This window comes from Magnetococcales bacterium, assembly GCA_015231925.1.
Classification (GTDB): domain Bacteria; phylum Pseudomonadota; class Magnetococcia; order Magnetococcales; family JADGAQ01; genus JADGAQ01.
On record JADGAQ010000011.1, the window covers coordinates 1 to 47,421 of the forward strand.

General features: G+C 63.0%; 44 protein-coding genes. 28 read left to right on the top strand and 16 right to left on the bottom strand.

Going from position 1 to position 47,421, the window contains the following annotated elements; genetic code table 11:
* The 5 genes from HQL56_02590 to HQL56_02610 form a co-directional block, all read right to left on the bottom strand.
* On the bottom strand, positions 1-1,018 hold a 1,018-nt coding region (locus HQL56_02590), incomplete at its 3' end, for an AMP-binding protein (protein MBF0308405.1).
* Positions 963-3,089, bottom strand: coding sequence for an enoyl-CoA hydratase/isomerase family protein (locus HQL56_02595; GenBank protein ID MBF0308406.1), 2,127 nt, complete (start codon positions 3,087-3,089; stop codon positions 963-965). The genes HQL56_02590 and HQL56_02595, both read right to left, overlap by 56 nt.
* Positions 3,090-3,100: 11 nt before the next feature.
* Positions 3,101-4,411, bottom strand: coding sequence for an acetyl-CoA C-acetyltransferase (locus HQL56_02600; protein MBF0308407.1), 1,311 nt, complete (start codon positions 4,409-4,411; stop codon positions 3,101-3,103).
* Positions 4,408-6,723, bottom strand: a complete 2,316-nt coding sequence (locus HQL56_02605; GenBank protein MBF0308408.1) for an acyl-CoA dehydrogenase — start codon at positions 6,721-6,723, stop codon at positions 4,408-4,410. The genes HQL56_02600 and HQL56_02605 overlap by 4 nt, the downstream gene beginning before the upstream one ends.
* Positions 6,723-7,757, bottom strand: coding sequence for a hypothetical protein (locus tag HQL56_02610; protein ID MBF0308409.1), 1,035 nt, complete (start codon positions 7,755-7,757; stop codon positions 6,723-6,725). Before HQL56_02610 ends, HQL56_02605 begins: the two co-directional genes overlap by 1 nt.
* A 333-nt stretch (positions 7,758-8,090) precedes the next feature.
* Between HQL56_02610 and HQL56_02615 the strand changes: the two genes are divergently transcribed.
* From HQL56_02615 to HQL56_02700, 18 genes are all read left to right on the top strand, one after another.
* A complete protein-coding gene (locus HQL56_02615; GenBank protein MBF0308410.1) occupies positions 8,091-8,906 on the top strand; it encodes a TIGR00282 family metallophosphoesterase in 816 nt (271 codons plus the stop codon).
* Positions 8,907-8,918: 12 nt separating this feature from the next.
* Entirely contained in the window at positions 8,919-9,644 is a 726-nt protein-coding gene (locus tag HQL56_02620; protein MBF0308411.1) for a phosphoribosylaminoimidazolesuccinocarboxamide synthase, read from the top strand.
* A gap of 3 nt (positions 9,645-9,647) precedes the next feature.
* Positions 9,648-13,535 (top strand): phosphoribosylformylglycinamidine synthase, encoded by a 3,888-nt coding sequence (purL, locus tag HQL56_02625; protein ID MBF0308412.1) that lies wholly within the window; start codon positions 9,648-9,650, stop codon positions 13,533-13,535.
* Positions 13,536-13,548: 13 nt separating this feature from the next.
* The gene (locus HQL56_02630; GenBank protein MBF0308413.1) at positions 13,549-14,346 is read left to right on the top strand and encodes a hypothetical protein; all 798 of its coding nucleotides are present in this window, start codon (positions 13,549-13,551) and stop codon (positions 14,344-14,346) included.
* Between the two features lie 13 nt (positions 14,347-14,359).
* Positions 14,360-14,944, top strand: a complete 585-nt coding sequence (gene maf, locus HQL56_02635) for a septum formation inhibitor Maf (GenBank protein ID MBF0308414.1) — start codon at positions 14,360-14,362, stop codon at positions 14,942-14,944.
* 18 nt (positions 14,945-14,962) lie between these two features.
* Positions 14,963-15,814 (top strand): sulfurtransferase, encoded by an 852-nt coding sequence (locus HQL56_02640; protein MBF0308415.1) that lies wholly within the window; start codon positions 14,963-14,965, stop codon positions 15,812-15,814.
* Positions 15,815-15,847: 33 nt separating this feature from the next.
* Positions 15,848-17,203, top strand: coding sequence for a signal recognition particle protein (ffh, locus tag HQL56_02645; GenBank protein MBF0308416.1), 1,356 nt, complete (start codon positions 15,848-15,850; stop codon positions 17,201-17,203).
* A gap of 178 nt (positions 17,204-17,381) precedes the next feature.
* Positions 17,382-17,633, top strand: coding sequence for a 30S ribosomal protein S16 (gene rpsP, locus HQL56_02650; protein ID MBF0308417.1), 252 nt, complete (start codon positions 17,382-17,384; stop codon positions 17,631-17,633).
* A gap of 1 nt (position 17,634) precedes the next feature.
* Positions 17,635-18,162: a 16S rRNA processing protein RimM gene (gene rimM / locus HQL56_02655; GenBank protein ID MBF0308418.1), complete on the top strand. Its 528-nt coding sequence runs from the start codon at positions 17,635-17,637 to the stop codon at positions 18,160-18,162.
* A gap of 65 nt (positions 18,163-18,227) precedes the next feature.
* Complete coding sequence (gene trmD / locus HQL56_02660; GenBank protein MBF0308419.1) at positions 18,228-18,995, top strand: tRNA (guanosine(37)-N1)-methyltransferase TrmD; 768 nt, start codon at positions 18,228-18,230, stop codon at positions 18,993-18,995.
* 88 nt (positions 18,996-19,083) lie between these two features.
* Positions 19,084-19,431: a 50S ribosomal protein L19 gene (gene rplS, locus HQL56_02665; GenBank protein MBF0308420.1), complete on the top strand. Its 348-nt coding sequence runs from the start codon at positions 19,084-19,086 to the stop codon at positions 19,429-19,431.
* A 17-nt stretch (positions 19,432-19,448) separates the two neighbouring features.
* Positions 19,449-20,090: a ribonuclease HII gene (locus HQL56_02670; GenBank protein MBF0308421.1), complete on the top strand. Its 642-nt coding sequence runs from the start codon at positions 19,449-19,451 to the stop codon at positions 20,088-20,090.
* Positions 20,091-20,128: 38 nt separating this feature from the next.
* Complete coding sequence (hrcA, locus tag HQL56_02675) at positions 20,129-21,223, top strand: heat-inducible transcription repressor HrcA (GenBank protein ID MBF0308422.1); 1,095 nt, start codon at positions 20,129-20,131, stop codon at positions 21,221-21,223.
* Between the two features lie 88 nt (positions 21,224-21,311).
* Positions 21,312-21,899 (top strand): nucleotide exchange factor GrpE, encoded by a 588-nt coding sequence (grpE, locus tag HQL56_02680; protein MBF0308423.1) that lies wholly within the window; start codon positions 21,312-21,314, stop codon positions 21,897-21,899.
* Between the two features lie 126 nt (positions 21,900-22,025).
* Positions 22,026-23,951 (top strand): molecular chaperone DnaK, encoded by a 1,926-nt coding sequence (gene dnaK, locus HQL56_02685; protein ID MBF0308424.1) that lies wholly within the window; start codon positions 22,026-22,028, stop codon positions 23,949-23,951.
* Positions 23,952-24,042: 91 nt separating this feature from the next.
* The gene (gene dnaJ / locus HQL56_02690; GenBank protein MBF0308425.1) at positions 24,043-25,206 is read left to right on the top strand and encodes a molecular chaperone DnaJ; all 1,164 of its coding nucleotides are present in this window, start codon (positions 24,043-24,045) and stop codon (positions 25,204-25,206) included.
* 593 nt (positions 25,207-25,799) lie between these two features.
* Positions 25,800-26,615, top strand: coding sequence for a 4-hydroxy-tetrahydrodipicolinate reductase (gene dapB, locus HQL56_02695; protein ID MBF0308426.1), 816 nt, complete (start codon positions 25,800-25,802; stop codon positions 26,613-26,615).
* 160 nt (positions 26,616-26,775) lie between these two features.
* Entirely contained in the window at positions 26,776-27,117 is a 342-nt protein-coding gene (locus HQL56_02700) for a hypothetical protein (GenBank protein ID MBF0308427.1), read from the top strand.
* A gap of 135 nt (positions 27,118-27,252) precedes the next feature.
* On the opposite strand, the gene HQL56_02705 is transcribed toward HQL56_02700, so the two are convergent.
* A complete protein-coding gene (locus tag HQL56_02705; GenBank protein MBF0308428.1) occupies positions 27,253-28,014 on the bottom strand; it encodes a cytidylate kinase-like family protein in 762 nt (253 codons plus the stop codon).
* Positions 28,015-28,140: 126 nt separating this feature from the next.
* Entirely contained in the window at positions 28,141-29,034 is an 894-nt protein-coding gene (gene ppk2 / locus HQL56_02710; GenBank protein ID MBF0308429.1) for a polyphosphate kinase 2, read from the bottom strand.
* Between the two features lie 421 nt (positions 29,035-29,455).
* Between ppk2 and HQL56_02715 the strand changes: the two genes are divergently transcribed.
* Positions 29,456-30,388 (top strand): CHAD domain-containing protein, encoded by a 933-nt coding sequence (locus tag HQL56_02715; protein MBF0308430.1) that lies wholly within the window; start codon positions 29,456-29,458, stop codon positions 30,386-30,388.
* Positions 30,389-30,430: 42 nt separating this feature from the next.
* On the opposite strand, the gene HQL56_02720 is transcribed toward HQL56_02715, so the two are convergent.
* From HQL56_02720 to HQL56_02735, 4 genes are read right to left on the bottom strand one after another with little or no spacing between them, the layout of a single operon-like run.
* Positions 30,431-31,372, bottom strand: a complete 942-nt coding sequence (locus HQL56_02720) for an electron transfer flavoprotein subunit alpha/FixB family protein (protein MBF0308431.1) — start codon at positions 31,370-31,372, stop codon at positions 30,431-30,433.
* Positions 31,369-32,124 carry an electron transfer flavoprotein subunit beta/FixA family protein gene (locus HQL56_02725; GenBank protein MBF0308432.1) on the bottom strand — a complete coding sequence of 252 codons (756 nt, stop codon included), beginning with the start codon at positions 32,122-32,124 and terminating at the stop codon, positions 31,369-31,371. The genes HQL56_02720 and HQL56_02725 overlap by 4 nt, the downstream gene beginning before the upstream one ends.
* Positions 32,121-32,768: a thiol:disulfide interchange protein DsbA/DsbL gene (locus tag HQL56_02730; protein ID MBF0308433.1), complete on the bottom strand. Its 648-nt coding sequence runs from the start codon at positions 32,766-32,768 to the stop codon at positions 32,121-32,123. The genes HQL56_02725 and HQL56_02730 overlap by 4 nt, the downstream gene beginning before the upstream one ends.
* A gap of 7 nt (positions 32,769-32,775) precedes the next feature.
* A complete protein-coding gene (locus tag HQL56_02735; GenBank protein ID MBF0308434.1) occupies positions 32,776-33,204 on the bottom strand; it encodes an OsmC family protein in 429 nt (142 codons plus the stop codon).
* A 163-nt stretch (positions 33,205-33,367) separates the two neighbouring features.
* On the opposite strand from HQL56_02735, the gene HQL56_02740 reads away from it, so the two are divergent.
* From HQL56_02740 to HQL56_02765, 6 genes are read left to right on the top strand one after another with little or no spacing between them, the layout of a single operon-like run.
* Positions 33,368-34,471 (top strand): bifunctional oligoribonuclease/PAP phosphatase NrnA, encoded by a 1,104-nt coding sequence (locus tag HQL56_02740; protein ID MBF0308435.1) that lies wholly within the window; start codon positions 33,368-33,370, stop codon positions 34,469-34,471.
* Positions 34,471-35,343 (top strand): lipoyl synthase, encoded by an 873-nt coding sequence (lipA, locus tag HQL56_02745; protein ID MBF0308436.1) that lies wholly within the window; start codon positions 34,471-34,473, stop codon positions 35,341-35,343. Before HQL56_02740 ends, lipA begins: the two co-directional genes overlap by 1 nt.
* A complete protein-coding gene (lipB, locus tag HQL56_02750; GenBank protein MBF0308437.1) occupies positions 35,333-36,025 on the top strand; it encodes a lipoyl(octanoyl) transferase LipB in 693 nt (230 codons plus the stop codon). The genes lipA and lipB overlap by 11 nt, the downstream gene beginning before the upstream one ends.
* Positions 35,991-36,428 carry an NUDIX hydrolase gene (locus HQL56_02755; protein MBF0308438.1) on the top strand — a complete coding sequence of 146 codons (438 nt, stop codon included), beginning with the start codon at positions 35,991-35,993 and terminating at the stop codon, positions 36,426-36,428. Before lipB ends, HQL56_02755 begins: the two co-directional genes overlap by 35 nt.
* 13 nt (positions 36,429-36,441) lie before the next feature.
* Positions 36,442-37,803: a DegQ family serine endoprotease gene (locus HQL56_02760; GenBank protein ID MBF0308439.1), complete on the top strand. Its 1,362-nt coding sequence runs from the start codon at positions 36,442-36,444 to the stop codon at positions 37,801-37,803.
* Complete coding sequence (locus HQL56_02765) at positions 37,800-39,017, top strand: NnrS family protein (GenBank protein ID MBF0308440.1); 1,218 nt, start codon at positions 37,800-37,802, stop codon at positions 39,015-39,017. The genes HQL56_02760 and HQL56_02765 overlap by 4 nt, the downstream gene beginning before the upstream one ends.
* A 123-nt stretch (positions 39,018-39,140) precedes the next feature.
* On the opposite strand, the gene HQL56_02770 is transcribed toward HQL56_02765, so the two are convergent.
* The 4 genes from HQL56_02770 to HQL56_02785 are packed head-to-tail and all read right to left on the bottom strand — an operon-like array spanning position 39,141 to position 43,210.
* Complete coding sequence (locus HQL56_02770) at positions 39,141-40,469, bottom strand: sensor histidine kinase N-terminal domain-containing protein (GenBank protein MBF0308441.1); 1,329 nt, start codon at positions 40,467-40,469, stop codon at positions 39,141-39,143.
* Between the two features lies 1 nt (position 40,470).
* A complete protein-coding gene (locus HQL56_02775; GenBank protein ID MBF0308442.1) occupies positions 40,471-41,130 on the bottom strand; it encodes a response regulator transcription factor in 660 nt (219 codons plus the stop codon).
* Between the two features lie 21 nt (positions 41,131-41,151).
* Positions 41,152-42,603 carry a hypothetical protein gene (locus HQL56_02780; protein ID MBF0308443.1) on the bottom strand — a complete coding sequence of 484 codons (1,452 nt, stop codon included), beginning with the start codon at positions 42,601-42,603 and terminating at the stop codon, positions 41,152-41,154.
* A gap of 7 nt (positions 42,604-42,610) precedes the next feature.
* The gene (locus HQL56_02785) at positions 42,611-43,210 is read right to left on the bottom strand and encodes an SRPBCC family protein (GenBank protein MBF0308444.1); all 600 of its coding nucleotides are present in this window, start codon (positions 43,208-43,210) and stop codon (positions 42,611-42,613) included.
* A gap of 273 nt (positions 43,211-43,483) precedes the next feature.
* Here HQL56_02785 and HQL56_02790 point away from each other — a divergent pair, with 273 nt between their 5' ends.
* The 3 genes from HQL56_02790 to HQL56_02800 all read left to right on the top strand — a co-directional run bounded on the left by HQL56_02790 (position 43,484) and on the right by HQL56_02800 (position 46,090).
* On the top strand, positions 43,484-44,080 hold the full coding sequence (locus tag HQL56_02790; protein ID MBF0308445.1) for a peroxiredoxin: 597 nt from the start codon (positions 43,484-43,486) through the stop codon (positions 44,078-44,080).
* Between the two features lie 29 nt (positions 44,081-44,109).
* Positions 44,110-44,691, top strand: coding sequence for a superoxide dismutase [Fe] (locus tag HQL56_02795; GenBank protein ID MBF0308446.1), 582 nt, complete (start codon positions 44,110-44,112; stop codon positions 44,689-44,691).
* A gap of 292 nt (positions 44,692-44,983) precedes the next feature.
* On the top strand, positions 44,984-46,090 hold the full coding sequence (locus tag HQL56_02800) for a glycosyltransferase family 4 protein (protein MBF0308447.1): 1,107 nt from the start codon (positions 44,984-44,986) through the stop codon (positions 46,088-46,090).
* On the opposite strand, the gene HQL56_02805 is transcribed toward HQL56_02800, so the two are convergent.
* Positions 46,076-47,044, bottom strand: a complete 969-nt coding sequence (locus HQL56_02805; GenBank protein MBF0308448.1) for a glycosyltransferase family 2 protein — start codon at positions 47,042-47,044, stop codon at positions 46,076-46,078. The two genes, HQL56_02800 and HQL56_02805, sit on opposite strands and share 15 nt — an antisense overlap.
* Positions 47,045-47,421 lie beyond the last annotated feature (377 nt).

Sequence of the window (47,421 nt, forward strand, 5' to 3'; positions counted from 1 at the left end):
GCCGACGGGCCACCAGAGGATCCAGCAGCGGCCAGAGCAGATTACCCAGCAGGCCCGAACCCTTGCCTTGTTGCGAGAGAAAACGCCGCCAGCCGATGACCTGGGCCAGGGCCACCAGTTGTCTCATGGCCCAGGAGGCCCCCTGCAGCCGTTTTTCCACCTCCGCGTGGATGCGTTCGTAAATGCGCGGCACCGATATCAATACCGTGGGACGCAGGGTCACCAGGTCCTCTCCCAGGGTGGCGATGGAACGGGCGTAAGCCACCTGGGAGCCGGCCATCATGGGCAGATAGTAACCGGCGGTCCTCTCCAGGGCGTGGGAAAGGGGAAGAAAGGAGAGAAACAGATCCTCCCGATAGGCGGGTACGTAACGCAGGGCGTTGAAGGCGTCCGCCAGGAGATTGCGGTGGGAGAGCATCACCCCCTTCGGACGACCGGTGGTCCCGGAGGTATAGATCAGGGTGGCCAGTTGGTAGCCGTCGCGCACGGTCTGCTGAAAGCTGTGGGCTGCTTCGGGCAGCCACTGACGGGCCAGGATGACCTCCCCGCCGGACTCCGGTTCCGTGTTCAGCAGCGCCACGATGCGCAAGGCGCTCCCCAGCTCGCTACGATAGGGTTGCAAGGCGGTCAGGGAGGCGGTATCGTCGATCACCAGAAGCCTCGCCTCGCTGTTTTTCAGCATGTAGACCACGTTTTCCGCCCGGTCGTGGCTGTAGAGGGGCACCACCACCAAACCGAGGCCAAGGGCCGCCATGTCCACCGCGACCCACTCCCAACGGTTGCGCATCTGGATGGCCACCCGGTCTCCGGGTTGCAGTCCCTCCCGCGCCATGGCGGCCTGCCAGCGCCCCGCTTCCCGGGCCACCTCGGCCCAGGTCATGGTATACCAGACCGCCAGACTTTCGTCATATTGATGATAGGCGACGCTGTGCGGCGTCTCCCGGACCCGCTCCTTGAGCAGATCACCGAGGGCAAAGACCCGCCAGGGGGCCGTGATATCCAGGGTTCCCCTTTTCATGTCTCACCTCCCATTGCGGCAGACGTTCCAGTAATTGGGCATCCGCCCACCCTGGATCGGGTTGAAAACGCTGCCCGTATTTCTGATGGAGTTTTTCCAGTACGCGGCAGGCCGGTTCCGGGCCACGATTGGCCAGATAGCGCATGGGGCCGCCCCGGAACGGGGCGAAACCGGTGCCGAAGACCACGCCGGCATCCAGCAGATCGGCATCTTCCACCAGCCCCTCCCGCAGACAGGCCACCGCTTCGTTGCACAGGGCCAGGAAGAGGCGATCTTCCATCTCTTCGGGTGGGGTGCCCGGAAACGCCACGCGGCACTCCTTCTTCTGTTTGCCCTGATACCGGTAGAAGCCCTGGCCGCTCTTGCGCCCCAGATGGCCCGCCGCGACCATGTCTCTCAGGTACTGGGGCAGATGCCGTTCTCCCGAGTGTTTCTCGAAGTTGTTGGCCACCGAGAGGCAGATGTCCAGCCCGACGGTATCGGCCAACTCCAGTGGGCCCATGGGCATGCCGAATTGCAGGGCCATGGCATCCACCACCGGTGGAGGGGCCCCTTCCGCAACCAGCAGGAAGGCCTCCAGCAGGTAGGGCATCAATACCCGGTTGACCAGAAAACCGGGGCTGCTTTTCACCGGCAGGGGCAGACGGTTGATGCGCTGTCCGAAGCGGCAGCCCGCCGCCACCACCTCCGGGGAGGTATGACGCCCGTGGACCACCTCCAGCAGCTCCATGCAGGCCACCGGATTGAAGAAGTGCAGCCCCAGGAAGCGTTCCGGGCGCTCCAGCACACTGGCGATCTCCTCCAGGGGAATGCTGGAGGTGTTGGTGGCCAGCAGGGCCCCGGGTTTCATCCTCGGTTCCAGGTTTTTGCACAGGTTCTGTTTGGCTTGCAGATTTTCGAAAATGGCCTCGATGACCACATCCGCCTTGGCCACCCCGTCGCCGTGGGGATCGGGGATGAGGCGGTCCAGGGCGTCGCGGACCAGTCGGGGCTCCCGCAGTTTGGCGGTGAAGAGGCCGGCGGCGCGTGCCACGGCTCGGGCCACGGCGGGCAGATTCTGGTCCTGCAGCGTGACCCGCAGGCCTTGCAGGGCGCACCAGGCGGCGATGTCGCCCCCCATGACGCCGGCTCCGATGACGTGTACCGCCTTGGGGTCGAAGGGGCTCTCCCGCCCCAGTCCCTTCATGCGATCCCGCAGACCGAAGAGATGTACCAGGTTGCCGGAGGTTTCGCCGACCATCAGCCGGGCCACCGAGTCGGCCTCTTCCACCAGCATGCCTTGGGTGTCGCCGCCCCGGCGCCAGAGATCCAGCACGGCGAAGGGTGCGGGATAGTGGGCTTGGCGCACCCGTTTGGCCGTTTGGCCTCGCAGCCAGGGGGTGAGCAGGTGGCGCACGGGCCAACTGTTGGCCAGACGATGCAGCCTGGAGGGTGTTTTGGGAGCGGGCGGGTTTACCAACAACCGGTTCACGGCCTGTTCCGCGTAACGCGGAGCGGTCACGATATCCACCAGCCCGAGCTTGAGGGCGGCCTTGGCGTGAAGGGTGCGCCCGGTCAGGATCAGGTCCAGAGCGGGCAGGGGGCCGATGAGCCGGGGTAGGCGCACCGTGCCGCCGAAACCGGGATGGATGCCGAGTTTGACTTCGGGCAGACCCAGACGGGTGGCGGGATCGTCCACGGCGACGCGGTAACGGCAACACAAGGCCAGTTCCAGTCCGCCGCCGAGGCAGAAGCCCCGGATCAGCGCCACGCTGGGGAAGGGCAGGGTATCGAGTTTGTGGAAGATGGGCAGCGCCCGGCGAATGGCGAGGCGGGCCTGCTCCTCATTTTCCAGGGTGACGAACTCCTTCACGTCGGCTCCGGCGATGAAGCCCGATTTCTTGGCGGACTGGATCACCAGCGCCGCCGGCTGCCGGGCGATGATGGCCTCCAGAGCCTCGTCGAGTTCCGCCAGCACCTCTCCGGAGAGGACGTTGGCGGAACCGTTGGCGTAATCGGCGTTCAACCAGACCACCGTCTCCCCTTCGAAGCGGGCGTTCCAGTGGCGACCGGTAAAGAATTGGCTGTCCATATTCCCCTCCTTCAGACCGCTTGCAGCATCATGGCTCCGCCCTGGCCCCCGCCGATGCAGAGGGAGGCGACGCCGCGGCTGCCTTGGCCCGCCTGTTTCAACTGGTGGGCCAGGTGCAGGATGATGCGGGCTCCGCTGGCTCCCACGGGATGTCCGATGCTGATGGCTCCCCCGTCCACGTTGAGCCGTTGCGGATCGATGCGACCCAGGGGCGCGTCCCGTCCCAGTTCGGTTTGGCAGTAGCTCTCGTCGGCCAGGGCTTCGACACAGGCCAGCACCTGGGCGGCGAAGGCTTCGTTGATCTCCCAGAGGTCGATGTCGTCCAGGTTCAGTCCGGTTTTGCGCAGCAGCTTGTCGATGGCGTGAACCGGTCCCAGCCCCATCTGCTCCGGGGCCACCCCGGCCCAGACGGCGGGGTCGAGCTGGGCCAGGGGTTGCAGTCCGTGGCGTGCCACCGCCTCCTCGCTGGCCAGCAGCAGCCAGCAGGCCCCGTCGGTGATCTGGGCGCTGTTGCCGGCGGTGAGAAGGCCGTAAGTGCGATCGAAGACCGGCTTGAGCTGGGAGAGGGACTCCAGACTGGAGTTGCGTCGCAGTCCCTGGTCTTCCGGGAAGAGCTGTCCTTCCCGGTCCATCAGGGGCACCAGTTCTGCGGCCAGGGAGCCCTTGTCCACAGCCTGACCCAGGCGGGCATGGCTTTGCAGGGCGAAGCGATCCATGCTGTCCCGGGCGATGTTGAAACGGTGGGCCAAAATTTCGGCGGTCTGACCCATGGAAAGACCGACGGTCGGATCGGTCAGACCCCGCAGAAGCACCACCACCGGGTTGAGCCAGGCGGGACGCAGGGCTGCCAGGGCCTTGAGCTTCTCCACCCAGGTGCGACTGCCCCGCCAGCGTCCCAGCCAGTCCACCAGCTCCGGGCTCCATTGCAGGGGGGCGTGGCTCATGGCTTCGGTACCGCCGGCCAGGATCAGGTCCGCCATGCCCAGGGCGATGCTTCGCGCTGCCGTATCCACCGCCTGCATGCCGGAAGCGCAGTTGCGTTGCACCGTCATGGCGGTCACCTGTTTCGGACAGCCCATGCGCAGGGCCGCCACCCGGGCCACGTTGGCTTCGTCCGGGGACGGTACCACACAGCCCAGAATGACCTCGTCCAGATCCCCCGGCTCCAGGGGCTGACGCAGCAGCAGCAGCCGTCCGCTCAAGGCGGCCAGATCGGCGGCGCTGAAGGGGTTGCGGGCTCCGGCCACCTTCAGGAAGGGTGTGCGGCACCCGTCCACCAGGTAGACCGGGCGTCGATTGTCGTGGTTCGGGCTGCTGTTCATGCCGCTTCCTCCCTCATCAAATGAGCTGTTGCAAAGGCATCCACTTGGATTACCCGCCGGCGCAGGACTTCTGCCCGCTTGATGGCGGCTGCTTCGGTTTCGGCGATCAGGTTGGCCTGCAGGGCCTTCTCCAGGGAGAGGGGACCGGGCAGACCGAGGGTCTCCTGCAGATGCCGGAGTTTGCGTTCCACGGGCTCGGCGTTGAGGGTGGCTTGCAGGGCCTCTTCCAGATCCGCCAGGGCTTCTCCGGCAAAGGTCGGCAGGAAGATGCCTTCGGTCAGACGATTGCGCAGGGCCCCCGGCGTCATGACCAGCTCGGCAAGTTGCAGGGTCAGCTTGTCACTCGGAGGCTGACAAAAGGCTCCCCACGGCAGGGCCAGCCTTTTCAGCAGACGACCCATGTACGGCAGGGGGAAGTTGTCCAGAAAGCCGGTCAGGGACTCCTGGGCATGATGGGTCAGGTGGGTCAGAGACCACTCCGCCAGGGGGCGCTCCTCTTCGAGCTGTCCCCGATCATGGTATTGCTTCAGCACGGCGGAAGCGAAATAGAGGTCGGAGAGCATGTCCGCCAACCGCCCCGAGAGGGCCTCCCGGCGTTTCAGGCTGCCGCCCAGCACCAGCAGGGCCAGATCGGCCACCAGGGCGAAGAGGGTGGTGAGGCGGTTGAGCTTGCGGACCAGCTGGGCCTGCCAGCCGTCGAAGGGCACGGCTTGCAGTCTGCCTCCGGTCAGCCCGTGCCATGCGGTGCGCAGGCCGTTGCCCAGGGCGAAGCGGACATGGCTCCAGAAGGCCTTGTCGAAATCGATCAGCCCCTGACGGGGATCGGCATGATCCAGAGCGGCCAGCTCCTTGAGCAGGAAGGGGTGGGCCCGGATGGCCCCCTGCCCGAAGACGATGAGAGTGCGGGTGAGGATGTTGGCGCCCTCCACGGTGATGCCCACCGGGATGGATTGATAGACCGGGGCCAGCAGATTGCGCGGACCCCGGCAGATGCCCGCGCCGCCCAGGATATCCATGGCGTCGTTGATCACCCGGCGCATGCGCTCGGTCTGCTGGTATTTGGTCAGGGCGGAGATTACCGAGGGCTTTTCCCCGCCATCGACGGCGCTGGCGGTCAGACGACGGGCTGCCTCCATGAGATAGACCTGACCGGCCATGCGTCCCAGCACTTCGGCGACGCCTTCGAAACGGCCCACCGGCAGTTTGAACTGTCGCCGCACCCGGGCATAGGCCCCGGCAACCCGAACGGCCAGTTTGGCGCCGCCGGTGCTGAGGGCCGGCAGGGAGATGGAGCGTCCTTCCGCCAGGCAGTCCATCAGCATGCGCCAGCCGTTTCCGGCCTGCTGCGGTCCGCCGATGATCATCTCCAGGGGCAGAAAGACCTCGCGGCCCTCCGTGGGGCCGTTCTGGAAGGGCACGCCCATGGGATCGTGGCGGGCCCCGATGACCATGCCCGGCGTGCCCACCGGCACCAGGGCCAGGGTGATGCCACGATCGCTCTCTTCACCCAGCAGGTGGTCGGGGTCTTCCAGGCGGAAGGCCAGTCCCAGCACCGTGGCCACCGGTCCCAGGGTGATGTAGCGTTTGTTCCAGTTCAGGCGCATGCCCAGAACCTCGCGCCCTTGGTAGCGGCCCCGGCAGACCACGCCCCGGTCGGGAATGGAGCTGGCGTCGGAACCGGCTTCGGGGCCGGTGAGGGCGAAACAGGGGATCTCCAGCCCCGCAGCCAGGCGGGGCAGATAGTGGTTCTTCTGTTCGGTGGTGCCGTAGTGGCGAATGAGTTCCGCCGGTCCCAGGGAGTTGGGCACCATGATGGTGACGGCGGCGGTGACGCTGCGGCTGGAGACCTTCAGGACCACCGCCGAGTGGGCCATGGCCGAAAAGCCCAGCCCGCCGTACTCCCGGGGAATGACCATGCCGAAGAAGCGGTTCTCCTTGATGAAGCTCCAGACCTGGGGCGGCAGGTCATGGTCCACGGCGTTGATCTTCCAGTCGTCGAGCATGCGGCACAAGGTTTCAACCGGACCGTCCAGGAAAGCCTGCTCCTGCGGCGAAAGCGGCGGCATGGGACGCTGCATCAGGCTTTGCCAGTCGGGTATTCCGCCGAAGATCTCCCGGTCCCACCAGACCGTGCCGGCTTCCAGCGCCTCCTTTTCCGTGGCGGAGATCGGTGGCAGGGCCCGGCGGAAGAGATCCTTCAGGGGGCGGGAGAGAAAGCGGCGACGCAAATCGGGCGTCAGCAGGGTCGAGGCGGCCACAACCCCGCCGAGGGAAGCCGCCAGAGTCAACAGGCTGGTCAGAGTTACTGGCATCACACACCCCCTTTTCCCGGATGGAAATGACCTCTCCAGCGTCGGCCCGTCACGCTGGACCAGAGTTTGGCGAAGCCGGAATCACTGCTGCAGGGATCTCTCTGCCAGCGCCAGGCCCAGTTTGCGCTGTAACCCTGCAGAGGGGACTTCCAGGAGTGAACCCGCTCTCTCCAGGTGAGCGCCGCTTGCGGCTTCTCCTCCTGGCCGGTCTCGTTCTCCGCGTAACAATCCCCTTCCATGTTGCAGACCACCCCCTCCGTGGCCCAGGGGAAGTTGCGGTAGTTGCTCAGGTCGTCGCCCCCCAGCAGGGGGTATTTGACGATCTGAAAGTAGGGCGATACGTCGAAATCCCGCGGGGTGAAGAGTCGGAAGTTGCGCGGGTAGAGTCGCAGCATGCCGGTTTGATCGCGCTGAATGACCGGCAGAATGGGAAAACGCACCGCCATGAAGGCCTGGGCCAGCATGGAGGAGCAGACGGCACGGGTTTGCGGACCCGGATTGTGCTGGAACAGACTCGATCCCCAGCGCCGGGGCAGGATCGAATAGGGCAGAAGGAAGCGGGCCAGATCCACGATCTGGCGAATGTTGTAAGAGAGCCCCAGCATGCCGGCGGCGTAGTGGATCACCGCCTGGGTGTCCACCGGGCTGATGCCCGTGGGGCGGGCGATGCGCAGGTGGTTGAGGCGGTACTTGGCCAGGGAGGAAACCACCGTGCCCCGGTCCATGAGGGCCTCGATGATCAGGGGTTCGTCGGGGCTCTCCTCCCAGAAGCCGGCGATGCGGTTGCGCAACCCTTCGTCCGCGATCCGGTTCAGCCGTCCGATATAGAGAGCGGCGTGGGACCAGGGACTTTGGGTGATGATCTTGATCACCTCGCTGACATGGCTCTTGCCTTCCACCAGGATGACATCACCCGGTCGGATGGCGGCGCATAAGCGATCGTAATTGCAGAGAGGCATCCCTTGAGGTGGTTTTTCTTCGCTCAGCCACCGTAATATCCGGTCATACCCCCATTTTCCCAGCCCCCGTGACATGGCCCCCTCCCTCGAAAGGTCCATAGGGCAATCCCTCGCGTTACCAGACTCCGTTTTTTTGCGGTTGCAACATACATCCCATTGATATTCCGGATTATTCTGTTTACCCAGTTCGACAAATTTTGCACAAGATCGTTTCATGTGGGTATGAATTATTCTTTCTGCGTCGCATAAATTATCTACTTGAAAAAACAGGTGAATTTTGCATTGCACCAGGTCTCGTCGCGGTGAAGATCCCGCCGGCCCCCGGACAGGGTGGGTGGATGCGGCAGGAGAAGTGTCGTAATATGGGCAATGCGGGATCTTTGGGGACGAACGGTCGGATGGAGTGCGATGCAGCCTTTTGCCATACTGATGTTGGGGGATGTGGTCGGAAAGAGCGGACGCCAGGCGCTGGCCCGGCATCTGCCCCGGTTGAAGGCCTCGCTGGGGGTGGACATGGTCATTGTCAACGGTGAAAATGCCGCCAATGGCATGGGGCTCACCCCCAAGATTGCCGACGAACTCTTTGCCGCCGGGGTGGATGTGTTGACCTCGGGCAATCATATCTGGCGATTTCGGGAGATCGTCGACTATCTGAAGCGGCAGCCCCGCCTGTTGCGACCGGCCAACTATCCACCGACCACGCCGGGGGTTGGCAGTTGGGTCTGGATCTCCCGCGAGGGGGTGCGGGTGGGGGTGATCAATCTGCTGGGCCGCACCTTCATGGATGCCGCGGACTGCCCCTTCGCCTGTGTGGATCGTCTGCTGAGCGCCTGGGAACAGGAGCGGGCCTGCGATCTGGTGGTGGTGGACTTCCATGCCGAGGCCACCTCCGAAAAGAATGCCATGGGCTATTACCTGGATGGTCGGGTCACCGCCGTGGTGGGAACCCATACCCACATTCCCACCGCCGATGCCCGCCGCCTGCCACGGGGCAGCGGATTCATCACCGATGTGGGCATGAGCGGTTGCTACCAGTCGGTCATTGGTGTCACCGTGGAGAGTGTGCTGCCGGGATTTCTGACCCGCATGCCGGTGCGTTTCGAAACCGCCGAGGGGGAGGCCACCCTGTGCGGCGTCAAGATTGTGGCCATGGTGGGTTCCGTGGGTTGTCTCTCCATGGAACCGGTGCGATTTGGTCCGGATTTATCAGCTACCCATCCTTGAGGACGTTTGACGATGCAAAAACGGGAAAAGCTCTACGAAGGCAAGGCCAAGGTTCTGTTCGCCACGGACGATCCCCATCGGGTCATCCAATACTTCAAGGATGACGCCACGGCGTTCAACGGGGAGAAGCGGGGCAGCATCGCCGACAAGGGGGTGGCCAACAACCTCATCGCCTCCCGCCTGATGACGGTGATCGAGGCGGTGGGCATTCCGACCCACTTCGTGCAGCGGCTCGATGCCCGGGATCAACTGGTGCGCCGGGTGCGGATTCTGCCGGTGGAGGTGGTGGTGCGCAACCGGGTGGCTGGTTCCCTGGCCAAGCGGTTGGGACGGGAGGAGGGGGAGAGTCTGGCCCGGCCTCTGGTGGAGTTCTACTACAAGTCCGACGAGCTGGGCGATCCGTTGATCCTTCGGGAACACGCCGAGGCCTTCGGCTGGGCCACCCCGGCCCAACTCGACCGGCTGCTGGAAATGACCCGGCGCATCAACGATATTTTGCGCGGTTTTTTTGCGAACATCGGTATCCAACTCGTTGATTACAAACTGGAATTCGGTGTGCCGAGCGACGGTTCCCACGAGCTGGTCCTGGCCGACGAGATCTCCCCGGACACCTGTCGCCTGTGGGATATGGAAACGGGCATGAAACTGGACAAGGACCGCTTCCGCCGCGATTTGGGCGGTGTGGCTGAGGCTTACCAGGAAGTGTTGCGTCGTATGGGCCTGCAACCGGCGGAGTAGCGGGTGAGCACGGACAATCGCCTCTTTGTGCTTCGGGAAGGTCCCCGGTCCCTCTCCGCCTTTCGCCTGGGGCGGCTGCGTCAGGCCGTGGGGGAGCTTCTGCCCCCGGAAGGCGGCCTGACCGGCCGCTTCATCCACCTGCTGCGCCTGGAGAGGGGGCTCTCCCCGGAGGAGGAGGCGACGCTGAGCCGCCTGTTGCATTACGGTCCCCGCGAGGAGGCCTGCGAAGAGCCGGTCTCCTTCTCCCTTTGGGTCATGCCCCGTCCGGGAACCCGCTCCCCCTGGTCCACCAAGGCCACCGACATTCTGCAACGCTGCCACCTGCCGGTGGTGCGCATCGAACGGGGCAGTCGTTACGACTTCTCCGGGGTGGCCGACAGCGCCGAATTCCGTCGCGAGGTGGCCGGTTTGCTGCACGACCGCATGACCCAGGTCGTGTTGCACGCCCCGGACTCGTTGAGCGAGCTGCTGGACGAGCGTCCTCCGGGGGTGTTGCGGCGCATTCCGCTGATGATCCACGGGGTCAAGGCCCTCAAGGAGGCGGATCGGGCCATGGGGCTGGCCCTGGCCGCCGACGAGATCGACTATCTGGTGGAGCATTACCGCCGTCTGGGGCGGGATCCCACGGATGTGGAACTCATGATGTTCGCCCAGGCCAATTCGGAACATTGCCGCCACAAGGTTTTCAACGCCGCCTGGATCCTGGAGGGGGAGGAGCGGACGGAGACCCTCTTCGGCATGATCCGGCACACCGAGGCGGTTTCGGGTCAGGGCACCATTCTGGCCTATCGGGACAACGCGGCCATCGTGGAAGGGGGGGAGGGCCACTGGTTCCATCCCGACGCGCGGGAGGGGCGCTATGCCGAGGTGGCCGACACCCAGCACCTGATCATCAAGGTGGAGACCCACAACCATCCCACGGCTATCTCTCCCTATCCGGGGGCGGCCACGGGATCGGGAGGGGAGATCCGCGACGAGGGGGCTACCGGACGCGGCTCCACGCCCAAAGCGGGTTTGTGCGGGTTTTCGGTGTCCAACCTTTGTCTGCCCCAGGCCCACCGGCCCTGGGAGGGGGATTACGGCAAGCCGGACCGCATCGCCTCCGCTCTGGAGATCATGATCGAAGGCCCCATCGGCGCGGCGGCCTTCAACAACGAATTCGGGCGGCCCAACCTGCTGGGCTACTTCCGCACCCTGGAGGCCTGGGTGGGCGGCGAAATGCGCGGCTATCACAAGCCCATCATGATCGCCGGAGGCATCGGGGCCATCTCCTCCCACGGGTTGGAAAAACTCCCCCTGCCCGAGGGGGCGCTGATCATTCAACTGGGCGGCGCGGGTCTGTTGATCGGGCTGGGCGGGGGGGCCGCCTCCTCCAAAACCAGCGGATCCTCTTCCGAAGCCCTCGACTTCTCCTCGGTGCAGCGCGACAACGCCGAAATGCAGCGCCGCTGTCAGGAGGTGATCAACCGCTGCTGGCAGGCGGGGGAGACCAACCCCATCCTGTCGATCCACGACGTTGGCGCGGGCGGACTGGCCAACGCGGTGCCCGAACTGGTGCATGGCGGGGGCGTCGGGGCCCGGCTGGAGCTGCGGGATATCCCGGTGGACGACACCGGCATGTCGCCCATGGAGATCTGGTGCAACGAGTCCCAGGAACGCTATGTGCTGGCCATCACCCCGGAGCGACTTGGCGACTTCGAAAGGCTGTGCCGCCGGGAGCGCTGTCCCTTTCACGTCATCGGGACCGCCACCCGTGAAAAACGCCTGGTGCTGACGGATCGTCTGACCAAAACCCGCCCCATCGACATGGACCTGGAGATTCTGCTGGGCAAACCGCCGCGCATGACGCGCCGGGCCACCCACCGCAAGGTGCCCCTGCCGCCGGTGATCCTGGACGGCATCGAACTGGGCGAGGCCGTGCGCCGGGTGTTGCAACTGCCGTCGGTGGCGGCCAAACACTTCCTGATCACCATCGGGGACCGCAGTGTCACCGGTCTGGTCTCGCGGGATCAGATGGTGGGGCCCTGGCAGGTTCCGGTGGCGGATGCGGCGGTGACGGCCCGCGCCTATCGGGGATACGAGGGCGAGGCCATGGCCATGGGCGAACGCACCCCGGTGGCCCTGGTGGATGCAGCCGCTTCGGGGCGGCTGGCAGTGGGCGAGGCCTTGACCAATCTGGTGGCCGCGGACGTGACCGATCTGTCGCGGGTCAAACTCTCCGCCAACTGGATGGCCCCGGTGGGCCATCCGGGGGAGGACGCCAACCTGTTCGACACCGTTCGGGCGGTGGGAATGGAGTTGTGCCCCGCTTTGGGCATCGGCATTCCCGTGGGCAAGGACTCCCTCTCCATGAAAACCGTCTGGCAGGAGCAGGGGCGGGAGAGGTCGGTCACCGCGCCCCTCTCCCTCATCGTCTCGGCCTTCGCCCCGGTGCGGGATATCCGCCGCACTCTGACGCCCCAACTGCGCGTCGAGCCGGACTCCCTGCTGGTGCTGGTCGATCTGGGCATGGGACGCAACCGTCTCGGCGGTTCGGCCCTCTCCCAGGTACACGGTCTGGTGGGCGGCACCCCGCCGGATCTGGACGATCCCGGTCGTCTGAAGGCCTTCTTCGCCGGAGTGCGGCAACTGGCGCGGGAGGGATTGATCCGCAGTTATCACGACCGCTCCGACGGTGGCCTGCTGGCCACCCTCTGCGAAATGGCCTTCGCCGGTCACGCGGGTTTCCGCGTGGAGCTGGAACCCCTGGGAGCCAATCCCCTGGAGGTGCTTTTCGCCGAGGAACTGGGGGCGGTGCTGCAGATTCCCGCTTCCGCCTGGACCCGTGTGGCCAGGGTTCTTTCCGCAGCGGGGTCACTGCATCGCCTTGGCGCCCCGGAGGCCGGAGACCGGTTGCACTTCACCTGGAGGGGCGCGACGCTGCTGGACGAAGACCGGGTGGATCTGCAACGCCTCTGGATGGAGACGACCTGGCATCTGCAAAGCCTGCGGGATAACCCCGAGTGCGCCAGGGAAGAGTACGACGCCCTGCTGGACCGCGCCGACCCCGGTCTGTCGGCCCGGTTGAGCTTCGACCCCGCCGAGGATATCACCGCGCCGTTCATCGGCAGCGGGGTTCGTCCCAAAGTGGCCATTCTGCGCGAGCAGGGGGTCAACGGTCATGTGGAGATGGCGGCCGCTTTCGACCGGGCCGGGTTCGACGCGGTGGACTGCACCATGAGCGATGTACGGGACGGGGCCCGCGACCTGAGCCATTTTCAGGGCCTGGTCGCCTGCGGAGGCTTCTCCTTCGGCGATGTGCTGGGCGCGGGCGAGGGCTGGGCCAAATCGATCCTTTTCGACCCCCGGTTGCGGGAGCGTTTCCTGGACTTCTTCGCCCGTGGCGACACTTTTGCCCTGGGGGTGTGCAACGGCTGCCAGATGATGTCCAATCTGAAAGAGGTCATTCCCGGCGCCGCCGAGTGGCCCCGTTTCGTGCGCAACGTCTCCGAGCAGTTCGAAGCGCGGCTGGTCATGGTCGAGGTGCAGCCTACGCCGTCGATCTTTTTCCGGGACATGGCCGGCTCCCGTCTGCCCATCGTCTGCTCCCACGGCGAAGGACGGGCCGAATTCGCTTCCGACGGGGCGGACGAATCGTTGCGCCGGGCCGGGTTGGTGCCGTTGCGCTACGTGGACAACCACGGGCGGGAGGCGCGCCGTTATCCGGCCAATCCGAACGGCTCTCCGGGCGGACTGGCCGCCGTGACCAGCCCCGACGGGCGCGTCACCATCATGATGCCCCATCCGGAACGGGTGTTCCGCACCTGCCAGCTCTCCTGGCATCCGGAGGAGTGGGGCGAGGAGAGCCCCTGGTTGAGACTGTTCCGCAATGCCCGATCCTGGCTGAAATGAGAGGGAGCAAGACATGACGGACGATTTCGGGGAGGAGTTGGAGGAGACGGCCCTGCCGGAAGAAGAGCCGAAAGGGGCGGGTTCGAAGGCAATGGTGATCCGGCTCGTCATCCTGGTCGTGCTGGTGATCGTCCTGGGAGTCGGGGGCTATTTTCTCTACAAAAAGATGAAAGCTCCGGATCCGGCCAAGCTGGAACGGGCGGCGGCTCTGGAAAAGGCGGCCAAAAAGGATCCCTGGATCGATCTGATGGGGGATCTCCAGAAGCAGGGCAAGATTCTGGCTCCGGTCCCTGTCGAGGACAAGCCGTCGGGAGGCGGTCCCGAAGTCGGGGCCAATCGGCCCAAGGAGAATCCACTGATCTGGGTGGATGAGCTGAAGCTGGACAAATCCCCCCAGGATGAACGGGTTCTGTCGATCCACCTGATCAACCTCTCGCCCGAAACCCTGCAGGATGCTCTGGTGGAGTTCACCTTCCGCAACGCCCGCAAGGAGGTGGTGGCGAAGCGCGTGGTCAATCCGCTGGTGGTAACGGGGAGTTTCAACGGGGATCTGGTGCGTCCCCTGAACAGCGGCAAGGCGCGGCGTTTCCTGCTCAGCCTGCACGGCATTCCGGAAAACCTCACCGCGCTTCCGGAATGGAAGGTGGTGCGGCACGCCGCGACGCTTTCCACCGAGGCGCGTCCCGCCGGATCGGCGGAGGAGGGGGAGGAGGATCTCTCCTTCGGCAAGACGTCAGTGGCGGCGGCTCCGGCCCCGGCCAGACCGGCTGCGGGAAAAAGGGAGTCCAAACCCCCTTCGGCGGCGCATTGAGAGGGGGAGGACCATGAGACCGCCGACGCTGGTTCTGGCTTCGACCTCGATCTATCGCCGGCAGATGCTGGAACGGTTGCAGGTGGATTTTCTCACCGATGCGCCACCGGTTGCGGAGCATGCGGTTCCGGGGGAGACCCCCCTGGCGCTGGTGACGCGCCTGGCCCGGGAGAAGGCGGGCTCCCTGGCGGAAAAATACCCGAACGCCCTGATCATCGGCGGGGATCAGGTGGCCGCCCTGGGGGAGCGCATCCTGGGTAAGCCGGAATCCCCGGAGCAGGCCCGGGAGCAGCTTCGACAGGCTTCCGGACATGCCCTGGTCTTTCTCTCCGGGTTGTGTCTGTACAACAGCGCCAAAAGCGCCTGGCAAGTGGAGGTCGTGCCCTTTACGGTCCATTTCCGCTCCCTGGACGAGGCGACCATCGACCGTTATCTGCAGCGTGACCAGCCGTTCGATTGCGCCGGGAGTTTCCGCTCCGAGGGTTTGGGGGTGGCGCTGTGCGAGCGCATGGAAGGGGAGGATCCGACCTCGCTTCTGGGTTTGCCGCTCATCGCCTTGTGTCGCATGATGCGACACGAAGGCTATCCGATTCCATAAACTCAAGCTGAGGGAAACATGGCGCAGTCGACGACGCTGGGAGGGCCGGAGGGGGAACGTTTCGTTTCGGGGGAGTGGCTGCAGGCCAATCTGCAACGGGAGGATCTGCGCCTTGTTCAGGCGGGAGGGGAGTCCTACTATCCCCAACTGCACATTCCGGGGGCGGCGCTGATGATGCCGAGGGAGATCCTGACGGAGCGGGACGGCGTGCCGGGCATGCGGGAGAGGCCGGAGGTGCTGCGGGCTCTCTTCGGACGCCTGGGTATCCGCGAGGAGAGCCGGGTGGTGGTTTACGACGCGGCGGGCGGTCTGGATGCCAGCCGACTGGTATGGACCCTGGCTTCCATGGGTCATGAGCGGGCGGCGGTGCTGGATGGCGGCATGAACATCTGGTATACGGAGAAGCGTCCGGTAACGGGCGGCCCCGAGACCATTCCCCCGGTCGGGTTCACGCCTCGGGAGAACCCGGAACTTCTGGCTTCCATGGAGGAGGTTCTCCGGTTGGCGGAGCAGGGGGGGGAGACCCTTCTTCTCGATACCCGCAGTTCCGGGGAGTATACGGGAAACCTGATGCGGGGCCCCAGGGGCCATATTCCGGGAGCGCTTCATCTGGATTGGACGGAGTCCATGGTGGATGCCAAAAACCCGCGCCTGAAAAGCCGCGAGGCGTTGCTGGCGCGCCTGGCTCAGGTCGGGCTGAGGGAGGCTTCCCAGGAGGTGATTCTCTATTGTCAAACGGCGCACCGGGCCTCCCAAACCTGGGTATTGCTGCGCCATCTGGGATTTTCCCGTGTGAAGCTCTATGACGGCTCGATGGCCGAGTGGGTTCTGCGCCAATTACCGCTGATTGCCGGAGAGAGTCCTCGCTGAGAGGGTTTCGTCGTCCGGAGAGGGGAGTGACCGGTGTTCGATGCACTGAGTGAACGTCTGGAGACGGTATTCAAAAAGCTGCGGGGCATGGGCAGCCTGACGGAAGAGAACATTCGCGAGGCCATGCGCGAGGTGCGCATAGCCCTTCTGGAAGCGGACGTTCATCTGGAGGTGGTCAAGTCCTTCATCGCGGCGGTGCGCGAAAAGGCCGTTGGAGTGGAGGTGCTCAACTCCCTGACGCCGGGCCAGCAGGTGATCAAGATCGTTTACGACGAACTGGTCACCATCATGGGGGAGGCCAACGAACGGCTGAAACTGGCGGTTCAGCCCCCGGCGGTGATCATGATGGTGGGTCTTCAGGGTTCGGGCAAGACCACCACCTCGGGTAAGCTGGCCAAGCGCATGCTGCAACGGGAGAAGAAGCGCACCCTGCTGGCCTCGCTGGATGTCTACCGTCCGGCGGCCATGGAGCAGTTGCGCACGGTGGGTCGTCAGGCGGGCGTCGACGTTCTGCCCACCACCCCCCAGGAGAAACCGCGGGATATCGCGCTGCGAGCCCTGGACGCGGCGCGGAAAGGGGGGTTCGACTGCCTGATTCTCGATACCGCCGGGCGGTTGCATGTTGACGAGGCGCTGATGACCGAGCTGGTGACGGTCAAGGAGGCGGTCCATCCGGCGGAGATTCTGCTGGTGGCGGACTCTATGACCGGCCAGGATGCGGTGACGGTGTCGCAGCGTTTCAACAGCACCCTCGATCTCACCGGGGTGATTCTGACCAAGAGCGACGGCGACGCCCGGGGCGGCGCGGCGCTTTCCATCCGGCACGTCACGGGCAAGCCGATCAAGTTCCTGGGTACGGGCGAGGCCCTGGAGGCCCTGGAGCCCTTCCATCCGGATCGCATGGCCTCCCGCATTCTGGGCATGGGGGATGTGTTGACCCTGGTGGAAACCGCCATGGAGAAGGTGGATCTCCAGGAGGCGGCCAGGCTGCAGGAGAAGCTGGAGAAGACCGACTTCACCCTGGCCGACTTTCTCGACCAGATGCGCCAGATTCGCAAGATGGGTCCCATCGGGGATCTGGTCAAAATGATTCCCGGAGCCCGCAAGCTGCTCCAGGAGCGGCAGACCGACGTGGACGAGAAGCAGATGAAGCGGGTGGAGGCCATCATTCTCTCCATGACGCCCGAGGAGCGGCGTCGCCACCAGATTCTCAACGCCTCCCGCAAGAAGCGCATCGCCAAGGGTTCGGGAACCTCGGTGCAGGAGATCAACCAGCTGCTGCTGCAGTTCGCCCAGACCCAGAAGATGATGAAACGCATGACCCGCCTGGGGCCGGCGGGGATGAAGCGGGGAGGCCTGGGGGCCTTGTTCGGCAGGGGGATGCGGTAGGGAGGGGCTTCGGGCCGGGTCATGGGGGTTTTTGGCAGGAACTCTTGACTGGCGGCGGAACATCAGTAAAATAAACTGCTTTTTTCCGGTAAGGAGAGTCGAGGACGGGCCGATGGTTCGGAACGTTCGGCTGAAGCCGGGGACTCCACACTGAGGAAGACAGAGGAAGAGGGGCATCATGGCAGTCAGGATTCGGTTGCAACGGCGTGGATCGAAGAAGCGTCCGGTTTATGCGGTGGTGGTGGCGGATCAACGTATGCCGCGTGACGGGCGCTTTCTGGAAAAGGTCGGGGTTTACGATCCCCGCAAGGAGGCCGACAAGCTGGCCCTCGAACTGGAGCGCGTGACCCATTGGGTCAAACAGGGAGCCCAGCCCTCCGAAGGACTGGCCGCTCTCCTGAAGAGAGAGTCCATCTCCCTGGCCGGTTAGCATGCCTCGGATTGCCGGCTCCTGGATCGCGGTGGGTCGCATCCGGGGGTCGTTCGGGGTGCGCGGCGACCTGAAGGTGGAGCCCTGGACCGGAACACGGGAAGCCCTGTTCCGGTTTCGGCAGTTATGGATGGGCCAGGATCCGCTGACCGGACCTTTGCAACCGCTTGCGGTCGAGTCGTGGCATCCCCACGGGGCCACCGACTGCACCCTGAAAACCGGCACGTTCGCGAATCGGGAAGAGGCGGCGAAGTGGCGCGGCTCTCTGTTGTGGCTGCCTCGGGAGGAGTTGCCCGAGGTTGAAGAGGACGCCGTCTACTGGGTCGACCTGCTCGGTGCCCGGGTGGTCGACGGCGACGGGGTGGCCCTGGGCCTGGTGGAAGAGATCCTGGAAACGGGGGCCAACGACGTGCTGGTGATCCGCGATCCCCAGGGGGAAGAGCGGCTCCTGCCCTTCACCGCCGAAGTGGTGCGCCACTGGGATGAAACCGCCCGCGTTCTGACCGTCAGCCTCTTTCCGGGTTTGTGATTCCGGGTGGTGGGGAAGGGATCCGGCGGTGTCGCTCCGTCCAGTCCGAGGGAGGCGTCGGGGCAATGCGCTTTTCGGTGCTAACCCTGTTTCCGGAGATGTTCTGCGGTTTTCTGGAAGCTTCCATGGTCAAACGCGGCCTGGAGCGGGGTCTCTTCGCGGTGGATCTGGTGCAGATCCGGGACTTTGCCCCGGAACCGCACCGGCAGGTTGACGATGCCCCCTTCGGTGGCGGGCCGGGCATGGTCATGAAGGTGGATTGCCTGGCCAGGGCCTTGGATGCGGTGGTCACGCCGCAGACAGAAGTGGTCTACCTGACGCCCCAGGGGCTGCCCTTCACCCAGGAGTCGGCTGCCGAACTGTCCAACCTGGAGCATGTGGTGTTGCTTTGCGGCCACTACGAGGGGATCGACGAACGTATCGTGGCCAGTCGGGTCGACCGGGAATACTCCTCGGGAGACGTGGTGCTGACCGGCGGGGAACTGCCCGCCATGATGATCGTCGATGCGGTGAGTCGTCTGTTGCCGGGCGTTCTGGGGGATCCGGAGAGCGCCGCTTGCGACTCGTTTCAGCACGGGTTGCTGGATCACCCCCACTACACCCGTCCGGCAAGCTGGTCGGATGGGCGCGGCGGCAAGGTGGAAGAGGTGCCGGAGGTGTTGCGCTCCGGGGATCACGGGCGGATCGCCGCCTGGCGTCGTCGTCAGGCTCTGCTGCGCACCCTGATTCGCCGCCCCGATCTGCTGGGGCAGGCACGCTTGACCCGTCACGAACAGCGCCTGCTGGAGGCGTTGCGTCGGGAGTTGGATGCGGAAGAACCCCTCGACCGGTGACCGGAGGGGGGTGAAGCGGATTGTTGTTTAGACTTTTCAAGGGACCATCGGTGGTTCCGGCAATGCCAAGCCATGAAGGAATGGGTGCATGAACGCGCTGCAACGCTTTGAGGAAGCCCAGATCAACAGTCGGGTGATGCCTGCTTTCGGAGCCGGCGATACCTTGCGGGTCCACGTTCGCGTGGTGGAAGGAACCCGCGAACGCATTCAGGTCTACGAAGGGGTCTGCATCGGGCGGCACAATGCCGGATTCGGCTCCTCGTTCACGGTACGCAAGATCTCCTTCGGCGAGGGTGTGGAGCGGATTTTCCCCCTCTTCTCCCCGCTGATCGACAAGATCGAGGTGATGCGTCGAGGTCTGGTGCGTCGCGCCAAGCTCTATTATCTGCGCGGCCGTACCGGCAAGGCGACCCGCATCAAGGAGAAGCGGGTCTGAGTGTGCCCCACTTCCAGATGGAACAAAGCCTCTGGGGCCGGGGCACGCAACGGATTTGCGGCATCGACGAGGCGGGGCGGGGGCCGTTGTGCGGCCCCGTCGTGGCCGGGGCGGTCTGTTTCGCCGCCGGGCACGAGGCCGCGATGCTGGAAGGGTTGGACGATTCCAAACGGTTGAGTTCCCGCGACCGGGAGAGGCTCTTCGACACCATCACCCAGCAGGCTCTCGGCTGGAGCGTGGCGGTGGCGGAGGCCGGGGAGATCGACCGGATCAATATCCGGCAGGCCACCTTGCTGGCCATGAAACGGGCTGTCGAGGGCCTGCCGGAAGTGCCGCAATGGGTGCTGGTCGACGGGCGGGATCTGCCACCCGGCCTGCCCTGTCCAGGACAGGCCGTCGTCAAGGGCGATGCCCTCTCCCTCAGCGTGGCGGCCGCCTCGGTGCTGGCCAAGGTGTGGCGGGACCGGATCATGGATCAGTTGGCCGAACGCTTTCCCGGTTACGGCTGGGAGCGAAACCGGGGCTATCCCACCGCCGATCATCTGGCCGCCCTGAAACGCCTTGGGGCGACTCCCCAGCATCGACGGTCCTACGCTCCGGTGAAGGCCCTCCTTGACTTTTCCGACAGCGCATCCCATCTGTTCTCTTCGGAGCCATGAGGCTCCACCCACTTGTCAGGTTGTGTCGGGACGGAAAAATGTTGACCCAGCGGCAACACGATGTCCTGGAACAGGTTGTCCGCCTCCACATCGAGGAGGGCGGCCCCGTCAGCTCCAGTCGGGTCCGGGATCTTTTGCGGGAGGATCTTTCGGCGGCTACGGTGCGTGGCGTCATGGCCGAGTTGATCGATATGGGCTTTTTGCAGCAACCCCACACCTCGGCGGGACGGGTACCGACGGAACGGGCCTATCGCCGCTATGTGGAAGGCTTGCAACTGATCGCGCCCATTGCCCGCAACGAGGCCAACGACCTGCAACGCGCCTGTCGCTCCGGTGGGGAGGACATGCACCTCACCCTCCAGGAGGTGAGCCGGACCCTGGCTCTCTCCACCGATTGCACCTGCATGGTGCGCCCTCCCAGCCTCGATTTGGCCGTGTTGAAGCGCATCCAGTTCATCAAACTCTCCGGCGGTCGCAACGAGATCAACCGGATTCTGGTTCTCCTGGTTTCCCACTCGGGCCAGATTCAGAACCGCATCGTGCCCGTGCGCGCCTATTTCGTGCAAAAGGAGCTGGACAGCTTCTGCAGCGCCCTGAATCGTCAGTTCAGCGGCATGCGGCTCGCCGAAATTCGCGCCGCCCTGGCCAGGGAAGTCACCCTGCGGGAGAAAAATCTGGAGGCGCTGCGTCGCAAGCTCCTGGATACCCTGCTCCAGGGAACCCGAAGCGCCGGCTTGATCATCAACGGGCAGTTGACCATCTCCGGCCTCGATGCCACTCCGGCCTTCGCTCCGCTGGGTGAGGTGCGGGAGAAGGCGGTCATCCAGGAGAAGAAGCGGCTGATGCAGTTGCTGGACGGCTGCCTGGAAGCCGAGGGGGTGCGCTGGTTCATCGGGGTCAGTCCGGTATCGGGCAAGGGGGAGAATTGCTCCGTGGTGGCGGCCAAGTTCGCCGGTCCGGAGAGCGCCATGACCGGATCTTTGGGATTGGTGGGGCCGTTGCGCCTCGATTATGCGCATATCATACCGCTGGTGAAATTCACCGCCGAATTATTGACCCGATACTGGTCCGGAACCCTGGTCGGGGAGGAGGCGGCGGGAGAAGGGGCTGCCCGGCTGCCGCCGAAAGCGTAGCCTCGGGTGCGATTACGGTTTGTGACGGGTGTCGGCGTGTCGGGAGGATGGAAAAATGGCGCAAGAGATGGACTGTGGTGAAAACGAAATGAGCAACATCTCTCCGTCCGGCGGAGCGGATGAGGAGTCAATCGTTCTGCCGGAGGAGAAAGGCCCTGCCGAAAGTCGGGAGGAGTTGGCCCAGCAGTTGGCCCAGCTTCAGGCCCGCTCGGAGGAGTTTCGCCATCAGTATCTCTCCGCTCTGGCGGAGATGGAAAACCTGCGCAAGCGCACCCAGCGGGAGATCGAACAGGTACGCAAATTTTCCCTGGAACCCTTCTCGCGGGATTTGTTGACCGTGGCCGACAATCTGGAAAGGGCACTGGGGGCGGCGCGTCTCAGCGGGGACGAAAACGCGGAGAGTACTCCCGTCCTCAAAGGTCTGGTGGACGGGGTGCGTATGACCCGCGATGAGCTGGATCGCACCTTTCGCAAACACGGCATCAGTCGTATAACGGCCATGGGATTGCCGTTCGATCCCAATCTGCACCAGGCCATGATGCAGGTGCCATCGCCGGATCAGGAGCCGGGAACCGTGGTTCTGGAGATGCAGACGGGTTATCTTTTGCACGAGCGGTTGTTGAGACCGGCCATGGTGGGAATTGCCGCCGTGCCCCCCCCGCCCGCCGATTCGTGAGCGTGGAGCCATTGACAAACGCCCGGCGCGTTCCCATATGAAAAGCACGGCTTCCACTCGAAATGTCGAGTGGGGTTCATTCCACGACCGGCTTTTCAGGTACACATCCAGGCGGAGAGACTTGCCATGGCAAAGGTGATTGGCATTGATTTGGGGACGACGAACTCCTGCGTAGCCATCATGGAAGGTGGTTCCCCCAAAGTGATCGAAAACAGCGAGGGCAACCGCACCACCCCGTCGATGGTGGCTTTCGCCTCCTCCGGGGAGCGGCTGGTTGGTCAGGCGGCCAAGCGGCAGGCGGTTACCAATCCCACCAATACGCTTTTTGCCATCAAACGGTTGATCGGGCGTCGTTACGAAGACCCGATGACCCAGAAGGACATCAAGCTGGTGCCGTACAAGATCGTCAAGGCGGACAACGGCGACGCCTGGGTGGAAGCGACGGGTCGTCGCATCAGCCCTTCCGAAGTTTCCGCGATGATTCTGCAGAAGATGAAGCAGACGGCGGAAGATTACCTGGGCGAGAAGATCACCGATGCGGTGATCACCCTGCCGGCCTATTTCAACGATGCCCAGCGTCAGGCCACCAAGGATGCGGGCCGCATCGCCGGCCTCAACGTGCTGCGGGTCATCAACGAACCCACGGCGGCGGCGCTGGCCTACGGTTTCGACAAGAAGCAGGGGCAGACCATCGCCGTGTTCGACCTCGGCGGCGGCACGTTCGACATCTCCATCCTGGAGATCGGGGACGGGGTCTTCGAGGTTAAATCGACCAACGGGGATACCTTCCTGGGTGGGGAGGATTTCGACCAGGCCATCATCGACTACCTGGCCGACGAGTTCCGCAAGGAGAACGGGATCGACCTGCGCAAGGACAGCATGGCCCTGCAGCGCCTCAAGGAGGCGGCGGAAAAAGCCAAGATCGAACTGTCCAACAGCACGCAGACCGATATCAACCTGCCCTTCATCACTGCCGATGCTTCGGGTCCCAAACACCTGAACGTCGGTCTCTCCCGCCCCAAGCTGGAGAGCCTGGTGGACCAGCTGGTGCAGCGGACTCTGGAACCCTGCCGCGTGGCGTTGCGCGATGCCGGTCTCGGCGTTTCCCAGGTGGACGAAGTGGTGCTGGTGGGCGGCATGACCCGCATGCCCAAGATCCAGAAGGTGGTGACCGACTTCTTTGGCCGCGAGCCTCACAAGGGGGTCAATCCCGATGAGGTGGTGGCCATCGGCGCCGCCATTCAGGGCGCGGTTCTCAAGGGTGAGGTCAAGGATGTCCTGTTGCTGGATGTCACCCCTCTCTCCCTGGGCATCGAGACCCTGGGCGGGGTATTCACCAAGCTCATCGACAAAAACACCACCATTCCCTCCAAGAAGTCGCAGATTTTTTCCACAGCGGCGGACGGCCAGTCGGCGGTGACCATCCGCGTGGCTCAAGGCGAACGCGAGATGTTCGGGGATAACAAGTTGTTGGGCCAGTTCGATCTGGTCGGCCTGCCTCCGGCTCCCCGGGGTGTACCCCAGATCGAGGTGACCTTTGATATCGATGCCAACGGTATCGTCAATGTCTCCGCCAAGGACAAAGGCACCGGCAAGGAGCAGTCCATTCGCATTCAGGCCTCGGGCGGACTTTCCGAAGCCGAGATCAAGCGCATGGTGCGGGAAGGTGAGCAGTTTGCCGCCGAGGACGGCAAGAAGCGGCAGTTGATCGAGGCGCGCAACAATGCCGACTCCGCGATCTACTCTGTCGAGAAGTCACTCAAGGAGCTTGGGGACAAGGCGGATGCCAAGTTGAAGTCCGAGGTGGAAAAGGCCATTGCCGATGTCAAGGAGGTAATGGACAAGGATGACGCCGAAGTCATCACCACCCGTACCCAGGCGTTGGTGGAACTGGCCATGAAGGTCGGTGAAGCGGTCTACAAGGATCAGGGCGAACCGCCTCCGGGTGCGGGCGGTCCCCACCAGGGGGGCCAGGGCGGAGGCAAGTCGGCGGGCAAGGGCGGTGCCGACGATGTGGTGGAGGCGGAGTTCGAAGAGGTCAAGGACAAGTAGGACGCCGCGTTCCGGCGGATGTATGGGTGTGGAAGGTGGCGACACCTTTTTTCTATAGGGGTTGTTGAGTTGCCGTCGTCGGTGTTGCGAGATGCCTAAGGACTTTTACGAACTGCTGGGGGTGCCACGTAATGCCGACGAGGCCCAACTCAAACAGGCCTACCGCAAGTTGGCCATGCAGTACCATCCCGACCGCAATCCGGGGAACAAGGATGCGGAAGCCAAGTTTAAAGAGATCAATCAGGCTTACGAGGTCCTGAAGGATCCGCAGAAACGTTCCGTTTACGATCAATTCGGCCATGCCGGATTGAATCAGGGCGGCGGTGGCGGTGGTGGTCCGGGCGGCTTTTCGGCAGACGGATCCCAGTTCAGCGGTTTCGGGGACATCTTCGAAGAATTCTTCGGGGACATCTTCGGTAACAGCCGTGGTGGCGGGGGAGGGCGTGGCAATCGGTTCGGCCCCATGCGGGGCGACGACCTTCGTTACGACCTGGGCGTCACCTTGGAAGAGGTCATGGAAGGCACCGAAAAGCGGGTGCGTTTTCCGACCATCATCGGTTGTGAAACCTGCCGGGGCACCGGGGCGAAAGCGGGCAGTGGCCCGGAAGTCTGCAGCATGTGTTCCGGATCGGGGCAGATGCGCACGCAGCAGGGTTTTTTCGCCATCTCCCGCCCCTGTCCGACTTGTCGTGGGCAGGGACAGATCATTCGGGATCCCTGTAACGATTGTCATGGTCAGGGGCGTGTCCGCAAAGAGCGCACCATCACGGTGAAGGTTCCCCCCGGAGTCGATTCGGGGAACCGTATCCGCTTGACTGGCGAGGGTGGGGCGGGCTTGTTTGGTGGTCCTCCCGGTGATCTTTATATCGGTATCGAAGTGGAGGCTCATCCCTTTTTCCAGAGGGAGGGGCCCAATCTGCTTTGTCAGGTTCCGGTGACTTTTCCGCAGGCGGCGTTGGGCGAAAAGCTCGATGTGCCAACTTTGAACGGCAAGGCGCGGGTCAATCTTCCCGCCGGATGTCAGACGGGCAAGCACCTGGTTTTGCGGGGCAAGGGGCTGCCTCACCTCAATCGGCCCGGGGTTTACGGGGATCTGGTGGTTGAGGTGCGGGTGGAGACGCCGGTCAATCTCAATCGTCGGCAGCGGGAGTTGCTGGAGGAGTTCATGCGGGTGTCGGAAACCGATTCCCAGCCGGAATCGACCTCCTTCCTGGACAAGGTCAAGGAATTCTTCGATAAAAAGATCTCTTCCTGAGTTCCTTTCTGTCGTGTCTGTATGATTAATCCCGGGGTCTTGGGGGATTATCCTCCCCCCGGCGGGATGTGGAGCGGTGCCTCAGGGTTTTTCTGATTACATTCGCTCACTCAGGGCAAGCTGGTCGTGCCAAGGGCCAATCATTCGGACGATTGGCCCTTGGCACGACCGATGGCAGGCTCGCCCGGCTCATGGTCATGCTTTTCGGCGAAAGGCCGCTGAAGAAGCATGACCATGAGCCGGGCGAGCCTGAAAGGATAGAGTAATTCCGTTTCTGTTTCATTTTTGCATTATTGCAGGGGTCTGGGGATCATCATGGTCCCCAGCCGGGGTTTGGGGACGGAGTCCCCAATGTGTTGTCTTTGACTTGTTTTGTTCTTTTATTCCCCTGGAAGGGGAGCCTTCCAGAGGAATAAAAGAACAAGAAAAAACCAAAAATAGAACCTCGGAGGCTCTGCCTCCACAATTCGGCAGGAAAGCCGAATTGGACGCCGCAAAGCGGCGCCCGAAGGGCGAGGGCCATGGATGGCCCGAGTCCAATCTCCGCCGGGGGGGATAATCCCCCCGGACCCCCGTGATTTGGAGGGCGATTGATGAGCGAACCTCTTCTGGGAATCGGTCTCTTCGGTGTCGGAGGCCGTATGGGGCGCATGCTGGCGCAGGCCGTTCTGGTCCAGGAAGGGTGCCGTCTGACCGGAGGCTGCGATCACGCCGCATCCGGCGTCATCGGTCGCGACTTGGGCGACCTTTGCGGTGTCCCACCCCTTGGCGTAACCGTCTGCGAAAATCCCGACCAACTCTTCACCCAATCCGACGTCATCATCGATTTCTCCATCCCCGAAGCCACCCTGCGAAACCTCGACCGGTCCCGGAGTTTCAAGAAGCCATTGGTCATCGGAACCACCGGTTTGGATGCTCCGGGGCGGGAGGCGGTGACCGCCTTGTCTCGCGAAGTTGCCGTGGTCATGTCCCCTAATTTCAGCATCGGCGTCAACCTGCTCTTTCAGTTGAGCCAACAGGTGGCTAAAACTCTGGGGGAAGAGTTCGATATCGAAATCATCGAGGCCCATCACCGCCACAAGGTGGATTCCCCCTCCGGAACGGCCCTGCGACTTGGTGAGGGCATCGCCAAGGCCCTGGGACGCGATTTAAGCCGTGATGCCGTCTACGGCCGCCAGGGAGCGGTCGGAGCCCGCCCCCGCTCCACCATTGGCTTCGCCACCATCCGTGGCGGGGATGTGGTCGGAGACCATACCGTTCTCTTTGCCGGTGAAGGCGAGCGCATCGAGTTGACCCATAAGGCCTCCAGTCGCATGTCCTTTGCCAAAGGAGCGGTAATGGCCGCCAAATGGGTGGTGGGACGTCCACCGGGACTGTATGATATGGGACACATACTGGGATTGCAGTAAGCGAGGATAAGTCACGGACTTTCACTCTGTGATTCCTTTGTTTTCATTCGTATCGATTTGCAGCAGAATCGCCCAGCTTGCGATCTTCTTTTTCGGGGCTTGTTGGCCGAAAAGGGGGTTTGTGGGTTGTTACTAACCGTCAAGGCAGAGGAGAAACGGCGTGGACAGCATCGAGGTGGCATCGATCAAGCCGGGTCAGGAGTTGACCCTTACCTTTGGCAACCGGGACGCCGTTTTGACCAAACTGGAGGCCTCCCGACACTTCAAGGTGGACTCCTGGTTCCCCGAGGAGCAGGAGATTTACATTCTGGATGATGTCATCCAGGAGGACGAGTTGCTGCATTACGCCTTCGAGCCCATCGAGAACTACGCCGCTCTTCTGCAGGAGGAGTCCAAATCCTTCGGGGTCAAGCGCCGCATCCAGGATTTTCTGGGCCGCACCCTGGACACGCTGGAGATGGAGGAAGAAGAAGAGGAAGAGGACGAAGAGTCCGAAGAGTAGAACGGGGGCTTCTGTTCCGGTATGCGGGGGGATGATACCCCCTGGACCTCTGTGTTTCCATCCAGGCAGCATAAAAAAACCACCCATCCCGCAAGGGATGGGTGGTTTTTTATCACCCGGATCTCTCCTGACCGTTCAGCCTTCCGAAGAGTCCATGGTCAGGCCAATGTTCCCCTCGACGCCCGGCTCATTTTCGACAACGGCCACTTTCGGCGGAGCAATCGCCAAGCCCGCTTTCCCCATGGCCAGAAGTATCAGCTCCACAGCTGCCGGGGGGTCGAAAAGATCGGTGTTGATCACCAGATCGAACTCCTCCTTGTCGGAAGGATAACGCTTCTTCAGCCGGTCGACAAAACCGTCCCGCTCCATATTGGTTCGTTCGATCAGGGCTCTGGCTTTGACCTTCTTGATGTCCAAACGCTCCGAAACCCGCTTGATGGTCGTGTCGGCGGAAGCCGTGATCTTCACCCGCAACACGGGATAACGCACCAGGAGAATATGAGCCCCGCGCCCGACGATAACCCCGCCGGAACGCAGAATGCCCAGCAGAACCCGGGTCAGATTGCGCAGGTATTGCTCCTTGTTGGTGCCTTTCTTGGACAGAAAGGCATGCACGAAATCGTCCCACAAGTTGGTAACGCGCTCATCCAGACGTTCCATCAAATGCTTGTCGGATTTGGCTACTTTGATGATGTTGTGCAGAAGTTCCCGGTCATACAGGGGGACTTGCAGCCGCTCCGCCAGCAAACGGGCGATTTCGGTCCCCCCGGCGCCGAACTGACGGGAGAGGGTGACCACGGGAAACCGGTATTCCCCGGAGCCCGGGGTTTCGCTCGATTCCGCGAAGAGTCCCGCTCCGACGATGGATTGGATAAGACCAAGATTTTTATTTCCCATACCTCGTATTTCACCCGTATGGCGGAGATGGTTTCGAAGGGGAGTAACACCCATCAAGACACATACGCGAAAGCGAAGGCCGGTCGGTGTGACCGGCCTTCCGAAGTCCATTCGCGAGGTCAGGGATCAATCAAAGCCAAGCTCTTCCTGAACGGTGCGAACCAGGCGATGGTCGTAGTCCAGAAGATCCTTGTTCTTGCCCGTGTAGTCCAGGCAGCTCAGGAAATAGCGCAGACTTTCGGTACGGGCGCGCTTTTTGTCGTCCGACTTGATGATGGTCCAGGGCGCGGAAGAGGTGTTGGTGTAGAAGAACATGTCTTCCTTGGCCTTGGTGTACTCTTCCCACTTGTCCTGGGACTCTTTGTCCACCGGGCTCAGCTTCCACTGCTTGAGGGGATCCTCGCGGCGGGAGTTGAAGCGGCGCAACTGCTCTTCCTTGCTGACCGAGAACCAGAACTTGAAGAGAATGATTCCGGAATGAACCAGCATGCGCTCGAATTCGGGCACGGCGCGCAGGAACTCACGCACCTCCTCCTTCTCGCAGAATCCCATGACCCGTTCCACGCCGGAGCGATTGTACCAGGAACGGTCGAACATGACGATCTCGCCACCGGCGGGCAGGTGCTGGATGTAGCGTTGGAAGTACCATTGGGTACGTTCCTTCTCCGTCGGCTTTTCCAGAGCGACGACACGGCAACCGCGGGGGTTGAGGTGTTCCATGAAACGCTTGATGGTGCCACCCTTGCCCGCGGCATCCCGACCTTCGAAAATGCCCAGGATCTTCAGGCCGTTCTCCTTGACCCAGTTCTGCATCTTGACCAGCTCGATGTGGAGGGGCTCCATCTCCTTGAGATAATCCTCCTCGCTCAACTTCTTGAGCTTGGGACGGGAGCTGGGCAGCGCCTTTTTGCTGCCTGCGCCAAGGATGATCTGGGCATGGGCATGGGCGTGGGGCAGGGTCTCCTCGCCATGAACCGGCTTCTTGGCAGGGATTTTGACATGCTTGGATTTGTCGGACATATGCTCCTCGTCAGGTATACGGTGGTATACAATCAACCCGGAATCAACAACGCCTTGCACGGCGAACCCGTTCACCCGGCACACCCGAAACACCCGGGCGTTCCGGTACAGAGCGTCCAGACCGGGCCATCGCGGGAATCCCTTTGCGGAATCACGGTGCCCGGTTCCTTCTTCAGGAAAACCGGTTCCACTATATTTCGATTAAGGGCATCTGTCCAGCGACCCCGGGAGAAATATCCATTCCATCAGCGAAATGGCGTGAGTGCCGTGCCGTGGAATGTGGGATGCCCCTCAGCCTGCTTATGGACAAAAGCCTCAAATTTCGTTAAAATCCCCCTTTGTACCAAAGGGAGGGAGAGAAGGATTGATATTTTGCGTACCGGGCCCAGACCAGGCCCGCAACAGCCATAAGGGGATGAAAATGGGTTCGATCGAGATGAAGCCCGTGGCTTTGAGCCCCGAGCTAAGCACGGAAGAGGCCTTCGGGCAAATTCTGGCGGCCAATTTCCAATTCATGCTGGAATGGGCTCCCATTGCTTATGAAGGCAAGGATATCGAAGGCGTTCACCAGGTCCGGGTGGCGTTGCGTCGCTTGCGCTCCGCCGTCGTGGTGTTTCGCAAGGCGATTCCGCGCACCATTTCCGATCCCTGGGGCGAAGAGATGCGCTGGGCCGCCGGCGAACTGGGCACGGCCCGCGATCTGGACGTTCTCATCTCCGAGGGATTCGCGGTCATGAAGGACAAAATTCCCCTGCCCGAAGGCGAGGCGAAGCTGCTCGACATCGCCAAGGCCAAACGGGAACAGGGCTACGAGCGGGTGCGCGCCATGTTCGACAGCGAGCGCTACACCGCCTTTCGGGAAGGCTTCGATCAATGGCTGGAACAGAGAGGCTGGTATCAGGCCGACCTGGAAGGGGTGGTGCGGGAGAAGATGCGGGCCAGCATTCTGCGCTTCGCCGTCAAGATCCTGGGCAACCGTTTCGGAACCGTGATCGGGGCCGGACAGGATATCGGCACACTCTCCACCACCGAGCTGCACCAGTTGCGCATCGAATGCAAGAAGCTGCGTTACGCCACCGAATTCTTCACTCCCCTGTTCAATAAAAAGAGCATGAGTGACTTCAACGTGCATCTCAAGGGGCTGCAGGGTATCCTGGGGATCATGAACGACGTCACCGTGACCCACCACCTCATGGAAAGCCTGCTGGATGGGGTCGCCGACCACGAAACCCTGCTCTACGCGGGCGCTCTGGTGGGTTGGCGTTCCAGACAGTATCAAGAGTTGCGCGGCAATCTGGGGCCCGCCTGGGCCACCTTCGTGAGCGCCCCGGCTCCCTGGGTTTTGAACCGATAGTTACCGGTCGGGTTGACCGGGGGAACCGATCGGTTCCTCCGGTCACGATGCCTCGAGACGGGCCAGCCATTCCGGCAGTACCTTCCGTAAATCCTGATTGATCACATAATCGGCGATGGCGCAGATCGGGGCGCCGGCATCCCTGTTGATGGCCACGATGGTTCCCGCGCCCTTGATTCCGGCCAGGTGCTGCACCGCGCCGGAGATTCCGATGGCGATGTAGAGCCGTGGCGCGATGATCTTTCCCGTCTGTCCGATTTGCCAGTCCCCCGGAGCCAGTCCGGCATCCACGGCGGAACGGGTGGCCCCGATGGCCGCTCCCAACCGGGTCGCCAGTTGTTCCAGCAGCGCGAAACCGCCTTCCGCTTCCACCAGACCTCTTCCGCCCGCCACCACGATGGCCGCGCTGCCCAGCTCCGGACGGTCTCCCGGAGAGGCGCGGAATCCCCGGAACGCCGCGTGAGGAAGGGAGGTCGCCGGAGGGGCCAACCATTCGGTCGGTGGTTGGGTCGTGGCGGGCAGCGCCCTGGGAAAGGCGCTGGGACGCACGCTCAACAGCAGGGGGGAAGTTTCGGGAGGGGCTTGTATCGTCTCCAGGATGTTTCCGGCGAAGGCCGGGCGCACGAAGCGATGCGGCCCGTCGATGGCCACGATTTCCGGGATGAAGGGGGCGGCGATCCGGGCGGCCAGGCGGGGCAGGAGCTGACGACCGAAGGAGGTGGCCGGGGCCAGGAGGGTGCGATAGCGCCCGGCAAGCGAAGCGACGAGGTCGGCCAGGAGTTCCGGGGTCTGCCCGGCCAACGCGGGATGGCGGCAGAGCAGGAGCCGTTCGAGGCCGGCGGGGAGGGCGATGGGCTCCTCCAGGGGCCAGCCGGCGATCAGCATCTCCAGGGGGCCCGGGAGGGCGGCGGCGGCTCCGACCGTATGCCAGGTCGCCGTGGTCAACTGCCCGCCCCGGGTCTCCGCCAGAATCAACCGGCTCATGGTGTGGTGAATTCGGGTCGCAGACGCGCCATCAATTCGGCGACATCGCGCAGAAGGTGTCCCCCAGGACGGGGAGAGGGCTCCCTGCGGGCCACTACCGGGCAGCCGGGAAGGAAGGGCAGCGACAATGCCGCCGCCTCCAGCCGTTCCACCCGTTTGCGCCGGGCGGCCAGAATGGCGGGCAGGGTCACGCATCGCGGCTCGCCCAGACGCAAATCGGCGCTGATGACTCCCGGTGGATGGAGATAGCGGCTTTCCAGTCCACCGTCCACCTCCCGAAGCAGTGTCACTCCCCCCTCGCCGTCCGGCGGGCCGAGTTCGACCACCTGACTGGCTTGCGCCCATCCCAACAGGCCCGCTGCCATCATGCCGGTGACGCCCAGATCCCGATCCACCCCCTGGCGTCCGGTGAAGAGCCAGGCGGCCCCGACCTGCCGGGCCGTCTCCGCCAGAATGGCGGCGGCGGTTCCGGCGTCCGGCGCTTCGGCAAGCTCGACCAGAATGGCCCGGTCGCTACCCATGGCCAGACAGGTGGACAAGCCTTCCGACCAGGATGGCGGGCCGGCGGAGACCACGATCACCTCGGTGGCCACCCCGGCCTCCCGCCAGCGCAAGGCGGCTTCCAGGGCGATGAGGTCGAAGGGGTTGGGCACCTCCGCCGCATCGCCGCACTCCACGGCGAAACCATCCGGGCCCAGTCGGGCCGGATGGTTGGGATCAGCCACCTGCTTGATGCCGACCAGCAGAATCATGGCGCCCTCTGGGCCAGCTCCTCGATCACCTGGAACATGCGGAACAGATCCCCCTTGCTCATGACGGGGGTGACGCGGTAGCGCCCGTTGATCACCAGCGTCGGGGTTGAACGGACGCCCCACTCCTTGGCCTGGTTTTTCGCCTGGTTCACCTTGGCGGTGACGCCGAAGGATTGCATGTGGGCCTGAAAGGTGCCGGGATCCAGCTTGAGGCTTTTGGCCAGGCGCAGCAGTTCCTCCATCTTTTCGATATCGCCGCTCTCCTCGAAATGCAGGCGGAAGATGGCGTTCTGCATGGCCTCCCCCTGACCCAGATAGGTTGCGGCGAAATAGGCCCGCAGCGGCAGATCGGTCTGATTGCCCCAGAAGATGGGCAGGGAACGAACGAGGAAGCGTTCCCGGTTCTTCCGGGCCCACTCCTCGAAGGAGGGGTGCAGGTTGAAGCAGTGCGGGCAGGTGAAGTTGAACACCTCCACGATCTCCGCCTTGCCTTCCGCCGAGGGAACAGGCGGTTGAACGAGTTCGTAATCCTCTCCGGCCTTCAGCTCCGCAGCCGTTGCTGGCGGAACCACCGGTACGGCCCAAACGAGAAGGGCGCCGAAAAAAAGAGCGGACCAGGTGCGACGGGACAGGTTGGTTTTCATGGCACGATCAGGCCGTTTCCACGATGGTGAAGGTGAAGTGCATCTTTGCGGTTTTGGACAGCATGGCCGAGGCGGAGCAGTAGGTCTCTTCGGAGAGGCGGATGGCCCGTTCCACCGCCGCTTCCGGCAAGGCCTTGCCGGTGACGGTGAAGTGAACGGTGATGTCGGTGAAGACCTTCGGATCCGTGGGGGCGCGTTCCGCGCTGATTTCGGCCACGCAATCGGTAACCGTGTGGCGGCCTTTGCGCAGAATGGTCACCACGTCGATGGAAGAGCAGCCGCCCATGCCGAGCAGCAGCAGTTCCATGGGGCGGATTCCGAGATCACTGCCCCCCACCTCTTTGGCGGCATCCATGACCAGGGCATGGCCGGAACCCGATTCACCCAACATCAGCAGACCTTCAACCAGTTTGACGCGCGCCGTGAGATTGGCCATTGTTGCACATCCTCTTGTCTGGAAATGGAAAGGCTTCCCCTTCGGGAATCCGCTCAGGCTCTCCCTCTCTTCCCGGCAAGTCAATGTCTGCTTGGGAAAATGGGCAAGAGGGGGTTATACTGCCACACTTCCGCCATGGTATCCCCCGATACGGAGAACGCCCATGTCCCAGGTCGCTGCAAGCGGCATGATGGATGAGAAGACCCAGGAGCTCAAGAGCTTGCTGGAATCCAAAAGCCGGGAACGTCACGTCGTGGTGATTCAGGACTATCCGGATCCCGATGCGCTCTCTTCCGCCTTCGCCTATCGCATGATCGCCGCCGAGTTCGGCATCGAGTGCGATATCGTCTACGGCGGGCGCATCAGCCATCAGGAGAACCTGGCACTGATCAATCTGGTCAACATTCCGGTGAAACGCTGGGAGAATGACGAGATCGGCCTGCGCCGTTACCAGGGAGCGATTTTCGTGGACTCCCAGGGCACCACCACCTCCTTGACGAGCCTGCTGGAACGCGAGAAAACCCCCGTGATCGCCATGATCGATCACCATGTGGCTCAGGAGAGGATCCCCTCCGTTTTTCAGGATCTGCGTCCCGTGGGAGCCTGCGCCTCCATCCTGACAGCCTACCTGAAACAGGGCCTGCTGACCCTTCTTCCCGGCAAGGAGGAGCATCGCCGCCTGGCCACGGCTCTCATGCACGGCATCATTTCCGATACCGGCTCGATGATCAAGGCCCTTTCCCTCGATTTCGAGGCGGCGGCCTTCCTGCAACCCTTCGTCGATTCCGAGCTGCTCATGGAGATCCTGCACCAGAAGCGCAACCACAAAGTGATGGAGATCATTCGGGTGGCGCTGGCGGATCGGGACAAACGGGACGGTTTCTGTATCGCCGGGGTGGGCTATCTGCGCTCCACCGACCGGGACGCCATTCCCCAGGCAGCCGATTTTCTGCTGACCGAAGAGAACATCCATACCGTGGTGGTCTTCGGCGTGGTGGTCAATACCGGAGGCGAGGATGTGATTCACGGCAGTTTGCGTACCACCAAACTGACCCTCTCCCCCGACACCTTTTTGAAAGAGGCCCTGGGTCAGGACGAAAACGGCCACTTCCACGGCGGGGGCAAGGCCAACGCCGGGGGGTTCGAAATCTCTCTGGGCTTTCTCTCGGGTCAGGACGATCCGGAGATGGACCGGGTCAAGTGGGAGGCCTTCAACAGCAAGATCCGGCGCAAGTTGCTGCACAAGATCGGCGTGGAGACCAAGTGATGGCTGCCCCGGTCGTGGCCAAACCGCGCTGGTTGCGGGTGGAAGCGCCGTTGTCCACGGAATTTCTGCAATTTCGCCGACGTTTGCAGGGTCACGGCGTGGCCACGGTCTGCGTCGAGGCCAACTGCCCCAACATCGGCGGCTGCTGGCGGGGCGGCAGCGCGGCGTTCATGATATTGGGCACCCGCTGTACGCGGCGTTGTGCTTTTTGCGACGTGGAGACCGGACGGCCCGACGCGGTTGATGCCGAAGAGCCGCAGCGGTTGGCCGCTCTGGTGGCGGAGGTGGGTTTTTCCCATGTGGTGTTGACCTCCGTGGACCGGGACGATCTGGAGGACGGAGGGGCCGGCCATTTCGCGGCCTGCATCGAGGCCTTGCGCGCCTTGCCCCACACCCCTCGGGTCGAGGTGCTGACACCCGATTTCCAGGGCCGCGCGGCGGATCTGGAGACGGTGTTGCGAGCCCGACCCGCGGTGTTCAACCACAACATCGAAACCGTCTCCCGCCTTTGGCCGCAGGTCAAACCCGGATCCCGTTTCCTCACCTCGCTGACCCTCCTGGCCCAGGCGCGACGCTGGCGTGACGCCGGGGCCGAGGTGGTGGTCAAATCGGGGTTCATGCTGGGGCTGGGGGAGACGGCGGAAGAGGTCTACGAGCTTCTGGACCAGCTTCGCGATGCCGGGGTGGAGATGCTGACCATCGGGCAATATCTGCGTCCCAGCGCCAAACACCATCCGGTCGAACGCTACTGGGAGCCGGAATGGTTCGAGCTGTTGGGGCGCAGGGCGAAGGAGATGGGTTTCTCCCGGGTGGCCAGTCATCCCCTGGTACGCTCTTCCTGGCATGCCGGTGAACTGCTGCATGATTCCTGAGACGACCTTCCTGCTGCGACGCCATCGGCGTCAATCCTACGAGGTGGCGCTTGCGGAGCAGCGTCGGCAGGTGGAGGCCATCGTCGCCGGTTTGGCCTTGCCCACCCTGATTCTCACGGAGCATGATGCGGTCTATACCGTGGGTCGTTCGGGAGAGCGGGAGAGGGAGGTGCTGGCGCCGGGAACGATCCCCGTGGTGGCCACCGATCGGGGCGGACGCACCACCTATCACGGGCCGGGGCAGTTGGTGGCCTATGTGCTGACGCCCCTCTTTCCCCGTCTGGTGGGGGTGAAGGCCCATGTGGAGCGGCTGGAGGCCTGCGTGATCGACACCCTCTCCCGGTTGGGCCTGGAGGGGGAGCGGGATGCCCGGGCCCCCGGCGTCTGGGTGCGGGGCGCCAAGATCGCCGCCCTGGGGGTGCGGGTGTTTCGGGGAGTGAGCTATCACGGCCTGGCGCTGAATCGGGATCCGGATCTGTCGGCCTACGGCGGCATCGTGCCCTGTGGGTTGCATCGTCCGGTGACCTCCCTGGCCGCCTTGGGCCTTTCCCTGTCGCGGGAGACTCTGGAGACCTTGTTCCTGGAGAGTTTTGGGCGCATTTTTGCGGTAGGATCCTGGCAAGTGGAACGCGAAGAGGATACACATCATGGCTCGCCCCATCACGCCGTGTCTGGCGGTTGACATCATCATCGAACTGCCCCGTCTGCCACAGCGACCCTTCGTCCTGATCGAACGGCGCTTTCCGCCTCCGGGATGGGCCATTCCCGGAGGGTTCGTGGATGTGGGGGAGACCATCGAGGCCGCCGCCGTGCGGGAGGCGCAGGAAGAGACCGGCCTGAAGGTGACGCTCCAGGCCTTGCTGGGCATTTACTCCGATCCGGCCCGGGATTCCCGGGGACACACCGTCAGCGCCGTCTATGTGGCCACCGCCGACGGACTGCCCGAGGGGGCGGACGACGCCGCCCGGGCCATCGTGGTCTCCCTCGATGCCCTGCCGGAACCGATCGCTTTCGACCATGGACGCATTTTGGAGGACTACCGTGTCTATCGGGAACAGGGAACATTGCCGAAAATCGGGAAATGAGCCTCGCCGCCGGGTGGGGCGCCTTCTGGGCGGCCTGGGACTGCTGCTGGCGCTGGGGACGGCTGCCGTGGTGGAAGGGGGGCTGCCGTGGTCCCTCGGCAGCGAGCCGGTGCCTTCGCTGGCGCCCATGCTGGAAAAGGTGACGCCGGGGGTGGTCAATATCGCCGCAGCCTCCGTGGTGCAGATGACGGAAAATCCCCTGTTCAACGATCCCTTCTTCAAGCGCTTTTTCGAACTGCCCTCCCTGGGGCGTCCCCGGGAGAGGGTGCAACGCTCCCTGGGTTCCGGGGTGGTCATCGACGCTCGTGAGGGCTTGGTGATCACCAACAGCCATGTGATCGGCCAGGCGGAGCAGATTCGCGTCGGCCTGAGCGACGGTCGTATTCTGGAAGCCCGCAAGGTGGGGGTGGATCCCGATACCGATGTGGCGGTGATCCGCATTCCCGGTGAAAACCTGACCGCCCTCTCCCTGGGGGATTCGGACGGGCTGCGGGTGGGGGATTTCGTGGTGGCCATCGGCAATCCCTTCGGTCTGGGCCAGACGGTGACCTCCGGCATCGTCAGCGCCCTGGGACGGCGTGGGCTGGGGATCGAGGGCTATGAGGATTTCATCCAGACCGACGCCTCCATCAATCCCGGCAACTCCGGCGGGGCGTTGGTCAATCTGCGTGGCGAGCTGGTGGGCATCAATACCGCCATTCTGGCCAAGGGGGGCGGCAACGTCGGCATCGGCTTCGCCATTCCCGTCAACATGGCCCGCCGCATCGTGGCCCAATTGACCGAATACGGCGAAGTGCGACGCGGTCTGCTGGGGGTGCAAACCCAGGATCTGACCCCGGAACTGGCCCGCGCCCTGGGCTTTTCGGCACCGGAAGGGGCGCTGGTCAGCGGTGTGGTCAAGGGTTCCGCCGCCCAGAAGGGGGGCATTCAGGTGGAGGATGTCATCGTGGAGGTGGATGGCCGCCCGGTGCCCGACTCCGCCTCCTTGCGCAATGCCATCGGCCTGGTGCGCATCGGCGAAAAGGTGCGCCTCTCCCTGATGCGCGGGGGCAAACGCCTCGAAAAGGAGGTGATCGTCACCCTTCCTTCCAAGGAGACGGTTGAGGGTGGGCGGGTCGATGCCCGGCTGAAAGGGGCGACTCTGGAGACCGAGAGCCTGCCTCCCGAAGGGGATGAGGGCATCCTGGTGAAGAAGATCGAGCCCCAGTCTCCCGCCGCCCGCCTTGGCTTGCAGGCGGGCGACCGGCTGATCGCGGTCAATCGCAAGAAGGTGCAGAACCAGACGGAGTTGAGCGAGGCCATCGGCTCGGTCAAACAGGGTCTGTTGCTGCAAGTGATGCGGGGCAAGGAAAACTTGCTGATCATGCTGCGATGAAGAGCGTCTCATTGCATCTCAAAGCTGCCGGTAGCGCCGCCCCGGCTCCTCCCACCCCCCAGGGACCGATTGCCCTGGTCTACGGATTTCGCGCCTTTTTCCTGCCGGCGCTGCTTTGGTCCGTGGTGGCCATGGGTCTCTGGCTCGGCCTCTTTTCCGGGGAGCTTGTCTGGTCGGGCGCCCTCTCTCCCTCCGCCTGGCACGGCCACGAAATGCTCTTCGGGGCGCTGGCGGGGCTGGCCAGCGGCTTTTTGTTGACGGCGGTGGCCAACTGGACCGGGCAACCGCCCTTCCGGGGCTGGCCGTTGGCCCTGTTGCTCTTCGGGTGGCTGGCGGGTCGTTTCATGGTGGGTTTCGCCGCTCTCTTCCCCCCCTGGCTGGTGGCGGTGGTGGACGGCTCCTACCTCTTCGTGTTCGCCGTCATTCTCTTCTGGCCCATGGCCCGCACCCGGCTGTGGATCCATGCCGTCTTTCCGCCGCTGTTCGTTTTGTGGGGGCTGGGCAACCTGCTGTTCCACCTGGATGGACTGGGACTTCTGCACGGCGGCGCCACCCTGGGCCTGCGCCTGGGGGTGGACGCCCTGCTCTGGATCATCGTCATTCTGGCGGGGCGCATGTTCGTCAATTTCACCAAATCGGCTCTGCCCCCGGCGGAGCAGGCCGGGTTCCGGCCGCCGCCTGTCGTGGAAATGGCGGCGCATCTGGCCATGGCGGGGGTCATCCTGGCGGATCTGCTGGCCCCCGATTCCCGTCTGAGCGGCGCGGTGCTGCTCGGGGTGGGAGGGGTTCATCTGGTGAGATTGATGGGTTGGCGTTCCGTGCGGGTGGCCCATGTGCCCATGGTGTGGGTGCTGCATCTGGGCTATTTGTGGCTGGCCCTGGGCTATCTGTTGCGGGGGGCGGCCCTGCTGTGGGCGGTCTTGCCGGAAACCACGGCCTGGCATGCCCATACCGTGGGGGCGTTGGGCCTGATTGCCGCCGGTATCGTGCCTCGGGTATCCATGGCCCATACCGGTCGACCGGTGGCCATGCAGCGCTTGCTGTGGCCGGTTTTTCTTCTGTTGGCCGGTGCGGTGTTGGTTCGTCTGGCGGGGGCTTCCTATGCCGTGGGGATTTTGGGTTCCGGTGTGTTGTGGATGGCGGCCTTTTCACTGGAGGCTTTTCTGCTCTGGCCCATGCTGACGAGACCACGCATCGACGGAAGGCCCGGATGAGACCTACTTTTGACTTTCAATATGTTGCCTTTAAAGTATCAAAAAAAGAAAATGTTCTATTCTTTGACTTTATCTATTTCCGTTAAATAAATTATATTATATAAAACCAAACAACAGAAAAAGTCAAACAGGAAAGCGCAGGCTGATACTCAACCCCCCCAACCCCGCCGAGTCCCCCAAAACCAGCTCCGCCTCATGCAGTTTGGCGATGCGCGCCACAATGGAAAGCCCCAGTCCGCATCCGTAGGAATCGGTTGCCGCACCCCGTTTGAAGGGCTGCAACAGGGTCTCCCGCTCCGCTTCGGGAATGCCCGGTCCCGAATCCTCCAGCCGGAACAGAACTCCCGACTCCCCCCCTTGCAGCACGGCCTGAATCCGGCCTCCCTGTGGCACATAGCGAATGGCGTTGTCCAACAGGTTGCGGAACAAAATGGCCAGCATGGCCTCTTCTCCGACGATGCGGAACGGCGGATCGATCTCCTCCAGGGAGATGTCGATCTGTTTTTCCAGTGCCAGATGGACCAGTTCACCCAGAACCTGTTTGAGCGGCGTTTCCAGTGAGACGATGGCCGTGCCCTTTTCGGTGATATTGGGTTCCAACCGCGCCAGGGTCAGCAGTTGGGCCACCAGGTGGGTGGCTCGGTCGCAGCCGACCAGAATCTGCTTCAGGGCGTTGTCGCGCTCGGCGTCGTTGCGGGCCCGCACCGCGACCTGGGCCTGAATGCGCAGACTGGCCAAAGGGGTGCGCAGTTCGTGGGCGGCATCTGCGGTGAAACGCCTCTCCCGCTCCAGGGTCCGGTCGACACGGGACATCATCTCGTTGATGGCGGACAACAGAGGCTGAATCTCCTGGGGACCGCTCGGCGCAATGGGAGTGAGTTGCCGACAGGAAAGACCGGCAATCTCATGGGAGATGCGGCTCAGGAAGGATAATTGCCGCCCGATGAGGTGCCACAGCACCCACCCCAGAAGCGGCAAAGCCACCAGCAGGGGCAGCAGCACCTGCAGCAGAATGCGATCGGTGAGTTCGTTGCGTACCCGATAGCTTTCGCCCACCTGGATGGCATGGCCGTTATCATCGGAGGCGAGGTGAAAGATGCGCCACTGCTCTCCATCCATCCACCGGTCGGAGAACCCCGCTTTCAGGGAGAGAGGGGCCTCGGGCATGTTGGGGGAACGCATGATCAGCCGGTTTTCCCGCCAGATTTGGAAGGCGATTTTCTTTTCGTACCGGTGCCCGTCACCATCGTTGCCCGCGAGGGAGGGCATGGTTCGGGAGGCGGGGTCGTGGGTCAATCCGTCCAGAACCCGAGCGGCTTGGGCCAGTTGGGCGTCGAAAAGCTCCTCCACCTCGTGCCGGGCGCGAACATAGGTCAGAAGCCCGATGAGAAGCCAGATGACCAGAAACGCCGACAGCACCACCTCCAGCAGATTGCGACGGATGGAGACCATTTCAGTGCTTTTCCATGACATAGCCGATGCCGCGCACGGTACGGATCAGTTCGGCGTCGAACTTGCGGCGCAGGCGGTGGACGAAGACCTCCAGGGTATTGCTTTCGGCCTCCCCCTCCCAGCCGTAGAGGGTGTCGATCACCCGTTCCCGAGTGACCACGCGCCCGGCGTTTTCCAGCAGCAGAAGCAGCAGGGCGTATTCCCGCGGGGAGAGATCGACGCGGTTGCCGTACCAGAAGACTTCGTGGCTGGAGGGGATCAGCAGCAGGGGTCCGTTTTCCAGTTGGGGTGAACTGCGGCCATGGCTGCGGCGCAGCAGGGAGCGGATGCGCGCCGCCAGTTCCTCCAGGTCGAAGGGTTTGACGAGGTAGTCGTCGGCCCCGCCATCCAGACCACGAACCCGGTCGGCAACCGTGTCGCGGGCGGTGAGCATCAACACCGGCAGGGCAACCCCCTGTTTTCTCAGACGGGCCAGAACCTCGATTCCGGAGAGTTTCGGCAGGTTCCAGTCCAGGATCAGCAGGTCGAAACGGTCGGTTTCCAGGGCTTGCGCGGCCTCTTCGCCGTCCTGCAGCCATTCGACGGTATACCCTTCCTGGGCCAGACCGGTGCGTATGCCGTCTCCCAGCAGGGTATCGTCCTCCACCAGGAGCAGGCGCATGGGGATTCCTCCATCAAGGTATTATGGGGTGTAGTGAAACAGACGGTCCAGCAAATCGGCATCGTCGAAGTGGCGCTGACCGGAAAAGGAGGTGGCATGGTGTCCCCACTGCCGCATGGCGCCCGGTTCGGGCACGCCCATGGGCCAGAAGAGCCAGCGTTCGCCCCGTTCGGAACCGGTCACGATGCCGTCCGCCCCGAACAGGCTGCGGTGCGCGGCGCCGTCCGGCAGGGAGCGCAGGGTTTGATACTCCTCCCAGGCATAAGGTACCCGCAGCGGGGAGGGAGCGTGGTGAACGCGCTGTACGAAGTGGCTGCCGTGGGCCAGCCGGATGGTGGCGCGGGGGGCGCTCTCCAGGGGTTGGGGTGCGAAGGCGGCCTCTTCCGAAAGGGTTTCCGGCTCTTTGGGCTTCAGACCCGGTGCAGGGAAGAAAAGGTGATAACAACCGCAATTGTGAATGGTATCCTGCAGGAGGGGTTGACCGTCGGTTCCCAGGGTGACCCGCCAGGTCAGGCCGTCGAGATTGCCCCCCAGCAGATCGAAGGGGGAACTCATGGGTCGGGCGGGAAACCAGAGGATGTAGTTGAGCTGCGTCAGGGTCCGGCCCTGAAAACGGGTATGGGAGAGGTGGCGGTAGACCATGGGCTTGGCGGTGTTGACCCGTGGTTGGCCCTTTTCCAGGACGATTTCGCCGGGTTGGTCGGCCCATGAGGCGACATCCACCTCCCAGGTCGGGGCAAAGGTGGCGAAAAGCCGCTCCCGGAGGGAGGGATCCAGGGCCGGGGTGCCCAGGGGATGGTCGGCCATCGCTTTCAGAAGCGGTTTCAGCTCTTCCGGGGAGAGGGGAGCGATCTCTTCCGGGGGCGCATAGCTGATCAGGTTCCCTTCAACCGGCAGAGTGTCCAAGGGGGTGGCGAAGGTCTGCCCGATCTCCCGATGCAGACGGGTCACACCCCATTTCATGGGTTGCACCGTCAGCCAATAGAGGCCCAGAAGCTGTTTCCAGGATTGGTATTCCGGGGGCACCGCGACCGTCCGCCGCACGCTTTCCAAGCCGGAGGCGTTTTCGTCGGCCCGACGCAGAAGGGCGGAACAGCGTTGCAGGCTGTTTCGGGCCTGCTCTTTCCACTGCGGAGGGGCCTGCAGATTGGCCAGTTCCACCCCTGAGCCGGTCAGTCCCGAGGCCTGGGCCAGGTCGAGCCAGGCGTCGCGGGCGGGCAGGGTGGCGGTGGCGGCCAGAAAGCGGTCCACCCGATAGTGGGGATATCCGGGCAAGGGCACGGTCTGGGCATCGTTCACGCCTTGGTGTCCCACCTCATCGGCCAACTCCGCGTAAAAGGCGCGGCAGGAGGGGATATCCGTCGCGTCGGGCAGAGCAAGAGGGGAGAGCGATCGGGGTTGGCTGGCGCATCCTCCCAGCAGCGATACCCCCAAGGAGAGCGGTAGAACGAACCGGGAAAGAAGGCCGGGCATGGCGGTATCAGCTTTTTTCGGCGCTGGAGGATACTGCCGCCACCGAGGTGGCCAGCCGTTCCAGATTGTTCATCATGTCCAGGGAGCGTCGGAAGAGGAGGTCGGCGACGATGGGGGGGCCCAGCAACGGGGGAATCAGCAGACGGGGCGTCATGCGGGCCTCGACGGTGACACGGGTCAGGCCGGGGGACTCTTCCACGAACTGCCAGAGGGAACTCCCTTTTTCGTAATCGCTCTCTTCGGGTACGATGGTCACCATCAAATCGCCGTTATCCGTCTGCCGCACCTCCTGGGTTTGCACCAGGCGGGGACAGAAGAGGAAGAGACACTCCTGCATGACCACCCGCATCTTTTCGACCCGTGGCTTGTCCGAGGCCAGGCGGCGGCTCTCCACGATGGTTCGGTTGAGTTGTCCAAGATGATCGAAATCGGTGATGAGTTTGCGCAGCAGTTCGGGCTCTCCCTGTACGCGCATCTCCAGGTGCAGGGTGTACTCTCCCGAGGCATGCCCTACGCTGGAGCGAAGCACCTCCCCAGCCGGGGCTTCCGCGCAAAACAGGGTGGCAAGTGTCAATAGAACGGCAATAACCTGGCAAAGAGGCTTCATCTTCGATCCGTCGACCCGTTGGAAATCCGTGAGATCCATTGAGGCTCAAAAGCAAGCATAATCCGTGCAATGTTAAAAAGTCCTGAACGAAGGAGTGGATGCCGAAGGCGAAAGAGGAAGAGGGAATGCGATTTTTCTGTTGACACGGCAACAAAATTGATTATAAATTGACAGCCAGATCGAAACGATCCGCTGCAAGGCGTCTGGGAGAAACAATGAACCCGTTTTCGGGGCAAAGCGCCCCTTGATTTGCACGATTGAGGAGATGAAACGATGAGCGTATTGGTCACCAAGCAGGCCCCCGATTTCACCGCCCAGGCCGTGATGCCGGATGGCTCCTTCAAGTCCCTCAGCTTGTCGGAGTACAAGGGCAAGTATGTGGTTTTGTTCTTCTATCCGCTGGACTTCACCTTTGTGTGCCCCTCGGAGATCATTGCCTTCGACCATCGTCTGCAGGAGTTCAAGAATCGTGGCGTGGAGGTGATCGGTGTGTCGGTGGACTCCCACTTCTCCCACTGGGCCTGGCGCAACACGGCGATCAAGGATGGGGGTATCGGTCCCGTGCAGTATCCCCTGGTGGCCGATCTGAGCAAGCAGATTTCCCGTGACTACGATGTGCTGATCAATGACACCGTTGCCTTGCGGGGTTCTTTCCTGATCGACGCCAAGGGTGTGGTGCGGCATCAGGTGATCAACGACCTGCCTTTGGGGCGCAATGTCGACGAGATGCTGCGCATGGTGGATGCCCTCCAGTTCACCGAGCAGCATGGTGAAGTTTGCCCCGCGGGTTGGAACAAGGGCAAGCCGGGCATGAAGGGCAGCACCGACGGTGTGGCCAGCTATCTGGCTCAACACGCCAGCGAGCTGTAATCGGCCCCTTGAGACACGGAGAAACGAACATGGCTTTTGAATTGCCTGCACTCCCTTACGGGATGGATGATCTGGCTCCCCATATTTCCCGGGAGACCCTGGAGTTTCATTACGGCAAACATCACCAGACCTACGTCACCAACCTCAACAATCTGGTCAAGGGGACCGATCTGGAGGGGTTGAGCCTGGAGGAAGTGGTTCGCAAATCCTCCGGTGGGGTGTTCAACAACGCCGCTCAGGTATGGAACCACACGTTTTACTGGAACTGCCTGAGCCCCAAGGGTGGCGGCGCTCCCGGCGGCGCTTTGGCCGAGGCCATCAATGCCAAGTTCGGCTCTTTCGAGGCCTTCAAGGAGGCCTTCACCAAGACGGCGGTGGGCACTTTCGGTTCCGGATGGGGCTGGCTGGTCAAGAATGCGGACGGGTCGCTGGATCTGCTCAGCACCAGCAACGCCGGGACCCCGATGACCGAGGGCAAGAAGGCTTTGTTGACGTGCGATGTGTGGGAGCATGCCTATTACATCGATTTCCGCAATGCCCGGCCCAAGTATGTCGAGGCTTTTTGGAATCTGGTGAACTGGGAGTTCGTGGCAGCCAATTTTGCCGCGTGACGATCCGGTTGTGACAGCAGTACCGAAGAAGCGGGCCGCGAGGCCCGCTTTTTGCGGTGGAGGGCAGATTCCTTTTAATATTTTATCTTTTAACTATCAAAAAAAGAAAAATGTTCTATCCTTTGACTTTCTTTCTCCTGTATAAAATGAGTCCACAAATATTATAGATATATAAAAGAGCAAATAAAAAAAGTCAACGGACAGAACATTTTCTTTTTTTGATAATTAAAAGATAAAGATTAAAAGGATGCTGCTACCTCGTTGCCGTTTAGCCACTCCCTCGGGAAGAGACGTGAAAATAGCCCTGGTTTCCACCGGACACGGTCGCATTCATCGCGGATTCGAGGCCTTTACCGGCAGTCTGTTCGAGAATCTGCGCCGCCGGGTTCCCGATCTGGATGTGACCCTCTTCGCCGGTGGCGGTGAGCCGGAAGAGCGGCGAGTGGTGGTGCCGAACCTGCACCGCCACGACCTTCCCGCCCGCTGGTTCGGGGAGTTCCGCGCCAATCTGCTGGAAAAACGCTCCTTCGCTCTCGCGATCTACGCCCATCTTCGCCGGGGCGGCCATGATCTGGTGCATTACAACGAACTGGTCATGGGCAGCGCCCTGTTTCATCTGCGGCGTCGTTTCGGCGGCCATTTCAAGCTGCTCTACTGCAACGGTGCGCCATCCCCCGCAGTGCATTACCACCATCGCTGCGACTACGCCCAGCTTCTGACGGGTCCGGGATTCGAAGAGGCGGTGAGCTTCGGCATGGAGGCCCGACGCCTCTTTCTTTTGCCCTACGGCCTGGACGCGGACCGGTTTCACCCACGCACGGCCCTAAGCCGGGAAGCCGTGCGGCGGGAGTTGGGCATTCCGCCCGAGGCGGTGCTGGTGCTGACGGTGGCGGCGTTGAAGCGCGAACACAAACGCATCGACTACCTGCTGCAGGAGATGGGCGGATTACCGGAGCGTTACTGGCTGGTGGCGGCGGGGCAGCGCACGGGCGATACCCCGGCGCTGGAGGAGGAGGGGCGGCGTCTGCTGGGCGACCGCTTCCGCTTCCTGACCTGGCCTGCGGAGCGTGTGGCCCTGCTCTACGGCGCGGCGGACCTCTTCGTGCTGTGTTCCCTGACCGAGGCCTTCGGACTGGTGACGGTGGAGGCGATGTTGTCGGGTGTGCCGGTCATCGCCCATCGTGGACCGGTCTACCAGTGGCTGGCGGAAGGAACCGGGGCGCGACTGATCGACATGGCGCAAGAGGGGCGCTTGCGGCAGGCCATTGCGGAAATGCCGCAGGCCCTGCCGACAAGGGAACGGGAGGAGGCGGCCTTCCGGCGCTTCTCCTGGGAGATGCTGATTCGGGAGTATGTGGCCATGTACGAATCCGTTTGCAGCGGATCACCTCTCTCCTGAAGGAGAGGGGTAAATGACCGTCGGGGTGATGTGGGCGTACGCCGAGGTGGTCAGAGGCGGGCGAATCCGCTCGCGATCCCGTCGCCATTTGCCGTGAATGGGTAGGAGGTCGCGCAGGATCCCCCCGAAAATCGCCCCTTCCGCAAGCAGGGGACGCCATTGCCACCGGAAGAGGAATTGTCGGCATCGGGCCAGGAACAGGTGCAACGCCGAGCCGGTGTTTGCCAGGAAGGAGCGGTTGGGATCCGCCAGTTTGTAAATATAATAGTTGCGTGATTTCAAACGGTTGACCGCCTGATTCTGCGCCATGGAGCCGCCGGCGAAGTGGCGGGCCAGGGCGTTGGGGACCAAACCCACTCGAAAGCCTTGATATCGAGCCCGGCGGCAGAAATCGGTCTCCTCCCAGTAGAAGAAGAGGAAGGGGTCCAGCGCGCCCACCTGTTGCACACACGCCCGGTTGACCATCAGGAACGAGCCTTCCACCCAATCCACCTCCTGGACTTCGCGACTGCCCTGACGCATGGCGGGGAGCAGTTGCGGGTGTTTGCCACACATGTAGCCATTGGGTTGGTCCGATTCCCAGTCCAGGAAGGCTGGACCGAGAATGGCGCAGGGGGAGGATTCCGTAGCGCGTTGCATGGCTTGCAGGCAGCCCTCTTCGAGCCGGAGATCGTTGTTGGCCCAGATGACCCAGTCGCAGCCATCGTCGAAAGCGATGGGCATGGCCAGATTGTAGGCCATGCTGTAGCCCAGATTTTGGGGAAAACGGATGTGGATCACCTCGGGATGGTGTTCTTCGACCCAGGAGAGGCTGTCGTCCGTACTGGCGTTGTCCACCAGATAGAGGCGCACCGGAACGCCCGATTGTTTGGCGAGAGAGGGCAGCAGGGTCTCCAGCCACCGTTTGCCATTCCAGTTCAGAATCAGGATGCCGAGCGGAGGAGGGGTGGTCATGGTTTCCGGTGTATCCCTGGGCAAGACCGGTTGGGGCGATGGGTCGGCAGTCCCGTTTTCCATGTGTCGCCGCAATTCGAAACAAGCCGGTGAATGCTACCACAGGGTTGTTCCGAGAGACAGGCCGATTTCCGGGGCTTACACAGGGGATTGTCCTGGAGGAATGGGGAATCTGGTATCGCGGGGAACACCCTGCTAAACTCCAAGGAGGCGGCGTCGGCGCAACCCCCAACTTTCAACCATCGCGACATCATGCATGCTATTTTTTATTTTTGTCTTTTCTTCTATGTGGCGGCGTTGGCCGGGCTGCAGACGGTTTACGGCGGGGTTTTTTCCAATATTCGCTGGGGCTTGCTGGGTGCGTCGTTTCTTTTTGG

Excerpts from the sequence above, each read along its gene's own strand:
- HQL56_02595 (MBF0308406.1), bottom strand. The coding sequence starts at position 3,089 with ATGGACAGCCAATTCTTTACCGGTCGCCACTGGAACGCCCGCTTCGAA.
- HQL56_02600 (MBF0308407.1), bottom strand. The coding sequence starts at position 4,411 with ATGAACAGCAGCCCGAACCACGACAATCGACGCCCGGTCTACCTGGTG.
- HQL56_02605 (MBF0308408.1), bottom strand. The coding sequence starts at position 6,723 with ATGCCAGTAACTCTGACCAGCCTGTTGACTCTGGCGGCTTCCCTCGGC.
- HQL56_02610 (MBF0308409.1), bottom strand. The coding sequence starts at position 7,757 with ATGTCACGGGGGCTGGGAAAATGGGGGTATGACCGGATATTACGGTGG.
- HQL56_02615 (MBF0308410.1), top strand. The coding sequence starts at position 8,091 with ATGCAGCCTTTTGCCATACTGATGTTGGGGGATGTGGTCGGAAAGAGC.
- HQL56_02620 (MBF0308411.1), top strand. The coding sequence starts at position 8,919 with ATGCAAAAACGGGAAAAGCTCTACGAAGGCAAGGCCAAGGTTCTGTTC.
- HQL56_02630 (MBF0308413.1), top strand. The coding sequence starts at position 13,549 with ATGACGGACGATTTCGGGGAGGAGTTGGAGGAGACGGCCCTGCCGGAA.
- maf (MBF0308414.1), top strand. The coding sequence starts at position 14,360 with ATGAGACCGCCGACGCTGGTTCTGGCTTCGACCTCGATCTATCGCCGG.
- HQL56_02640 (MBF0308415.1), top strand. The coding sequence starts at position 14,963 with ATGGCGCAGTCGACGACGCTGGGAGGGCCGGAGGGGGAACGTTTCGTT.
- rpsP (MBF0308417.1), top strand. The coding sequence starts at position 17,382 with ATGGCAGTCAGGATTCGGTTGCAACGGCGTGGATCGAAGAAGCGTCCG.
- rimM (MBF0308418.1), top strand. The coding sequence starts at position 17,635 with ATGCCTCGGATTGCCGGCTCCTGGATCGCGGTGGGTCGCATCCGGGGG.
- trmD (MBF0308419.1), top strand. The coding sequence starts at position 18,228 with ATGCGCTTTTCGGTGCTAACCCTGTTTCCGGAGATGTTCTGCGGTTTT.
- rplS (MBF0308420.1), top strand. The coding sequence starts at position 19,084 with ATGAACGCGCTGCAACGCTTTGAGGAAGCCCAGATCAACAGTCGGGTG.
- HQL56_02670 (MBF0308421.1), top strand. The coding sequence starts at position 19,449 with ATGGAACAAAGCCTCTGGGGCCGGGGCACGCAACGGATTTGCGGCATC.
- hrcA (MBF0308422.1), top strand. The coding sequence starts at position 20,129 with ATGTTGACCCAGCGGCAACACGATGTCCTGGAACAGGTTGTCCGCCTC.
- grpE (MBF0308423.1), top strand. The coding sequence starts at position 21,312 with ATGAGCAACATCTCTCCGTCCGGCGGAGCGGATGAGGAGTCAATCGTT.
- dnaK (MBF0308424.1), top strand. The coding sequence starts at position 22,026 with ATGGCAAAGGTGATTGGCATTGATTTGGGGACGACGAACTCCTGCGTA.
- dnaJ (MBF0308425.1), top strand. The coding sequence starts at position 24,043 with ATGCCTAAGGACTTTTACGAACTGCTGGGGGTGCCACGTAATGCCGAC.
- dapB (MBF0308426.1), top strand. The coding sequence starts at position 25,800 with ATGAGCGAACCTCTTCTGGGAATCGGTCTCTTCGGTGTCGGAGGCCGT.
- HQL56_02705 (MBF0308428.1), bottom strand. The coding sequence starts at position 28,014 with ATGGGAAATAAAAATCTTGGTCTTATCCAATCCATCGTCGGAGCGGGA.
- ppk2 (MBF0308429.1), bottom strand. The coding sequence starts at position 29,034 with ATGTCCGACAAATCCAAGCATGTCAAAATCCCTGCCAAGAAGCCGGTT.
- HQL56_02715 (MBF0308430.1), top strand. The coding sequence starts at position 29,456 with ATGGGTTCGATCGAGATGAAGCCCGTGGCTTTGAGCCCCGAGCTAAGC.
- HQL56_02720 (MBF0308431.1), bottom strand. The coding sequence starts at position 31,372 with ATGAGCCGGTTGATTCTGGCGGAGACCCGGGGCGGGCAGTTGACCACG.
- HQL56_02725 (MBF0308432.1), bottom strand. The coding sequence starts at position 32,124 with ATGATTCTGCTGGTCGGCATCAAGCAGGTGGCTGATCCCAACCATCCG.
- HQL56_02730 (MBF0308433.1), bottom strand. The coding sequence starts at position 32,768 with ATGAAAACCAACCTGTCCCGTCGCACCTGGTCCGCTCTTTTTTTCGGC.
- HQL56_02735 (MBF0308434.1), bottom strand. The coding sequence starts at position 33,204 with ATGGCCAATCTCACGGCGCGCGTCAAACTGGTTGAAGGTCTGCTGATG.
- HQL56_02740 (MBF0308435.1), top strand. The coding sequence starts at position 33,368 with ATGTCCCAGGTCGCTGCAAGCGGCATGATGGATGAGAAGACCCAGGAG.
- lipA (MBF0308436.1), top strand. The coding sequence starts at position 34,471 with ATGGCTGCCCCGGTCGTGGCCAAACCGCGCTGGTTGCGGGTGGAAGCG.
- lipB (MBF0308437.1), top strand. The coding sequence starts at position 35,333 with ATGATTCCTGAGACGACCTTCCTGCTGCGACGCCATCGGCGTCAATCC.
- HQL56_02755 (MBF0308438.1), top strand. The coding sequence starts at position 35,991 with ATGGCTCGCCCCATCACGCCGTGTCTGGCGGTTGACATCATCATCGAA.
- HQL56_02765 (MBF0308440.1), top strand. The coding sequence starts at position 37,800 with ATGAAGAGCGTCTCATTGCATCTCAAAGCTGCCGGTAGCGCCGCCCCG.
- HQL56_02770 (MBF0308441.1), bottom strand. The coding sequence starts at position 40,469 with ATGGTCTCCATCCGTCGCAATCTGCTGGAGGTGGTGCTGTCGGCGTTT.
- HQL56_02775 (MBF0308442.1), bottom strand. The coding sequence starts at position 41,130 with ATGCGCCTGCTCCTGGTGGAGGACGATACCCTGCTGGGAGACGGCATA.
- HQL56_02780 (MBF0308443.1), bottom strand. The coding sequence starts at position 42,603 with ATGCCCGGCCTTCTTTCCCGGTTCGTTCTACCGCTCTCCTTGGGGGTA.
- HQL56_02785 (MBF0308444.1), bottom strand. The coding sequence starts at position 43,210 with ATGAAGCCTCTTTGCCAGGTTATTGCCGTTCTATTGACACTTGCCACC.
- HQL56_02790 (MBF0308445.1), top strand. The coding sequence starts at position 43,484 with ATGAGCGTATTGGTCACCAAGCAGGCCCCCGATTTCACCGCCCAGGCC.
- HQL56_02795 (MBF0308446.1), top strand. The coding sequence starts at position 44,110 with ATGGCTTTTGAATTGCCTGCACTCCCTTACGGGATGGATGATCTGGCT.
- HQL56_02805 (MBF0308448.1), bottom strand. The coding sequence starts at position 47,044 with ATGACCACCCCTCCTCCGCTCGGCATCCTGATTCTGAACTGGAATGGC.